The following is a 57671-nucleotide window of genomic DNA, read 5'->3' as shown; positions in this document are numbered from 1 at the left end:
ATACTTGACCAAAAAAGATTTTAAAAAAATGCCCAGACTCATAAATCTGGGCATTTTTATTATCGCTAACATTTAAAGTAAAACTTAAGACAAGACTTACTTAGCTGACTTCTCTAAGCGCGCCAACAAGCTAGAGGTATCCCAGCGATTTCCGCCCATGCTCTGCACTTCGGAATAGAATTGATCCACCAACGCGGTTAATGGCAAGTGTGATCCATTACGACGGGCTTCTTCTAAGGCAATACCTAAATCCTTACGCATCCAATCGACTGCAAAACCAAAATCATAGTTTTGGCCCCACATCGTCTTGTAGCGATTCTCCATTTGCCAGCTCTGCGCCGCGCCCTTGCTAATGACTTCAATCACTTTTTCACCATCAAGCCCCGCGTTACGGGCAAACTGCAGTGCCTCAGCCAAACCTTGCACCACGCCGGCAATACAGATTTGGTTAACCATCTTTGTCAACTGGCCAGCACCAACATCACCGAGACGCTCGGCGCAACGAGCAAAAGCTTCAATAATCGGTTTAGCGCGGGCAAATATGACTTCATCGCCGCCGACCATCACAGTTAATAGTCCATTTTCAGCGCCCGCTTGACCACCAGACACTGGCGCATCCAGAAAGTGAACGCCCTTTGGGGCTAACACTTGATAGAGCTCACGCGCTACATCGGCTGAAGCTGTTGTATGGTCAACTAATACCGTACCTTTTTCGATACCATGAATAACGCCATCCTTACCTAACACGACTTCACGCAAGTCGTTATCATTGCCGACACAGGTGAACACAAATTCTTGCCCTTGAGCCGCCTCTTTGGGTGTGGCGCAGCAGCGACCACCATAGGTTTCAACCCAAGTTTGCGCCTTGGTAAAAGTGCGATTATAAACAGTGACCTCATGGCCTTTGTTGAGTAAATGTCTCGCCATGGGGTATCCCATTACGCCTAAACCAATAAATGCAACTTTTGCCATGAAGCGATCCTCAAATAGGTAAACAAGATCAATTAATTAGAACTTGCGGAGTCTGGTTCTGTATCCTCTACCCAATATATTACCGCTAAATCTTCAGTAACAAACACGAGAAATGCTAGCAAGTGTTTCAATCTATAGATTTCTTTGCGGTAATAAGCGGGAGGGGAAATAAGAACGCAGTTTAACATCCTGCCAGTATAACGCGTCAGGGATAAATCAAACCGAGTGGCAAACGCACTTTTCGGTACAAACAACAAAGGCGCTAGAAGCACCTTTGTTGATATAATTTATCACGTTATTTTACTACGTGAGCTTCCATCTCGGCGCCAATCTTTTTACGCATTTCCATCAGGCGCAATGCTGAATCTCGCAAATGGATATCATGATCCGTTTGTGGTAGCCACTCAGGTACTGGCGTGGGTTGACCCTGTTCATCTACAGCCACCATGATGACAATACAGTGGGTAGTAAGGTGACGCTCAGATACTTTAGGATCCCCCGCCCGCACATCAATACCGATATGCATAGAGGTCTTGCCGGTATAAATAACTTTAGCGCTGACTTCAACGATATTACCCACCAAAATCGGCTGTACAAAACGAATACCACCGGCATAGGCGGTAATACAATATTTACCGCTCCAACCCGCAGCGCAAGCATAGGCCGCGAGATCGATCCACTTCATCACCGCGCCGCCGTGAACTTTACCGCCAAAATTGACATCCGCAGGCTCGGATAAAAATCTCAAGGTACTTTGTCTATCGATACCAGCCATATAACCTCAACTTATTCAGCCACTATGGCTCAATGTTCTCGCGCAATAAGTTGAGTTTACGATAGAAAGCTTAAGTTAGGTAAAGATAATTACAATTGGCCTTATCAAAGAATTCGATTTAACCAAAGTGACTAATATGTACACAGCATGCAGTAAATTAGGTACAGCTAAACGACAAGGCTATAACAGTAGTACGCAGCTAACAAACGCGTGGCTTTTCCAACGGAATAAATACCTAAAAATAACATGCTTGCAAGCCTTACAGCATCTGACTATCAATGCCAACGCTAATTACCATCACCAACAATGCAAATCAGCCCACCACACGAAATATAAGTGTTAAGGTAAAAATCCCTATTTCAGATATACCAAACTTCTCATTCACCGCAGATTAACTCGGTCAAATTTGCAGTTAGTGCACCGCTAATAGGAATAAGCAAATTAATCGCAGGGTTTAATATTAAATAGCCCATTAAGGTTGGATATGTTTGTCATTATCAGTGGATAAAAACAAACAAGCTTTATGAGAAAAAGTTAATGATGAAGGTATCAGATAGTTATGATGCACTTGACTAAAAATTGTTAAAAATCAACCTTATAAATATAGCTTATTAATTTCCCCCATAAAAAATGCGCCCTTAGGCGCATTTCTTCACGGTCATATAGTTAGGCTTTTTTAAACAACAATGAACCGTTAGTTCCACCAAAGCCAAACGAGTTGCACAGTGCATAATCCATCTTCACATCACGGGCAGTATGAGCAACAAAATCTAAGTCACAACCTTCATCAGGATTATCTAAGTTGATAGTTGGCGGCACAATTTGATCGCGTAGTGCGAGTAAGGTAAAAATAGCCTCAACTGCACCAGCAGCACCTAATAGGTGACCCGTCATCGATTTAGTTGAACTCACTAATACTCTACTAGCTTGGTTGCCAAACACGGATTTAACTGCTGCAACTTCGGCTTTATCTCCCGCAGGAGTCGATGTACCGTGGGCATTGATATAACCGATTTGTTCAAGTGATAACTTAGCGTCACTAATAGCATTGACCATCGCAGCCGCCGCACCAGCACCATCGCTTGGAGGCGATGTCATGTGAAAAGCATCACCACTCATACCAAAGCCGACTAACTCGCCGTAAATGGTCGCTCCGCGCGCTTTTGCATGTTCATATTCTTCAAGCACCATCACGCCAGCACCATCGCCTATAACAAAACCATCACGGTCTTTATCCCATGGCCGACTTGCTGCCATTGGATCGTCGTTGCGAGTAGATAATGCTTTCGCCGCGCTAAAACCTGCTACGCCCAAAGGAGAGGTGACATCTTCGGCGCCGCCAGCGACCATAACATCTGCATCACCATAGGCAATCGTGCGCGCTGCAAAGCCAATATTGTGCACACCCGTAGTACAAGCGGTGGTGACAGCAAAGTTAGGTCCTTGCATACCAAACATGATCGACAAGTTACCCGAAATCATATTGATAATGGTACTCGGCACGAAAAAAGGAGAAACTTTACGTGGGCCGCCATTGATGAGCGCACTGTGGCCTTGCTCAATCAGCCACATTCCGCCCATACCTGAGCCAATAGCGGTGCCGACTCGACCGGGATTTTCTTTGCTCATATCCAGACCTGAGTCGTGGATAGCTTGAATGCCTGCCGCCATACCATATTGAATAAAGAGATCCATCTTGCGGGCCTCTTTTTTCGTGACATATTGTTCAATATCAAAATCTTTTACTGAACCACTGAAACGGGTAGAAAATTCACTGGCATCAAATTTGGTTATTGGTGCAATACCACTTTTACCAGAAAGCAAGGCTTTCCAAGTAGTATCCACAGTATTACCCACTGGAGTTACTAACCCCAAACCGGTTACCACTACACGACGTTTAGACACGGCAGTCACCTTTAAATGCTAAATTTGTTAGTTTTGATAGATAAACACGGTTTTCTATCATTAGACAATTCTTTCGTAACGATTTATTTAAGAAAGAAGTCGCCAATCTGCGGCGAGCATCCCGTGGATAACAGAATAAAATACGATCCAGAGATGATTGAGTAGTACTGAAGCAGAATTTGACGGGGCTAAAACAAAAACAGGCGGCAAAAATGCCGCCTGTCTTCAATAATTCAGAATTACTGATTCTTAGAAACGTAGTCGATCGCTGCTTGAACAGTAGTGATCTTTTCAGCTTCTTCATCAGGGATCTCGGTATCAAACTCTTCTTCTAGAGCCATAACCAACTCAACAGTGTCCAGAGAATCTGCACCCAGATCGTCAACGAAAGATGCCGCTGGCTTAACGTCTTCTTCTTTAACGCCCAGTTGCTCTACAATGATTTTCTTTACACGTTCTTCGATGTTGCTCATTAGTTTCTTTCCTATTCAAATTACGCACTTGCGTAAGATTGCGAGTAGTTTATTAGATTTGGCTGACAATGCAAGCTTAGTTTTCGTGGTCTAACCACGAAATTTCACCATCAATTGATACAGATCACTACTCAGTTACGACAGAATCCCTGCCATTCGCCCTTAAACCATGTACATGCCGCCATTCACATGCAATGTTTCGCCTGTGATGTAAGCAGCTGAGTCCGAGGCCAAAAAGAGCACAGCGTTAGCAATTTCTTGCGCTTGCCCTAATCGTTCCATCGGAACCTGTGACATAATAGCTTTTTGCTGATCTTCGGTCAGCTCATCTGTCATATCGGTCTGAATAAATCCAGGAGCGATAGCATTAACGGTAATTTGACGAGATGCAACCTCTCTTGCAAGAGATTTTGTAAACCCAATCAAACCCGCCTTTGCTGCCGAGTAGTTAACTTGACCTGCATTGCCCATGGTACCTACCACTGAACCAATATTGATGATTCGGCCAAAACGCTTTTTCATCATGGTACGCATCACAGGTTTTGATAGTCTAAATAATGATGTCAGATTAGTGTCGATAGTATCTTGCCATTCATCATCTTTCATCCGCATCAGCAGATTATCACGAGTAATACCCGCATTGTTAACTAGAATATCAACATCACCTACTTTTTCTTTAATCGATGCGAATAAATTGGTAACAGATTCACTATCTGTGACATTAAGCACTAAACCAAAACCTTTGTCACCCAGATATTCTTGAATGGCCGCAGCGCCTTTATCACTGGTGGCAGTGCCAATGACCACAGCACCCGCTTCGACAAGCGTCTCAGCAATCGCACGGCCAATACCACGGCTCGCGCCAGTTACCAAAGCCACTTTACCCGCTAAATTCAGATTAAAACTCATACAAACTCCTTACTCAGTTAATGCTACTAATGAAGCAACGTCATTAACCGCTTGGGCTGAAAGTGATTTATTAATTCGTTTTGTTAAGCCTGTTAATACTTTACCCGGGCCGCATTCTATCAAGTGTGTAATGCCTTTCTGAGCCATTAGTTCAACGGTCTCACTCCAACGCACAGGACAATATAACTGACGCACTAAGGCATCTTTAATTTCATCCGCCGCTGCGGGAGAGGCTACATCGACGTTATTAATAACAACGATATTAGGTGCATTAAACTTGATATCGTTCAATGCAATTGCGAGTTTATCTGCGGCAGGTTTCATTAGCGCACAATGCGATGGCACACTGACAGGTAATGCTACCGCCATTTTGGCGCCTGCTGCTTTACAAGCCAATGCCGCGCGCTCAACCGCCTCTTTTTGTCCCGCTATAACCACTTGGCCAGGACTATTGAAGTTAACTGGGCTCACCACTTCACCTTGAGCCGCTTCAACGCAAGTCTTGGCAATTGTGTCATTATCTAAACCGATAATGGCATACATGGCGCCTGTGCCAGCAGGAACCGCTTGCTGCATCAATTGACCACGAAGTTCCACTAACTTTATCGCGTCTTTAAAACCTATCACACCCGCGCACACTAAAGCAGAGTATTCGCCTAGACTATGGCCAGCTAACATGGCTGGCATAGGCTTGCCTGAAGCTACATAGGCACGCCAAATAGCAACACTTGCCGCTAATAGGGCGGGTTGGGTTTTATCTGTTTCATTTAAGCTTTCAACAGGACCTTGCTGAACCAATGCCCACAGATCATAACCTAAGACGTCACTCGCCTCGGCAAAGGTCTGCCCTACTACTGCGTGTGATTGTGCAAGCTCGGCTAACATGCCTAGGGCTTGTGAACCTTGACCTGGAAATACAAAAGCAACATTTTCCATATTCAAATTACCTATGGCTAACTTAATTTATTGAAAAATCATGTGAAAAACACATGTAGAACTTAGAAACGAATGAGCGCACTACCCCACGCAAACCCTGCACCGAAGGCCTCTAGCAGCAGTAGTTGTCCACGTTGAATGCGGCCATCACGTACTGCTTCATCTAACGCGATAGGCACAGATGCAGCTGAGGTATTACCATGTTTAGCTAAGGTTAAGACCACTTTATCGAGACTCATATCGAGTTTTTTGGCGGTAGCATTGATAATACGGAAATTAGCTTGATGCGGTACCAACCAATCAATTTCTGACTTATCAATATTGTTGATACGCAGCGTCTCAGTCACAACATGGGACAATTGAGTTACAGCCACTTTAAAGACATCATTACCCTTCATGGTCATAAAACCGACCGCTTCAGAGGTTTCGCCTTGCCGTGGTGGGAAAGCGCATTTCAATAAATCGCCTTGGCGACCATCGGCATAGATATGAGTCGAAATTATCCCTGGCGTTTCAGATGCACCAATCACAACGGCGCCAGCACCATCACCAAACAAAATAATCGTTGAGCGATCTTCTGGCTCACATAAACGAGACAGCACATCGGCCCCAATTACTAATACTTTTTTAGCGGCGCCCGTTTTTACAAATTGGTCGGCAACAGATAAAGCATAAACAAAGCCAGAACAAGCCGCTGCGATGTCGAATGCTGGAATGGTATGCACGCCAAGCATAGCTTGGATTTCACAGGCGGCAGCCGGAAAAGCATTGGGAGCACTGGTGGTGCCGCAAACTATCATGTCTAAATCTGATGCTTCTATGCCAGCCATTTCCAGCGCTTTGAGTGCAGCTTGGTAGCCCATAGTTGAAACGGTTTCATCGAAGGCCGCAATACGACGTTCTGATATACCTGTACGTTCCACAATCCATTGGTCAGTGGTTTCTACCATCTTTTCCAAATCTTGATTGCTGCGTACCTGCACGGGTAGATAACTACCAGTTCCGAGAATTTTTGTATGCATAAGGAGGGATCAGTTATTTATATCTAAAAGAATCGACTCCAAACGATCTTTTATCATTTCAGGGAGTCGACGTTGAGCTTCCGTTACTGCCAAGTTGATTGCTTGTAGATAGGCAGTTTCGTCAGCGTTTCCATGGCTTTTTACCACTATTCCTCGCAATCCTATCAGACTTGCGCCGTTATAGTGGTCGGGGTTCATCTGGCTCAGCACCGCTTGAATACGTGGGGCGATAAGTTTAGCCAGAAAACGAACAAATAAACCTTGGGTTAATCCCCGTTTTAACTGATGTACCAATAACTTGGCAATACCTTCTGAGGTTTTTAGCGTGATGTTGCCCACAAAGCCATCACAAACAATCACATCCACATTTCCAGAGTAGATTTCATTACCTTCAATAAAACCGGTGTAATTGATTTGCTCTGTCTGTTGTAGCAATTGTGCAGCTTGCTGAACCTGATCGTTACCTTTAATTTCTTCAATGCCCACATTGAGCAAAGCAACTTTTGGCCGAGATTTTTTATCAATCGTTTCGCACAAAACAGAACCCATCACGGCAAATTGAAATAAGGTTTCTGAATCACAGGAAACATTAGCGCCCAAATCCAGTAAATAAACTGGTTTTTGAGTCACCGCAGGTAAGCAGCTGACTAATGCGGGTCGATCAACGCCTGGCAAGGTTTTGAGCAATACTTTTGCCATCGCCATTAGTGCACCGGTGTTACCAGCACTCACACATGCTTGCGCACGTTCATCACGCACTAATTCAATTGCTAAGCGCATTGAGCTGTTTTTACGTGTGCGTAATGCATGTACAGGTCTATCAGACATACTCACGACTTCATCGGTATGAATGATTTCTATACGTGAAAGTAAACTCGCTTCAGCTTGGTGTAAATAGACATCAATTTCAGTCTTGTCACCGACCAAAAAGATTTTTAGAAAAGAATGTAATTGTAGTGCCCGCAAGGCTGCAGGCACTGTGACGTGGGGGCCATAATCGCCCCCCATTACATCTAACGCAAGCGCCAGATTCGTCATTAGGAAACCAACAAATTACTTGTTGATTACCTTTTTACCGCGATAAAAACCATCTGCAGTCACATTGTGACGCATATGAGTTTCACCACTGGTAGCGTCTACAGACAGCTGAGCAGTGCTCAGTGCGTCATGTGAACGGCGCATTCCGCGCTTTGAACGTGATTTTTTGTTCTGTTGTACAGCCATTGGCCTGTCTCCTAGATTACTTGCTCTTCAGTTTTTCTAACACTGCAAACGGATTTGGACGCTCCTCATGAGCGGGTTCGATCTCGCCTACAACTATGTCTTTAGATCCGGCACTACAATCAATTTCTTGATGCATTGGGATTATCGGCATAGCGACTATCAATTCATCTTCGATTAATTGATGTAGACGCACTTCGCCAACTTCATTGCACTCAATTGGGTCATACGCATCCGGGAGCTCATCGATTTCTGCCTTAGTCCGGCATGGACCGAAACAAAACTCGACCGTAACCTCTGTGGTAAATAGCGTCATGCAACGTTGACATACTAGAGTGAGCTCCGTCACAGCCTTCCCTTTCAGGTAGACTATCCCCTGTAAATCTACACCACATTCAAGCGACACTGCCACATCGGAACAGTCGCCGGCACATAACTCAGTTAATCTTTTCAATTGCACGCCAGGAACTGTGCCGTGATAAACTTGGCGGCTCGTGGCGGCGCGAAATGGATCAATTGAAACCGGTATCTTTACTGTTTGCATAAGGCGCGCATATTATAGTTTGGAAACGCTAGAGTCAAAGAAAAAATACTAACTTAAGTCCCAGTTTGCAACTTAAGCCTTTCTCCAGCCCCAACATTGAAATTGACGTGGGCGAAATAGTACCCAAGCATGAGGCCGCATACAAGCATAAGCCGTCTAAAATAGCCGCATTTAGCCGTATTCGCTGAAAAGAAAGCGTAAAAAACGAAACAGTTGTGCACTCTCGCTCAAATTGGTCACAATATAGCTCAATTTTTTACGGAAATTCATTTATGCCACCCCCGTTAATCTTAGCTTCGACGTCTATCTACCGACAATCGCTACTACAAAAACTCGGTTTAGCCTTCGAGTGCTGTAATCCTGATATCGACGAAACAGCACATAGTAATGAATCGGCCCCAGCATTAGTCCTTAGACTCGCCAAAGCAAAGGCATTTGCTGGTGCAACACAATTTGTAGATGGATTGATTATAGGTTCTGATCAAGTCGCTGTTATTGATGGCCAGATTATCGGTAAACCCCATCATTTTGACAACGCTGTTGCGCAGCTTACCCAAGCCTCAGGTAAAGCCATCACTTTTTATACCGGACTCGCACTTTATAATGCCGCAACGGGGATGATGAACGCCGAAGTTGAACCTTTTACCGTGCATTTCAGGCAACTCAGCCATGCACAGATTGTGGCTTATGTAAAAAAGGAAGAGCCCTATTACTGTGCAGGTAGCTTTAAAAGTGAAGGTTTAGGGATCGCTTTATTTACGCAGCTCGAAGGTCGAGATCCTAATACCTTGGTTGGTTTACCACTAATACTATTAACTGAGATGCTGTTAGCCCAAGGTATAGATGTTTTGGCATAATTCACTTTGGTTTTAGTTTGATAAGCATCGCTTTTACTGAGCGCGCTTTGTTTATTAAATAAAGCGCGCAAACTTTAATCCGCCAAAGGATAAGGTATATACCGTAATAAGGAAGGTTGTACCAAGATAGCGTTTATCATCACGCCTGCATAAAAAGTATAGTTAATTATAGTTAAAGGTGTTGCAGTAATTGCTCTGGCGAATCAATCAAGGCAATAGGTTTTGCCCGCAATAACTTTTTGGCGTTGTGGGCACCATAGGTCACACCGATGCTATCAATCCCAGCATTGGCCGCCATGGTCAGATCCAATAAAGAATCACCCACCATCAAAGCTCGTTCAGGCGCAATATTCAATTCGTAAAGCAAGCTTGAAATCATTTCAGGATGGGGTTTACTGTTCACTTCATCTGCGCAGCGTGACGCAACAAAGTACTTTCCAAGTCCACTTTGTTCAAAAACGCGTTCAAGACCTGCGCGGGCTTTACCTGTTGCAACTGCTAATTGATAGCCTTGGGTGTGCAAGTGACTAATTAAGGCAGGCGCTTGTGCAAAGAGCGGCGTTGGCGTGGTGTCTAAATGTAAATATTGTGTTTTAAACTCAGCGCGCATGTGTAGGTAGCCATCCTCTAACCTTTGGCTAGATTCATTTTTAGAGAACGGATGTAGAAAATCTGCTGAAGAATCACTTCGACTGAGTCCTTGCGGGAAAAGAACTCGCAGCGCCTCAGTCATAGATAAACCGATAACATCACGAATGTCATTTTCAGTTGGGATAGGCAGGAGCAATGCTTTAGCCATGTTTTCAATGCAGATGATAATTTTACCGATGGAATCCATCAGCGTGCCATCCCAATCAAAAATCACTAAATCATATTGCTTTATCTTCATCCTTGAATCCTATCCCTACTTGTTACACACGCTTTAACTTGTCCAATAATTGTGACAAATTATGATCTAAAGGTGCAGAAACCCGCATCACTTCATCATTTTCAGGATGAATAAACATGAGTTCTGCCGCATGTAAAAATAGTCGCGCTAAACCTAACGCACGCATACTATCGTCAAACTTTTGCTCGCTATACTTATCATCACAGGCGATAGGATGACCAGCAAACTGGCAATGCACACGAATTTGATGAGTACGGCCCGTAACTGGGCTGGCCTTAACTAAAGTACAACCTTGGTAACGCTGCATAATTTTAAAGCGCGTTTCTGACGGTTTACCTTCAGCGTTGACGCGCACGATACGCTCACCAGATTTAAGGGTGATTTTTAATAAGGGCTGCTTAACCGCTTTATCTTGAGCAGACCATTCACCTTTCACTAAGGCTAAATAATCTTTTTGCATCTTTTTATGTCTAAGCTGATCATGCAGATGTTTGAGCGCGCTTCGCTTTTTAGCGATCAATAAAACACCGGAGGTATCCTTATCGAGACGATGTACTAACTCTAAAAACTTCTGCTGAGGACGCAGTGAACGCAGCGCTTCAATCACGCCGTAATCAACACCGCTACCGCCATGTACCGCTATTCCAGCAGGTTTATTTAACACGATCAGATGATTATCTTCATGCAAGATACGATCTTCAAGCTGCGACACTTTACTTAAGTTGGCCGATGGCGCAGTACGATTGTCTGGCTCTGCGACTCTAACAGGCGGAATACGCACTATATCGCCAACCTGTAACTTGTACTCAGGTTTAATGCGCTTCTTATTAACTCGAACCTCGCCCTTGCGGACAATGCGATAGATCATGCTTTTCGGCACGCCCTTCAGTTTGGTCATTAAGTAGTTATCGATACGCTGTTCGAAGTGATCTTCATCAATCGTGATCAACTGAACCTGTTGTGGGGTGGATTCTATATTCATGATGCGCCATCTAATTATTGCAGCGGTCATTGTACAACAACTGAGAAGAATTGTGCCTTCCCATTGCTGAATTTTTTGATTGTTGCTATATTTCACCTGCGATTAGGGATAACCCGTGGATAAAGTGTTCACAAGCTCCCTTTCCCAAGCGGAAAGTCTCATGGATAAAAAAATATTTTCTTGATAGCAATTCATTGATTTGCAAGTCGTAGATTAAGTAAAAATACCACAAATGCGTTTTTACGATTAAATCGAGAAAATCACCTTAAATTAATAAGGTTTCCTGGAATTTTTCTCCCAGATTTCGAAACATATTTTAACTTGTCGTCAGACAAACCGATTCGACTTGGGCATTACCGGAACGAAACTAAAGAATTTATGGGGTTGGTTGATGTTTTACAACGAATTCCTTGTTTTTGTAATCATTAAAAAATAAGCCATAAATAGGATGCGACACGCAGCGACTGCGTCTAACAGTAATGCGCACCTTGCCTAGCCACAAGCCGTGAGGCTTTGTTGACCACAGCTAGGCCCGTAATGCAGCGAAACGCGATGTTTGATGACCTCTATTTAAAGAAGAATGACGTCATCATGAAACGTATGTTAATCAATGCGACTCAATCAGAAGAGTTGCGTGTTGCCCTTGTTGATGGGCAACAACTGTATGATCTAGATATTGAAAGTCCAGGTCACGAGCAAAAAAAATCAAATATTTACAAAGGTAAAATTACCCGCGTAGAACCCTCTCTAGAAGCCGCATTCGTTGACTATGGCGCCGATCGTCATGGCTTTTTGCCGCTAAAAGAAATTGCCAGAGAATATTTTCCTAAAGGATATTCTTTCCAAGGTCGCCCAAATATCAAAGAAGTGGTCAGTGAAGGACAAGAAGTTATTGTTCAAATTGATAAAGAAGAACGTGGCAATAAAGGTGCAGCATTAACTACCTTTATCAGCTTAGCGGGCTCTTATTTAGTGTTAATGCCAAACAACCCACGTGCTGGCGGGATTTCTCGTCGTATTGAAGGTGATGAGCGTACTGAGTTAAAAGAAGCACTGGCCGATTTAGAAGTACCTGCCGGCATGGGTCTTATTGTCCGCACTGCTGGTGTAGGCAAAGAATCTGCAGAATTAAAGTGGGACTTAAAAGTTCTACAGCACCACTGGACTGCGATCACTGAAGCTGCACAAGTAAAAGGCGCCCCTTTCTTAATTCACCAAGAAAGTAACGTCATTGTTCGCGCTATTCGTGACTATTTACGCCGTGATGTCGGCGAAATTCTCATCGACCATCCACGTATTTTCGAAGAAGCTAAGCAACATATTGCTTTAGTTCGTCCTGATTTCGTTGAGCGTGTAAAACTTTACGAAGCTGAAGTGCCATTATTTACACACTTCCAAATCGAATCACAAATTGAATCGGCCTTCCAACGTGAAGTGCGTCTACCTTCTGGCGGATCAATCGTAATTGACCCAACAGAAGCCTTAACCTCAATCGATATCAACTCTGCCAGAGCGACTAAAGGTGGAGATATTGAAGAGACGGCGCTAAATACTAACCTTGAAGCTGCTGATGAAATTGCCCGCCAATTACGTTTACGCGATTTGGGCGGTTTAGTCGTTATCGACTTCATCGACATGACACCGGTACGCCATCAACGCGAAGTTGAAAATCGCTTACGTGATGCGGTGCATCATGATCGTGCTCGTGTGCAATTAGGCCGTATTTCACGCTTTGGTTTGATGGAAATGTCACGCCAGCGTTTACGCCCATCTTTAGAAGAATCAGCTGCACATATTTGCCCACGCTGCCATGGCCAAGGCACTATTCGTAGTACTGAATCATTAGCCTTGTCGATTCTTCGTTTGATGGAAGAAGAAGCAATCAAAGAAAATACATCACAAATTGAAGCCGTTGTGCCTGTCGATGTAGCAGCGTTCTTGTTAAACGAGAAACGTAAAGCTATCCGAATTACAGAACAACGTCATAATGTTGAAGTATATATCATCCCAGATGCACACATGATGACACCTGATTATCGTGTTATTCGCCATCGTAGTGATGATGAAATCAGCGAATCAAGCTACAAGCGCATTGAGCAGCCAGAAGCTAAGTTGTATGAGCCCCGCAAATTGGAGCGTACAACCGCAGCTGCGCCAGCTTTAAAAGGTTATGCCGCACCACAAAAAGTGGAACAAGCACCATCGCCAACGGTAAAAGAACAACCATCACAGCCTGGTTTTTTCAGTAAGCTAGTGAGTGCGATAAGTGCGATGTTGGCACCAAGCGAAAAAGCTGAGCCAGTAAAAGCGCCTGAAACTAAAACTGCTGATAGCAGCGCAGCTAACGCAAACCGTCGTAATCGTCGTAATGACACTCGACGCCCACGTAGCGCCCAAGATGCAGACAAGACAAAAGAAGGCACTCGCGAACCACGTAGTCGTAATCCAAGAAAACCTGCGGATGCGATAGCAACGTCACAAGAACGCCCTACTCAAGATAAAGACGAAGCGACAAAACGTCCGATAAAAGCGGAATCTAAGCCACGAGTTCAAGCACCAAAAGACGTTATTGCGGATATTGATACTGACACCGATACTCCGAAGCAAGAAGTTGCTCGTGAGCGTCGTCAACGTCGTAATATGCGCCGTAAAGTACGTATCGATAATGGTCATAATACGCCAGATAATGCGATACCTATTTCTCCTGAAGAAGTTGTTGAAGTATTGACAGAGATTGCAGCTGTAAATGCTGCCGCTGTCACTATCGAAGTGAAAACTGCGGTAATCACTGAAACAACGGCAGAAACGAGAACACCAAGAACACGTCGCCAGCCTCGTAAAGATGCATCACTGGCTCAAGACTCGATAGAAAGTGAAGCTTTAGACAACGAAGTTTTAGAGCATAATGTTGCCGAAACTACCACTAAAGAAGCACCAACCATAGGTGTTATCGAAGCGGAAGTCACAACAACAGAAATAACAGAAAGCACCGCGCCAGTAGATGTACTATCGAAAGATAACGACATTGAAAGCACTGATGATGAAAATGCTGACAGTCAGTCAAAACAAGAGCCAAGAGAAGGTCAACGTCGTAGCCGTCGTAGCCCACGCCATCTTCGCGCAGCGGGTCAGCGCCGTCGTCGTGATGAAGATGACCAAGGTACATCAACGCCAGCACAGTTTGTTCCTAATGACGAGTTAGGTGTTGACCAAGAGTACCCACGAGAAGTCGCTAGTGTTCGTCTTGAAGCACCGGTAGCAGCGGTACCTACTCAGTTAGAAGCCGCTATTACACAGAACGTAACAACCGAAATCGAGCACACTCAAACAATTGCAGCACCGATGGCTAAAATCCCTGCTGAAGTAAAAACTGAAACTCTAGTTGAAACGACTAAAAAGAGCGAAGTTGAGGCAGCAGAACCTAAGTCACCAGTAGAAACTAAATCTGCTGAAATCAATGCACAAGCAAAAGCAGTTGAAGCGAACGTTAACTTTGCATCAGTAACCGAAGCCCCCGTAATGGCTACCGAGTCAAATAAGCAAGTTGAGCCGGTGATTCAAACAGAGTCTACGGTGGAATCAAATGTTGCTTCAAAAGAAGCAGTTAAAGCAACATCTTCAGCGCCGACGGCCAAACCCGCATCCATTGCAAAACCTCAATTAGCGCCTCAAGTTGCATCTACTGTAACAACAAAGCCTGTGATTGATGTTGTTGCTAACAAACCAAAAGCTGCGAGTCGTTTTGGCTCTATGGTGTCCTCTGACATGACTAAACCAGTGGTTGAAGTGAGAGAGCAAGTTGCAGTACCTAAGGGACGCGAGTATGAAAATACTACGACTGAAGAGACTTCTAGCGCTAAAATCAAATTGGCGAACGGTGCAGAATCGGATATGACTCGTCCATAATCACTTTGGTTCGATAGATAGCTAAATGCCGCTCACTTAAGGTGAGCGGCATTTTTATTAGTTTGTTTTAAACATAACTTAACTGCTTGCGGAAATACTTATTATGCCAATAGTCTTAATTGTGTAATCAAATTAGTCGCCACTTTGTAACCTTACAAAGTATGAACAAGCCCAATATCCTAACCTGAATGAAATCAGACGCACGTAAACGTATGCATTATATTACAGCACTTCACTAAGAAGCCGCTATTGCCAGTATGTAGAAGAACAGTAGAACCTGTGTTAATAAGCGGGTTACCACTGACCTTCCCCAAGGGCTGTCAGGTCTAAATGACAAGCTTTAGCACAGCAAGCTAGTCTCAAAGCGCTTATACACCTCTCTAGGCAAGGGGGTAGACTGATGGCAGAGGATCTCCATCATTTTATTCAACCTGAATTTTGGGCGACATTCAAACAAGCTAATATCTACCGTCTACTACATCAATTGGGTTTTTCATGGATAACCACTCGCTCTCGCCACCCGAAACAATCGGAGGCTGTGCAAGCAGCTTTTAAAAAACTTCCTAATGGCAACGATTCCGTAACACCCCGGGCCATGTTGCACTCTATCGCATTGATGTTTGGTTGCAAGATGAAGCCAGATTTGGTCAACAAAATACTACCACCCGTATTTGGGCCAAGAAAGGGACACGTCCACGCGCGGTAAGGCAGCAACAGTTTGAATCGGCGTATTTATATGGCGCAGTGTGTCCTGCAACTGGCGAAACAGAAGCGATTATTGCCCCGTATGCTAACAGCGAATACATGTACCAACATTTGAAGTTAATTTCTGCTGCAACGACATTTGGGCGCCACGCCCTGATCATCATGGACGGCGCTGGCTGGCATCAACAAGTGTTAGCCGACGACGTTGATAATCAGACCGTCCTCAAGCTGCCTCCTTACTCACCCGAACTCAACCCCATAGAGCAAGTCTGGCAATGGCGACGCCAAAATGTGTTGGCCAATCGCTGTTTTAGTGGTTATGACGATATTGTTGAGCAATGCTCCATCGCATGGAATAGCTTCATCAAGAATAAAGAAAGGGTGAGTAAATTGTGCTCAAGACAATGGGCAATACTGACCGGTTAATTAATATAAATGGTATAATATGGGCAAAAATAATGCAGATTGGTATGAGTTTGATTTCGGCTATAAGAATAGGCCAAAACTAATTCAGGTGCAGAGGCATGTTTTATTTTATTACTGATTAGTGACAGTTTAGAGATGGAATGATGAATAAATAATTGAGCTAAAAGTTTTCACTCAAAAATAAGGAGCTAAATACTTTGACGAATATCGATAACGTTAAACCTTACACAAATAAAAAGAGCCATGGAATTAACCATAGCTCTTTGATCCATTGCTCTTAGCTCTAAGCTAACAGCACTGAAACATTAACCAACGATAGTTACGTTTTCAGCTTGTGGACCTTTTTGACCTTGAGTCACAGTGAAAGACACTTTCTGACCTTCATCAAGAGTTTTGAAACCGTCAGAGTTGATCGCACGGAAATGTACGAAAACATCTGGACCAGATTCTTGCTCAATGAATCCGAAACCTTTGTCAGAGTTGAACCATTTAACAACACCAGTAACTTGAGACATAATATAAATCCTGTAAATAAAAAATTAAAGCCTTAACGGCGGTGGAGCTGGAAAATGCCGGTATTACTTATGTTTACAGGACGAACTGGTCGTATTGAACACATAAATATAAGCCCAACCTTCAAGCTAACAAGACTATAAACCATTCTAAAGATAAGTCAACATACTGCGACACTTTGGATTATTTATTTTGCCTACGTCTACTTTATGATTTTGCAACCGGCTAGCTGAACACTAAGTCCATGCTGTTTCACAGGTATAGTAAAGCACTTTAAATATTTTATTTCAATCGCTTAATCTATGTTATCACCTTGAAATGCGATGCACTTCAATTTGGAAATCCAGCTCACAATTTAGCCCTTGTGAGGCAAGTAATTGTTTTTGAACATCGGTAAACTTCCAAGCGTAGGGAGTCATTTCTAAGAAATGAGCAATATGTTCTCTATGAATTAATTTGAGCTGGGATTGCAGACGTTCTTGATGTAAACATTCGAATCCTAAAATATGCGTCGTGGACTCGGCATGCAGTCTAGGCTCGGCATAAATCTGTTTTTTTAATGCCAAATGGTGCAAAGGGCCAGGTGAAACAGTGATTAACACACCGCCATTGGCCATAATCCTGTGTAGTTCTTCAATCTTTGAAGGCGCATAAATACGAATAGCCAAGTCGACACTTTGAGCTGCAATAGGCATTTCATAAGCACTTGCGACGCAGAACTGTAGATGAGGATAAAGCTTCGCAGCATACTTAATTGCTGACTTAGAAATATCAATGCCTTGTAACTCACACTGATGATGCTGATTCAACACATCGAATAAACGCTGACTGTAGTACCCTTCCCCACAGCCTATATCGAGTATTTGCTTTGCTTCAGGCGCAAACTTAAGTGCAAGTTCATTAACTCTATCACTCAAGCCTTGATAGTAACCAGCGGTTAAAAACTCACGCCGAGCAAACATCATCTGTTTGTTATCGCCAGGATCTTTTGAATTTTTCTTCTGTACAGGTAATAAGTTGACGTAACCCTCTTTGGCTACATCAAACTTGTGTTGCTGTGAACAACCCCAAGTTCGCTCTGTTAACGCCAGAGGTGCGGCGCACAGAGGACATAAATAGTGCATAGTGGACTCTTATCGTTTACTAAATTGGAGTAACAACCATTTAAGTGTCGTCTTCCATTAATCGGCCAACCATCTGAACCAGTTCAGGTGGTGCTAGTAACTCATAACACTCTAGTTTTCGTAATAATTTATCTGTGTTATCCGTATCATTAGCCGAGCGATTATAATTGGGACGTTCAAACATATGGGTATAAGTTCTAAATAACCACTGCTGTTTCTGCATTAATAATGGGGTAAGCCTTAATGCTTCATCGGCAAGGCCGGCGTGACACTGACCCAAGTCGCCACGTACAAACTTTTGTAATTCTAACCTAACCTGCTCGATTTCTGCCATGTCAATGGCAATCGATTCGGATGATGTTGCATAGTCGTATTGTCTTGCTAGCAGGGCTTTAGCGACCAATAATACTTTTGGCTCATGTAAAACACGTAAATCAGTTTCTAAAGGGACTAATTCAAATTTGGAATCAGCTTGTAAGGCAAAAGTTAAGCAATTATCCAAGTTTTGGCAGTTAGCCATATCTAAGGAAAAAGAAACTCCTCGCCTCAATTCTGCCGCGCAAAATTTTGCTGCTGTTCCCATACGCGTATAAAGCCGAAAACCTTGGCCAATACAACGAGTGACTGGTGCATTAAAAGCCTGAGAACTTTTTGATAGCGATTCGACCGTTAAGCCCATAAACGGTTGAAAGCGAACTGTAATATTTTTCAGCGCATCGGCATTCGCTATAACGATGATCTCTAGCAATGGCGCACTTATCGCCTGTAATACCATAAAATCACTAATGTCGTCGGGTAATCGCAACGTGAGTATCGATGTTTTTTCGACATCAAGCACTATGGGTTCATTTAGAAAATGATGATACATGAGACACTCTTCCCCCTATTTAAGTGCAATTGTACCGTCTAATCTCTATTAAAATCACCTAGTAAACCATTATATTCCTAAGTTAATGACTTAGTTTTAACCATGCCGTAAATGTTCATTCCGAGTGTTTAGGTGTTAAGATGTGACTATTCAACAAACTGTCATTTGAATCTAATTTATGTCTAATCATTCCCAGCCAAGTATATTCTGGCACGACTACGAAACATTTGGTGCAAACCCTGCAAAAGACAGACCCTCGCAATTTGCTGGTATTCGCACGGATTTAGATCTCAATATTATCGGCGAACCTGAGACGTTTTATTGCAAACAGGCCACTGATTATCTGCCGTCGCCGGAAGCGATATTGATCACAGGGATCACACCGCAGTTAGCTAATTTAAAAGGCATCCCTGAAACTGAGTTTATGGGACGTATTCAGGTCTTATTTAGCCAACCCAACACCTGCGTTGCCGGTTATAACTCACTGCGTTTTGACGATGAGGTGACCCGTTATGGCTTTTATCGCAACTTTATCGATCCCTATGCTCGCGAATGGCAAAATGGAAACTCCCGCTGGGATATCATCGATTTAGTTCGCGCTTGTTACGCCTTTAGACCTGAAGGAATCAATTGGCCGACAAAAGAAGATGGCTCGCCTAGCTTTAAGCTAGAGCACCTGACTCAAGCGAATGGTTTAAGCCACGAGAAAGCCCATGATGCAATGTCAGATGTATATGCGACGATTGCAATGGCTAAGCTTATTCGCGAAAAACAACCTAAGTTATATCAGTACTATTTTGATTTGCGTCGCAAACAAGCGGTTAGCGATCAAATCGATGTACTTAATATGCAGCCACTTGTTCACGTCAGTTCAAAAATTAGTGCACGTAATGGTTGTACCACCTTGATTTCACCTGTAGCGCACCATCCAACCAATAAAAATGCCGTTATTTGCGTTAATTTAGCGATGGATTTAACGCCGCTATTTGAGCTCGATATTGAGCAAATTAAAACGCGCATGTATACGTCAAGAGCCGATCTGGCCGAAGATGAATTGCCTATCCCTGTCAAACAAATTCATTTAAATAAATGCCCATTTATCACCTCAGCAAAAATTCTCAGCGATGAACATGCCGCTCGTTTAGGTATAGATAAAGAATTTGCCAGAGCACAATATAAAAGCTTGAAACAACACCCCGAACTGCGCGAGAAATTAGCACTATTGTTTGAGCGCGATGAGAGTAGAGCCACGACAGATCCCGACTTAATGTTGTATTCTGGTGGTTTTTTTAGTCAAGCGGATAAAGCGAAAATGGAAATCATCCGTCATACCCTACCGCAAAATTTAGCTGCGTTAGATTTGCAATTTGATGATCCACGCATTCCTGAAATGTTGTTCCGTTATCGTGCCAGAAACTACCCAGAGTTACTTGATTATGAAGAGTCACTGCGCTGGCGTGAATTCTGTCAAAGTCGTTTAGCCGATCAAGACTATGTACTTAAATTAGAAAACTTACTACAAGATACGCAAGCAGATGAGAATAAACAAAAATTACTTACCGCGCTTTGTCATTATTTGCGCGAGCTTTAAATTTTTGTAAGGTCATAATCTTATCTCTTGTATTTAAAAGCTTTAAACAAAGCTTTAGACTCAGCCATATACTGGCAATATATTTAAACAGACTCAGTATAGATTAATAACAATCAATACATTAATGTTCACAGCGTATAAACGCGAGCTAACTCGCATTTATACTGTAACAAAATTACTAGAATGTTCTTTCATGAACTTAACAAATAAGGAATCGGGAAATGCAAGATAGATTCAATCACAGCATAACCCTACTGCCAACGCCGTTAGCAGATGCACTCATTCCCATGTTAAACCAACACTTTGCGGGGCACCTCAATGCACAACAACTTGCTACGCTAACAAGTGCAAGTAAAATGAGTGAAGCTGAAGTGTTATTAGCATTACTGCCAATAGCCGCAGCGCTGGCTAAACCGCCTATCAGTGAGTTTTATGTTGGCGCGATTGCCAAAGGCAAAAGTGGTGATATTTACATGGGCGCGAATATAGAATTGCCCGGTGAAGCATTATTTCACTCAGTCCATGCGGAACAAAGTGCTATTAGCCATGCTTGGCTAAGCGGTGAAAGCCAAATCGTTGATATCATAGTCAATGCCAGCCCTTGTGGCCATTGCCGTCAATTCATGAATGAATTGGTGGAAGGTAGCAAGATTTGTATTCATCTACCAGCACAGGAAAGTCATCCTCTCGCGTATTATTTACCCTATGCTTTTGGGTCTAAAGACTTAAATGTCACCTCCCCCTTAATGGCTAAGCAATACACTGAATTTGCGTTAGATAGTGCCGATCCTATGATCATCGAAGGCTTAGAACATGCAGGTTTAAGCTATGCGCCTTACACTCAAAGTTTTGCTGCCGTGGTATTAGAAACCCACGATGGCGCAACCTATTGTGGTCGCTACGCCGAGAACGCAGCGTTTAATCCTTCTATGCTCCCCATGCAGATGGCATTATCGAATCTAACTCGCCATAACCGTGAGTTTAGTGATATCAGTCGTGCTGTATTAATTGAGTCGTCTCAAGGAAAAATTAGTCTAGTAGGCGCGACGATGGATGCACTGCATACCGTTGCGGCTATCGAACTTGAGCACATAGTGATAGAACCAGTATAAACAGTGTTTCAAAATATCAATGGTGACATACGTTAATGCGTATTTCACCATTGATTTATCAACTGAGATATTCACACTTGTGTTTAAAATTTGATATCAATGTGGGTAAATTTATTGATGTGGGTCGATCAAAGATCGTTAGGATTAAGGTCATAAGCACGACTAAACTGCATTCTGAAAATGATTAATGGCCTCAAGTCTTTTTACTCTTTGCTTACTCAACAACGACAGAATCAATCATTATCGCTACACAGCCCCGCCGCTTAATTTAGCCAGGTGAGCACATTTACGCTGTCTCATTTTGGCATAACACGCTTGTTGTTCCGCTTCTGACATTACACGCCATGCTAAAATCTCGTCGAGATGCCTAAAACAACCTAAGCAAATATCTTGCTGATCTAAACAACAATTACGAATACAAGGAATTACGTGAGAATTATTCTGACCAGACGGCATATTCATTGCCACAGGGTTCTGTAAAATGGAATCGGCGCCCACCAGGGAAGTTAAATATATCAGCCGTAATAGCGCCACCAGCTTCAACAACAGATACCAGAGTTAATGCTAAATTTTGACTATATATCACAATCAATGGGCAACCTCGCGTCAGAGTAAAATTGATATCAGCTTGATAGAATCCTCCAGTGATACCTGCATCCACAAAGCAGCTATATTCAGGGCCATAATCAACATAATCCCAACCAAAAACGTGGTTAAAAAAGGCCTTCGAGCTCGCAATATCTCGACTCGGTATTTCTAAATAATTTATACTGTGGTGAGGGTTCATAGACAGCCTTGTTATTTGATATTCACGCCTACGTTGTAAATAAAAACAGGAGCTAAAGCTCCCATTTTCATTTGCGACTTTTACTTAGGTTAGCCTTGTATTAAAGCGGCGACAAGTCCAATCAGACCGCCAAATACACCGCCCCAAATCACTAGCCATCCCAAATGTGTTTGGATCATATCCTGTACGATTTTTTTCACCATTTGCGGTGTAAGCTCACTTAATCTTTGTTCTACTATATTGGCAATTTTTGTTTGTAAATCGGCCATTACATTTGGTTGTTCAATTTCTTGCTGCAATAGCTCATGGAATGCGTCACTTTGGGCCATTTCAACCAAAGAGGCCTTCATTTTCACAATAAATGGCTCTTTTAACGGCAATAATGCATCAGTGCCACCGAACATCGACAGCATGCCACCAAAGGAAGATTGCGCGACCGTACTGATTAGAGCATCAAATGAAGGCGCTAAATCAACCTTTCCAATCACAGGCGCCAAATCTATTTTACTAAACCCTTGTTTTTCAGATAAAAATCGCTCGATATTCTCGGTAGTAAAAAACTGTTTCATCATTAAGTGAGCGATACCCGCTTTAAATTCTTCAAAACGCGAAGGCACAACGCCTGAGCCATAAAGTCCTGGGACTTTCTCAAACAACATGTATATCGCAACCCAATTGGTAATTGCGCCAGATAAAGCAAACAACCCCACACTCAGTACCATTGCCGAATCAATAACATATCCCACCACGACCAAGGCAGCCGCTAATAAATTGGTCACTAAACTCTTATTCAATCTCGTATCCCCTAAGATAGCATCGATAAAATGTAAAACTGGCTTATATTAACAAGCTAACAGGACTTAGGTCTAACAATGAAATCCACTTTTCAATTAAGCACTTTGTTATATATGTTCAGTTTTAATACTGCTCTAAACCTTATCTTGATAACGCATTAACAACGGCTGAGTTCAAACATAAACAAGGCTTATCCAAGGAAGCCTTGATGCAGCCTGAGCCAACATCAACAAAAAAAGGGTGAGTGATATGCCATTTAAGTAAAAGATTTTTAACGAAGATATTTTAATTGGATAAAAAACATCAAGGTGCCATTATCATCTTGATTAACTCACTAAAAATCTTATCGCGGCCTAAAAAATAGCATTAAAACTGACTATTCAGCCATACTGTTAAGATAGTGCACACCCACCTAAACTAAGCTAAACACGGAATGTTAATCGACAATAATAAAAGTTAACAAATAATAACCTTAACTAATTCTGGCAACACTAGCGTTATTCGCTAGAATGTCCGTACTTATGCCAGTTTTACACTGACTTATGCATTGGAGCCTTAATATTAATGCTGACCCAGCTATCGAAATTTAACCAACTTTTTTTTGCCCTGCCAAGGTATCTTCGAGTGATTTTTTACCTTGTGCTTATCTATCTTGGGTATATCTGCGCATTGGGCATATTACTTCCCTATGCGATTACGACTCAGGCGCCAGAGAAGTTGTCATCTTTATTGGGGCGTCAAGTTACCCTCGGTGACGTTCGCATTAACCCTTTTAATTTCAAAGTCGAAATCGATCAATTTGCCATTAAAGAAAAAGATGAGAAGCCATTTGCTGGCGTAGCACAAGTTCAATTTGAAGTGAACTTTTGGCAATCGGTGTTTAAGCGTATTGCAGTCATCGAACACATACACATACAAGCGCCCTACGCACACATCATCCGTGTGGACAGAAAAAATAAAATAGGATTCAACTTCGACGACATTCTATTGACCTTAAACAAACATTCATCCGCAAGCCCTAATACCACACCTGCAGATGTTAGCGCGCCCGTTCGCGTTCTACTGAGCCAATTTGTATTAGATGCTGGGCAAGTCAGCTTTGATGATAAAATCACGAATGCTCAAGTCAATTATCCCAATATCAATCTGAAACTCAGTCACCTCGATACTGAATATTTGATGACCGCAGTGACTGAATCCATTGCGCCAGCCATAAAAGCGAACAAAGCAGAGGTCAGCACTGCAAATGCCCAAACGATATCGAAATCTACAGTTGTACCCATCAAGCATAACCATTATGCAATGCACCTACGTGACGATCATGCCGGCGAAATCAGCTTGCAAGGACAATTCCAACTGTTCCCGTTAAAAATCACTGGTGATGTGCAACTTGCTAAGCTTAAGCTGACACCGCTGTGGCGATTTATCGACGATCAATTTATCCCAATCCTTACCAATGGCGAAATTAGTGCCAAAACGCAGTATCAAGTGGATTTAACCGATAATGGCGAGTTACAAATCACCAGTAATCATGGCCAATTCATTGTCGAAAAACTCAATTTTAACGACCAAAAACGCACTGTGGTTAAGCTGCCACTCTTTGCCCTTGACGGTATTTCAGTGAATTTGCAGCAACAGAAAGTGCATATTAATAAACTGCACAGTGATGGCTTAACAATTAATGCAATGTTGAGTCAAGATGGTCTCGATCTAGCCAACTTGTTTACGCCTAAATCATCAACCCCTGCAGCAAGTTCAACCCAAACGGTTGCAAAACCAATAGAGACTCAGCTTGCAGAAAACGTACAAGCCCCATTAGTTGAAGAAAAGCCTCAAATAGTTAAGGTTTCAACTGATGTAAGCAATACAACGCCCCCCCCGACTGAAAGTCAATTAGCTGCGACTAACGACAAGGATAGTGCTGTACTCAACAATGACATCGCCGCAAACGCTGCTACTACGACTAAAAAAGCCACGGCTACAGTCCCGGCTGAAAAATCGACTTGGTTAGTGCAACTCGATGAACTACATGTTGAAAACTATGATATTAATTTATCAGAACAAAAACTCACCGCAACGCAGCAGCAATGGCGTGTCTATCCACTTAATTTTTCAACCAAAACCATAACAAGCACGTTAGCGACTCCGATTGAATACGAACTACAACTCAGCATTAATGACAAAGGAAGTTTTAGCTCCCAAGGCCAAGTAGATATTACTGGCGAAGCCATAGATGCCAATATCCAACTCGATAAATTGGCGTTAATCCAGTTTCAACCTTACCTGGCGCCTTATATTAATATCCAGCTCAAAAGTGGTCTATTAAGCTCTACAGGCAAACTCACTGCCGATGCAAAGGGTAAAGCTATTTATGCTGGTAATGTTGATCTAGATGATTTAGCTATTAATGACACATTACGTCATTCCCCGCTGGTCAAATGGCAAAAAATGAATATCAATCAACTGGATTTTGACCAACAAAAAAATCAAATTAAAATTGATCATTTAGCCTTTATTCAACCCTACGCCAAAGTGGTGATTGCCAAAGATAGAACGACCAATATCAGCGACCTTATCGTTGATACTCCTGTGTCGACAGCTAATAGCAAGCCCGTTCCAACTACAGAAAGTGCTGCAGCGCCACCTACACATTCGCAAACAGCAAGCAAAACGGCAACACCAGAATTAACGCTCGATATCCAAAAAATTAGCTTTAACCAAGGTTCGGCTTACTTTGCAGATAATTCACTGACACCAAATTTTGCCTCGGGTATTGAGCTACTAGAAGGAAATATCACGCATTTATCTTCAATACCAGGGACTAAAGCCTCGGTTGATATTAAGGGTAAAATAGATAAGTATGCGCCCGTCACCTTAAAAGGTGATATTAACCCCTTGTTAGATATGCCATATTTAGATCTTGATTTAGTCTTTAAGAATGTTGAGTTAACTTCGGTCAATCCCTACTCAGGTACCTATGCAGGTTACTACATCGATAAAGGCCAATTATCACTTTCACTAAACTACAAACTGGATAAAAATAAACTCAAAGGTAACAATCATTTAGTGATTAATCAGCTAAAGCTCGGTAAACCAAGTAATAGCGAACTAGCCACTAGCTTGCCCATCACGCTTGCAATAGCACTATTACAGGATCGTAACGGGGTAATTGATTTAGGCATGGAAGTCTCTGGCGATTTAGATTCCCCCAGTTTTAGCGTCGGTAGCATTATCATGACGGCGCTAAAGAATGTCATTACCAAGGCCGTTACAGCGCCCTTCACTTTCTTAGCGGGATTGATTGGTTCTGACGAGACCTTAGATAAAGTCAGCTTTACAGCAGGCCAATTCAGCCTTAGTGAAAAAGAGCAGCAAAGTTTAGATAAACTCGCCAGTGCATTACTCGACAGACCAATGCTCAAGCTCAGCGTTGAAGGGGAAGTCGATGCTATCAATGACAGCCAAGCCATTGCTGAGCGCATCATGAAGCGTAAATTGGCTAAGTTAGCCAATATCGAGTTCAGTGCGTTACCTGATGGTTTAAGTCCGAGCCAATTTCCGATCCAAGGGCCGCTTGCCGATGCGTTAGTGAAACTCTATGAGCAAGAAGTAAAAGCGGATCCTTCTCAAGTAAAAGACACGGTTATCTCGGAAGCAAAAGATACCTCACTTTCAGACGACGAAATCACCACGCGTTGGCATATCGCCTTATATAATCTGTCAGTTAAAGCACAGAGTGTTAATGATGACATGTTAGGTAATTTAGCCCAAGAAAGAGCAAAAACGGTGAAAACATACCTTGTTGACGTTAAGAATATTGCGCCGGAGCGGATTTTCTTACTCGAAAGCCGTATCAATTTAAATCAAAATGCGGCGCAAGTGAGCCTAACAATTGATGCACAATAACTCAGTCAATCAATAATTAGCTATGTAACATAAGCCCGCTAAAGGTTAACTTCAGCGGGCTTTATTTTGTAATTAAGTGCAAAGATATTCCCTTATGTAATCAAACCTTTTGTCAGCAGTCCCCAATTAAAACGTTGGCCGCGCTTTGTGTCATAGGTTACACTCTGCGGCATTTGTGTAACAAGGTATCGCATTAATCACTGAATACCTCAGACTGGTGGTTGCGTCATTGCCGCAGCGCTATTTATACACAAATGTGAATACCCACTCCTATATCATTGAGGTCAATTACATGTTTATCGTTCGCTGGATCCTAGGCAGAATTATTCTGTTATTAAACTTTATCTTTACCCCTAAGAAACGCCAACGGCCACAGGATGAGCAACAAAAAATTGATGTTCAAACCCAAACATTGACACTATATCAATATCCTGCATGCCCATTTTGTGTAAAAGTCCGCCGAGCGATTCGCCGTCAAGGACTCAACATCAAAACACTTGATGCAAAAAAATCGCCCCATAAAGATGAACTCACCGTTCAAGGTGGTAAGCAACAAGTGCCTTGTCTGCGTATTGAAGACAATGGCCAAGTACAATGGTTGTATGAGTCAAAAGAAATTATCAGTTACTTAGACCAACGCTTCGCCTAACTCGGGCGTAATTGTCTCAGCGTCATTTAAAAATGCGCCCAATAATCTTTCCGGTGAATATAGGGACTACGGGCGCAATAATTATCTGAACTCAGATGTTATGCACTTTATTTACGCCATAGATATTCGCGATCAGAATAATCAAACAACCACTGCGGTTGATACACCACGAGTAATGTCACCGCCATACCATTGAGTAATGCCTCAGGAAACGCCAATAAAGGGATTAACATTAAGTAATTATCAAATAACACGTTCCAGTCATAATCTGCTGCAGCCCACAACCACATCGCCCAACTCAGTTGATGAAATACCATAGAAAAGCCGGAGTTAATAAAACCGCCAACAAAAATAAACACAAAGATGTGTTTAGGAAATAAATGGTAACTACGGCTGTATAACATAAAACATAAAAACAGTGGCATAGCTATCGCAAACAGGCTAAAAGCACCAAAATCAGCAGGCTGCTTTAATACAAAAAGACTAAAAAAAGCGCTCGGTAACAGTAAGGCCAACGTCGCAAGGCGCCAACCAAACATAAGCATACAAGTCACAATGCCTAAAAAATGCAGATGCAGCCCGGTTTGAATACTGGCATTTAACGACCAAAGCGCATTAATCCCCACTAACACCAGTAATAAGCGCCATTGCAGATTTTTATCCCGACGTATTTGTGCTAATTCATCTTTGGGCCAAATTGCGTATACCCATAGCACCAAAAGCACAAGGCATATGCCTTGAGTTAAGCCCAAACCCCACTCAATTTGTGCCCATTTATTCGACCAAAACGCCAACATTGATAGCCCATCCTTATAACCCATTACGCCTATACCCACAGTGTACTCGCCACTCTTAACCCCTGATATGTCGATAGTTTGGATATAGAGCCACACTCAGTCGATGGAGATACCATAAATCCATGAACTTTATAGCCATAGTAAGGTATTCTTCTATTAGTTAATAACCTTAGAGCTAAATTTTATTATGCCACTTCGATATTTCAGCATTGCCATATTAAGTTGTTTATCGCTCATCGCTTGCAGCAGTGCCCCTATCGATCCAAGTGAACTAGCGGGAAAATTACGTGATAAGTTAGCTACTGATATTAAAGCCGACGGCCTTAAGCTTTTTATCTATAAAGCACGTTTAGTTGATGATAAGTCGGCTTTTAATGACGTTGAGCGTCCCTTATCAAATGAGACATATCGACGCAATACACAAGATCCACGTGAACAACGTCGCGCGATGCAAGATTTGCAAGACTCATTAGAGATATGGGGACGACAAGTAGAATTAGGGCTAACAAAAACTCTTGAAATGACCGGTTACTGCCGTGAAGGTTACATTGAGTTGAGCCGGATTATTGAGCCGAGTCGAGGTGAAATCCGCGGAGAGTGCCAAGAAGGAGCAAGCGATGCCGATAAACAAAAATTTGTGAATGATCAAACTAAACGCTAAATAACCATCCATCTTGCAGCTGTACAAAACCTTAAATCAGCTAAACATAACAAAAATAATAAATCTAAAGTCTAAATATGCGCGTATAGATAATACGCGCATTAATATATTCTAGACGGTTTCAGTCAGTGGTTCGGCACGATTTTCCAGTAATACAGGAATACCTTCCGTGATTGGATAAGCTAACTTATCTGCTTTACAAACCAGTTTTTGTGCCACTTTATCGTACTCAAGTTTCCCTTTACACACAGGGCAAGCCACTATATCTAACAATTTTTTATCGAATGCCATGGAAGTTTCCTTGTTTAGCGGCAGCCACCTCGCGAAGACGTGCGAGCAACTGCTGATCAAATTGTGATGGTAGCTTGGCATCGACTGCCAAATACCACCAGTTTTCTTGTGCAAAATCGCGACATTTAACCGCATCTTTTTCTGTCATCAACAACGGCAAGTCTTTAGCTAAGTCACATAACTGGGCTTTATCATAAGCCTGATGATCATCAAACCCATGGCTTAATGCCAGTTGATAGCCTTGAGTGCGTAATGCTTCAAAGAAACGCGCAGGATTACCTATGCCCGCCATCGCAACCAGCGGCTGCGATTTATCAAAGGTGTAATCATTGGGCTTAGCATCGTATTTGACCGGTTTTACTGCTGTAGGAACCAATTGCATTTCAAACTGCCCTTTCGCAGCGGGGCCACCATTGCTCAGCACAAAATCCACTGACTCAAGACGCCACGCACCTTCACGCAGCGGACCTGCGGGTAACAGCAGTCCATTACCTAAACCACGCTGACCATCAATCACCACCAATTCAATATCGCGCGCCAGTGCATAATGCTGCAAGCCATCGTCACAAATAATGACATCAACACCAAACTCGGCAATGAGCGCATTGGCCGTATCGACTCGTTTCGCGCCAACGACCATAGGCACTTGAGTACGCGCGACTATCATGGCAGGCTCGTCGCCTACCTCTGCTGCACTTGCATCTAAGTTAACCGTTTTAACGCCTTGAATATCAACGCCGTAACCACGACTAATTACGCCAGGTTTAAAACCGTGCTGGCGCAATAACTCAATCAAATAAATCACTGTAGGCGTCTTACCGCTGCCACCTACGGTAATATTCCCGACGATAATCACTGGGATGGGCATTACAGTTTGCGATATTATCCCGAGACGAAATAATGTACGGCGTACACACGTAATACCCGCAAATAGCCACGATAAAGGCAGTAAGAGCCATCGTAATGGATGACCCTGATACCAAATTTTATTAACTAAGGCCTGCATCTAGCTACCAAATTGCATTTGATACAATTTGGCGTACATGCCATTCAATTCCAGTAATGACTGGTGCGTACCGCGTTCAACGATACGTCCCTGATCGACCACTAAAATTTGATCGGCACTCTCGATGGTCGATAGCCTATGGGCGATCACCACTGAAGTGCGATTTTGCCTGAGATTATCTAAGCCTTTTTGTATCGCTTTTTCTGACTCAGTATCCAGTGCAGAGGTCGCTTCATCGAGGATCAATACAGGAGCATCACGTAGCATTGCGCGCGCAATGGCAATACGTTGTCTTTGGCCGCCAGACAATAACACGCCATTTTCACCGACTTGGGTATCAAGGCCTTGGGGCAACTGATCAATAAACTCCATCGCATAGGCCAAGGTGGCCGCTTCAACAATCTGTTCACGCGTGGCTTCACCGGGATAGGCGTAGGCGATATTATTAGCAATAGTGTCGTTAAATAAGGTCACTTGCTGGGAAACTAATGCCACTTGGTTACGAAGCGACTTTAACGAGTAATCGTAAATGCTCACGTCGTCGAGCAGAATATCACCTGATTCAAGACCGGTATAAAAACGGGTCACGAGACTTGCTATCGTTGATTTACCTGAACCAGAACGGCCCACTAATGCTAAGGTTTGCCCCGGTTTAACTTCAAAATCCACATGTTCCAGTGCCCGACGGTCTTGGCTGTCATAACTAAAACATACGTTATCAAAGCGTAGGTGACCGTTAGCACGCTCAACACTGTAGGTTCCGGTATCGGATTCAGGCTGCGTATCGAGTAACTCAAACACTGTCGTACACGCCGCAATACCCCGTTGGAATTCGGCATTGACTCGCGTTAAGCTTTTAATGGGCTGTAACATCGCCATCATAGCGGCCAGAATCGTCGCAAAAGTACCCGCTGTAAGGTCGGTTTTCATGCTGTCTAAACTGGCGGCATACAGCACAAAGGCTAAACCAAACGAGCCGATAATCATGATTAATGGTTGGCTAATCGCCTGCGCAACGGCTAATTTCATATTTTGATGGCGGTTTTGGTCGTTAATTCTAGCAAAACGCGTAGCTTCTGTTTCTTGTCCACCAAAGGCTAATACGTTTTTGTGACCCTTAATCATTTGTTCTGTTGAGGCGCTAACGCTACCCATAGCCGTTTGAATCTGTTTAGAGACTTTACGGAAACGACGACTAACAATCGTAATGACTAACCCCATAACAGGGCCGATGACTAAGATACACAGCGATAATTTCCACGAGTTGTAGAACATCAACGCCAACATGCCGAGCACGGTTACACTGTCACGGACGATAGAAATCAAGGCGCTACCCGATGCCCTAGCAATTTGCTCAGTGTCGAAGGTGACTTTTGAAATCAAGTTACCGGTATTTTCCTTGTCCATATAACTGACAGGCAGGCGCAGATAATGCTCAAATACTTGCTGGCGCATATCCATAATTAATTTAGCGCTCATGTATGAAATGCCGTATGTCGAGACAAAGTTAGCAAATCCACGCAGGGAAAACATTAGGATAACCACGAGCGGTGCCATCATCAGCACATCGTTGTTCGCATGGAAACCTTCATTTGTTGGCAAAGCGATACCGCTGGTGACAGCCGCTGGTGCGCCGCCAGAGAAACCCTTATCAATAAAGGGGCCGATGAAAGCAATAAAGGCGGCATCGACGAGACCATAAGTAATTAAGCCCGCAACTGAAAGTATCAGCATGCCTTTCATCTGTTTGATATAGCCCAGTAATCGTTTGAAAACTGTCCACATTTCGTCTTTAGGAGATGTTGTCATAGATAACACTAAATTATGGCAAAGTGGGCATTCTACTCTGGATTAATAAAGTCACCAAATCTAAACAAAGAGTTGTACCAAAATGGCGCTAAATCACCACGATAAGTCTTTACCTCACGCTCAGACTGCTGAAAAATCACACTAATCTGCCCTTCTATTCCTGTAGTGAGGTGCATAATATCTCGCTGCTGATAACGTCCTACCACGATAGGTTTAGGCAAACCATAGCGATTGGCCAAACCTGCTGAAAATAAAACTAATTTAGGCGCAACGGCATCGATAAAGGCCTCAGTTGATGACGTTTTACTGCCATGGTGCGGCGCCACGAGAACTTCGCTTTGTAATATATATTCACTCCTTAATAGTGCGGCTTCAGTTTGTTTTTCAATATCTCCCGTCAGTAGCAGGCTTTGCCAATCATCATTAATGCGCGCCACACAAGAACCGTTATTACCCGCTTGCACTTGAGGTGGTGAGAGTAAATTCACATTTAAGCCTTGCCATTTAATATGCCTTGGCCGACAGTTTTGCCCATTAAGCCCAACCACATCGGTAATTAACTGCGCAGCAGGATAAGCATCTATTAAGATTGCAGCGCCACCAGCATGATCGTTATCACCATGGCTAATTACTATATAGTCAATAGTTTGAATACCCTTTGCTTTTAAAAATGGCAATATCACTCGCTCTGCATAACTAAAGTCATCACCAAAAGCGGCGCCCGTATCGTAGATAAATCCTCTGCCATTCTTTTCAATCACCACAGCTAAACCTTGGCCCACATCAAGTAAATGCATAGCCCATCGGTTGGAGTGAACACGAGGCCACAAGGTCATACAAGCAAGTAGGATGGGGATAAACAGTAAGCTCAGCATGCTTAACCATGGGAGATAATGCTTATTTTTAGGTACATAACGCCACAATATCCCACCAATAAAAGTAGATAATATTAAGGCTAATGTTGAGTCTGAAAGCGTTAACCAATGGGCTGGTAATTGCGGGCTTATATCTAACAGCCATGCATAGGGCGATAAACTCCAATCACTCAGGCGCAGTAACACCAACCAAGATAATCCAAACGCAGTCCCAAGCCACCAGCAAATAAATCCCGCCATAGCTAACGGGATCACCACAAAGCTAAACCAAGGTACTGCTAAAATATTCATCCACAAGCTATGTAAACTCACGCCGCCAAATAGTGCGGCTTGCAGTAATCCAAGCCCAAGACTTAAGCGCCACTGAATGGCCCAAAACTGCATTAATCCTGTGTATACACGCGTCCTTCGTGTTGAGATTGAGGTGAATTTTTTAGGCTGAATTTCTAAGGTGTATAAGATGATGCCTAAAGCACAAAACGACAGCCAAAATCCAGCACTTAAACAAGCCAATGGATCAAGCAGTAATACCATAAACAGAGCAAACAACAAGCGCTCCCACGCCGAGGAGAATCGCTTTAGTAAACTTAACAACATTAATAATAAAATCATCACTAAAGCACGTTGAGTCGAGATCCCAAAACCGGCCAAATAAGCATAAAAAGCGGCACTGATTCCGGCAGTGACTAACGCAAGAGTGATATTACGCCGACTCTGATGTGGCATAAAACGACTTAAACCGAACAACAGGCAAGTGTATATCCATGCTGTAACCACCGAGAGATGTAACCCAGAAATCGCCACTAAATGGCCCGTCCCTGTTTGCCTTAAAGCTTGCCAACGCTCTTTTGAGATCAATTGCTTATCACCTAAAAGTAACGCCAGTAAAATATCCCCTTGGGGCAATAAGGTTAATTCGGGTTTTAACGAGCTGATAAGGTCATTACGCAGTGAAGATGAAACCTCAAGCAATTGCGCATCAATAACTCGCCCTCTACCAACAAGATGTTGGCTGATAAATTGTTTTTGCTCGTTATAACCCCCTTGATTTAACACGCTCGCTATACTCTTTGGCGCTAAGGTGAATTGCCACACTTGACCAACATCGACTTCTGGCGGATTTTTCCACGATAGACGCAATTTTGCATTTGGCACGAAGATTAAATTTGGTTTAATGAAGGATATATCCAAACTTAGCCAGTCGCTGTTTCGACTAACTAGTGATATGATTTCGCCTCTTACCTGTATAGGTTGTTGTAACATCGGAAGATCCTGCCTAGATAAGCCTAAGCAAAAAATAGTTAGCCATGCAATTGCAAAGAGTCCACCTGCGCAAATAGGGATTTTTCGATGTATGATTAACGCCCCAGCAACAAGGTAGGGTAAATAATTGACTGGCGGCAGCGAAGGCCACAACATCGCTGATAACAAAATGGCACTAAAGCCAAACATGAATCGATTCATAGTGAATTAAGTTAAGACAGTAATTTCAGCCTATGCCAAAAAAATTTATCAAAAGATTTATGCCTAAGCCTGAAACCTTGCGTGAGCATAAACACTTACGCATGTTCGGACGCTTGTTACATAATCCCAATCTGTGGGCACTTAATCGCAAATCGGCTCCTGGCGCATTCGCAGTAGGATTATTTGTTGCTTGGATCCCAATGCCATTTCAGATGGTCGTGGCTGCTGCTTTTGCTATTCTATTTAATGTTAATATTCCCGTTTCTGTTGCATTAGTATGGATAACTAACCCGTTAACCATGCCAGTGATGTTTTATGGTGCCTATTTACTCGGAGCTAAAATACTCGGCCATGCTCCGCAAGATTTTACCTTTGAAGCAAGCTGGCAATGGATTGAAGCATCGCTTGCCACCATAGGTCCGCCCTTCTTACTTGGCTGTTTGGTACTCGGCATCGTTTTTGCTGCTGTGGGTTATTTGCTAATTAATAATCTATGGAAATATTCGATTATGTTTAAATGGCAAAAACGTAAAAATAAATAATCTTTCAGCCCTTGCAGCTTATGTTGTGTAATCTCCCCAGTGCACAACATAAGCGATAATATATCAACGCCAATCAATAACTGAACGCTTCATCAGTCACTATCCTCTACTTAGCCGCAATCAACTACTCTCTCGCTAACCGTACAAATAACCTTTTATTGTAAATTAAGATTTATGCATAAAAATCAACTTAGTTACGTTAAATATGTGCTTGCCATCACGTAAAAAGTTTGAATTTAATTTAGCCCAGTTAAAGGGATATTTATCTTTAATCAACTTAAAGAATGTATACTCACATTGATATATATACATTCATTTTATTTGAACCTTATAATGCCTGACAAATTTAGTCAGATACTCAAGAGTGACTTATGTTGAACATTGATGATCCCGCGCATTTGCAGCCTCCAATAGCTTTATTTAGATTAGGTTTCAGACCATTTTTCCTGTTTGCCAGCTTATTTAGCGTACTCGCTTTAGGAATATGGGGAGGATTTCTATCAGGAATTAGCCTCTTACCCGTTTCACTTAATCCTCTTTGGTGGCATGGACACGAAATGATCTTTGGTTTCGTTTGTGCTGTCGTAGCCGGTTTTTTATTAACGGCGGTACAAAATTGGACAGGCCAGCCTGGAGCAAAAGGACCAGTGTTAATCGGGTTATTTGTCGTATGGTTGTTACCTCGGCTGTTATTCCTTGTGCCAGCAGCAGTGCCGTTTAAACTGATTATGTTTATCGACTTGTTATTTTTACCCCTCACCGCAGCGCTAATCGCTCGCTCAGTAATCCGTGTTCGTCAATGGCGTAACTTTGTATTCATCCCTATCTTTACTTTACTGACCCTAATGAATGCGCTGAGTTATTACGGCGTACTGACAAATCAATTTAACTGGGTAAACATTGGTTTATACGGCGCGGTTATTCTAATGAGCACCATAGTGGCTCTTTTAGGTGGTCGAGTTATTCCCTTTTTCACAGAAAAAGCCACACAATGGCAACGTCAGAGTTCTATTCCGGCACTCGAATGGCTAAGTTTTATCAGTCTTGCTACACTTGTCTTGAGTATCGTCCTGCAAGAGGACATCTTCATTCGCAGCATAGCGGGCATTGCGAGCTTAGTTTTGCTGTTACGCTGGCATCGTTGGGGTTGGCATGCAAGCTGGCGTGTTCCACTACTGTGGTCCCTGCATCTCAGTTATGTTTGCATCCCGCTTGGTCTAGCACTGATCGCTTTGGGGTTTCCGCTGTCTGTCGGTATGCACGCAATTACCGTTGGTGGTTTAGGCGGAATGATTTTAGCCATGATGGCTAGGGTCTCGTTAGGTCATACCGGTAGAGCATTGCAACCACCGCGTTTAATGCCATATTGCTTTGGATTAATGCTACTGGCAGTGTTACTCAGAGTGCTAGCGGGAATACTCCCCCTTTGGTCGTCACTGCTATTACTCAGCACGATTATCTGTTGGCTAGTCGCCTTCGGTTGTTTCTGCCTTTATTATGGCCCGATGTTATGTCAAGCCAGAACCGATGGTCGTCCCGGTTAAACATCACTTAAGACGGGCTTTGTAGTAAAGCCTACGATCATACGTATCTGTGAATTAAGTCACGGATATTTAGCTAGGTTTTCCCTGCTAATTGTTTTTTTACTGTTAGTATTTATACAAACATTTAGTAGGGAACTTCCATGCCATTTTATCGCCAATATGGTTCTAAAAGCCTTAAAGCCGTAGAACACTTAGTCTTATTTCTCATCGCTATTGCCACTATCGTCGCTATCGGCCAAGAAATTGTTCATATTATTTCTGTACGTATGGTGGTGCTAGCTGACTTACTCTTACTCTTTATTTACTTAGAAGTTCTAGCCATGGTGGCGAGTTATTTCGAATCAGGTAAATTACCCGTGCGTATGCCGCTTTATATTGCAATTGTGGCATTAGCGCGTTATTTGATATTAGATATGAAAAGTATGGATGACTGGCGTATCGTAGCGATATCAGCATCTACGCTTGTTTTAGCAGCGACCGTTATAGTGATCCGTTGGGGACAGTTAAAAATGCCTTACCCGAAAAACCAAGAATACGATAATTAATCAGCAACTAAATGGGTGCTATTGCTGCCTTAATGAGTGACATTAATTGTCTTGATATTAAGGTAGCACTTAAAGACCTCGCATTCACATTGGTATTCTGCCCAAAAGCCATTATGCTAGTTTTACTAAGATAAACCACTGACGGAGTAATTAAGTTATGGGCAGTCATTCTATTGGTTTCGAAGAAAAACGTACGTCATTACGTGTAGACATGGAAGCAGAACGGATAGTGTTAAATTGGGTCGATGCCCAAGGTGAAACACAAACCGACGAAGGCGTATGTATCGACTTAGCAAGACGTGGGCTTTTATTCGATTATAAAAAACCTTTTGCATTAGGTGAGCTAATTGAAGTGACCTTTAATGCCAATACTAGACAACAAAATACCATAAAGGGGCAAGTATGCCGTTGTGCTAAATGCCATGAGCACAGCTACCATATCGCCATACAACTCCTTTAATTAAACTTAAATTTCGCAGGTTTAGCGTGTCTGTTCTACACTCAATTCATTGCTAGGTTCATTAAGGGGCGTAACATGATTTTGTTGGTAGGAGGCGAAAAAGGAGGGAGCGGGAAAAGTTGTTTAGCTCAAAACCTTGCGGTGTATATTCAGCAAAAATTTCAAGCCAATGTTCTCATGGTCGATTGCGATCCCCAGCGCACCACTTCAGATTGGATCCAAGCAAGAAACAATGATCCCAGCCTTCCAAGCATTAATTGCATTCAACTTTATGGCAAAATCCGTAACGATTTATTGAGCCTCAATGACCGATTTGATTACGTAATTGTAGACTGCGGGGGGCAGGATAACTTAGCCATGCGCGCTGCAATGTCAGTTGCGACCTATGTTGTGATCCCTTTAAGGCCAAAGAGACGTGATCTAAAAACCTTACCTCACATGGAAGACATGCTAAGTACCTGCAAGATGGTCAACCCCAAAATGATATCTACAATCGTTTTGACCCAATGCCCTGCTCTGCCCACGCAATTTAAACGTATTTTAGAAGCGAAAGATGTGGTGAAATCCTTCGGATTAAGAGTGCTAAACTCGGTCACGTTTTGTCGAAATATTTATGACGACAGTGAAGAAAAAGGCTCCTCAGTGGTCGAAGTCGAACCCGATGGTAAGGCTGCCGATGAAATCCGCGCTATAGCGGATGAATTATTCGCAATACCATCAGAAAATAGCTATGAGCTTAACTGATCTTAAACGTAAGCGACCTAAGCAGCCCATCAAGTCAGTCTCTGTCGAGGATTTTATTGAAGATGCTAATAACTATGCCTTTGGTAAAAAAAGTTTATTAACCGCACCTACAACGTCGGCCTTTATTAAAGGGTTAGATAAAAAATCGACAAAAATTTATCGTCATGCAACCTTTACCCTCACTGAAAATAGTATCTCTCAGCTTAATACACTCTCAAAATCGACTGGTATCGCAAAGTCTCGATTACTGCGTATTCTAATCAATGAATTTAGCCAACTGACGCCCATACAACAAGAACTCATTGCCAACAAACGTCATAGCGAAACCTAGCCTTTAGCCAGAGTCACTGATTGAAAGTAGGCAGCTTCTGGTTGTATTACTCTTTAATCAATGATCACATTGTTTGCCCGCGGCGAGTTCAATACCTTGGGGCGTGTCGAGTAATTTTCCTTTGTGCATCAATAACTGTAGCAATGCTTCAGCGCTAAGATCAACGGCACTACACGTATGATATCGGGCCAATAAGCCAAACTGTTGTCCCATTAAAGAAATTAATTCAGGCTTTATAATCGCGGCCCCTTGAGCTACCATCAGCGCCATAACATCATGACCGTGAACAGAATTGGACATATGTCCTCCTAAAGATGCAATATGCTGCTCTTTATATCTTAACGGTTGAATTTGAACTCTGATCTCGCGCATACAATTTCAATTTGATACTACTGCGCCGACATCTGTGACAATAATGTGAGCCATTATGTCCTTAATTCTCTTGTTGACCCAACAGATGTCGCTGTATTTAGTGATTGTTTACTTGGTCAGTAAAACGCCGCTGTTTAAACTGTTTGCCGAAACATCCCCCCGTCTGCCACATAAAATTTTTATGTATCTGATTTTTTCAAGTTTCTGCGTTATGGCAACCTATTTTGGCGAACAAACCTCTGGAGCGATTGCCAATACGCGCGCAATGGGTGCGGTATTAGGGGGATTATTGGGCGGGCCAGTGACTGGTTTTCTGGTCGGACTCACTGGTGGGCTTCACCGTTATAGCATGGGCGGTTTTACCGACTTAGCCTGCGCGATTTCAACCACGTTAGAAGGACTCTCGGCGGGGATGATAAGCTTTTACTTAAGGCGTGCGGGTAAAAGTGAACTTATCTATAATCCATTACTCGTTTGCCTCGTGACCCTTTATGCCGAGATGATGCAAATGAGCATTATCCTTCTGGTCGCCCATCCTTTTGATGATGCATGGGCATTGGTCCGTCAAATTGCACCGCCCATGTTGTTGGTCAACTCCATCGGTGCAGCGCTGTTTATGAGCATGATCCGTGACCAAAAGGCCATGTTTGACAAACTGTCCTCTAGTTTTTCGACTAAGGCATTAAAAATAGCCGAACGCAGTGTTGGACTATTGTCAAAAGGATTTAACGAGCAGAGCAGCAGCCTCGTCGCTCAGATTGTTATTGAAGAAACCAACGTTGGCGCGGTCGCGATTACAGACAGAGACAAGCTCTTAGCTTTTATCGGTATCGGCGCCGATCACCATCTTCCAGGCACCCCAATTTCATCTAAAATCACCTTAGAAGCCATCAATCAAAATAAGGTGATGTTTGCCGATGGCGTTGAAATGCCCTATGCCTGCTCTATTTCAACTCACTGTCGCCTTGGTTCTAGCCTCGTTATCCCGCTACGCAGTGACACAGAAGTGATTGGCACTATTAAACTTTACGAGCCCAAAAATAAACTTTTTTTGAATATTAACCGTACCTTAGGTGAAGGTATTGCCCGTTTATTATCAAACCAAATACTTTATGGCCGTTTTGAACAACAACAAAATTTACTCACTCAAGCCGAACTTAAATTACTGCAGGCACAGGTTAATCCACATTTTTTGTTTAATGCCCTTAATACCATTAGCGCGATTATCAAGCGCGATCCCGATATGTCGAAACAGTTACTGCAGCAATTATCTCAATTTTTACGCATCAATTTAAAACGAACTACAGGTTTAGTGACGTTAGGTGATGAGCTAGATCACATCGCTTCTTATCTCACCATTGAAAAAGCACGTTTTATTGATAAATTGCATGTCAGTATCGCGATACCTGAATCACTCTATCACTGTAAGGTACCAGCTTTTACCCTGCAGCCTATTATCGAAAATGCGGTGAAACACGGCACTTCACACATGATTGAGCAAGGGAAAATTAAAGTGACGGGGAAACTAGAAAATAATGTATTGGAATTAGAAGTCATAGACAATGCTGGCTTATATCACCCCATTGAAGGCTCAGAGGGGCTTGGGATGAACTTAGTACATAAGCGCATTCAAAATCTTTTTGGCGAACAATATGGTGTCACAGTAACGTGCGATCCCGATGAATTAACCCGTGTCACCATTCGATTACCAATAGAATCTCCTGAAACATCAACGATGGGAATCGGCACGTGATTACTTGTTTAATTGTCGACGATGAACTGTTTGCTCGCGAAGAATTAGCCGACCTTTTAGGGCAAGAGCCCGATATGCATATCATAGGTCAATGTACCAACGCCATTGAAGCATTGCATATGATCTCAAAGGAAAAACCTCAACTGGTTTTTCTCGATATCCAAATGCCGCGGATTTCAGGTATGGAACTTATCGCCATGCTCGATCCTGACACTATGCCCAAAATCGTGTTTGTTACCGCCTACGACGAGTTTGCTGTCAAAGCCTTCGATAATCATGCCTTCGATTATTTGCTCAAACCGATAGATGCACAAAGATTCAGTAAAACACTCACTCGTGTGCGTAAAAACCTCGCGCCGCAGTTAATGGACGCTATTACCCCTAAAAATCTTGAACATATTCCGTGCTATAGCGGTAATAAGCTCAAAGTGATTGCCATCCAAGACGTAGAATATGTGTTTAGCGATTTAAGCGGCATTCATGTGGCCAGCACTAAAGGTAAAGTTCATACCCAATTAACCTTAAAAATATTTGAAGAAAAGACTCCACTGGTGCGCTGCCATCGTCAGTATTTGATCTCACCGAAAGCTATTGCTGAAATTGAACTGTTAGATACCGGCGCACAAGTCACCACGCATATGGGTGATAAAGTGCCCGTATCACGCCGCTATCTTAAGAGTCTTAAACAGCTTTTCGGCTTTCAATAGGCAGCATTCAAACCCGATTAACGGCATGTTATTGGTCATGCCGTTCGCCATGAAATGTCGGACAACACCTGCAGTTAACATAAAGGTGCAACCACTCAATCTCACCTATTACCGCTCAGACTGCATTTTCGACCACTGACTGATATTGCTCAGTTTTATATAAACAACGTGTTTACACTCGCCAGAACTCAAATGGGGAGATAACAAAAATGATGTGGTTCCTACTCTGTGTCGGTCTGCTGATCGGCGGCTACTTTATCTATGGCGCCTTTGTCGAAAAAGTCTTTGGCATTAACGCTAACCGTCAAACACCGGCTTTCACTCAGGCTGATGGCGTCGACTTTGTACCTATGTCTAAAGGCAAAGTTTATTTGATTCAATTGTTAAACATCGCAGGCGTAGGCCCAATCTTTGGCCCTATCCTGGGTGCACTTTATGGCCCTGCGGCCATGCTGTGGATTGTAATCGGCTGCATTTTTGCAGGTGCTGTACATGACTATTTTTCTGGCATGCTATCTGTACGTAACGGTGGCCAATCGGTGCCAAACCTTGCGGGTAAATATTTAGGCAAGAGCGCCAAACACTTTATGAACGTGTTTGCCATCGTGCTGTTACTGCTAGTCGGTGTGGTGTTTATCTCTGCGCCTGCGGGTTTACTTGGTAAATTAACCGGTTGGGACGTCAGTATCTTTGTAGGTATTATTTTTATCTACTATCTTATTGCCACTGTGGTGCCCGTCGATAAAATTATCGGTCGTCTATACCCTTTCTTTGGCGCTTTATTGTTCTTCATGTCATTTGGTTTAGCTATCGCGATTATGTTATCAAGCGAGCACACCTTACTGCCTAACGTGCAAGCGGGCGATTTCTTCCAAAACTTAAATCCAAATGACATGCCACTCTGGCCTGCCCTATTTATCACTATCGCCTGTGGTGCGGTGTCGGGTTTCCATGCCACACAATCACCTTTAATGGCACGCTGCGTTGAAAATGAGACTAATGGTCGCTTCGTCTTCTTTGGTGCCATGATTGGCGAAGGTGTCATAGCCCTGCTTTGGTGCGCCATTGCACTGTCTTATTTTGGTGGCGTTGAAGGGTTAAGCGCGGGGATGTCTGGTAACCCAGCAAACGTAGTATATGAAGCTTCTACTGGTCTATTAGGTGCTGTTGGTGGCTTTATGGCTATCTTAGGCGTAATTATCCTGCCGATTACCTCAGGTGATACCGCTTTTCGTTCTGCACGTTTGATTTTGGCTGAATTTTTCAACATGCCACAAATCTCACTGCCAAAACGGTTAGTGTTAGCTATCCCACTATTTGTTATCGGCGGCATGTTAACTCAGGTGGACTTCGGCATCATTTGGCGCTACTTCGGTGTGGCGAACCAAACCACTGCGGTGTTAATGCTGTGGACTGCATCGGCTTATCTACTACGCCATAACAAGCTGCATTGGATTGCGACAATCCCTGCAATGTTTATGACTACTGTGGTAATTGCATTCCTACTGAACTCATCGACCTTAGGCGCAGGTTTGCCGATGACGGTATCAACCATAGCGGGTGTAATCACCACCTTAGTGATTACTGCGTTATTGATTGTAAAAACGAAAGGTAAAGGCGAAATTGACTCACACATTGAAACTGAGCTAAAAGAGACGGTTAACGATTAATCTCATCATTAAATTGGAATATTATAAAACAGGCGCTTAATTGCGCCTGTTTTCATCACCACCTAACAGATTACCCGCAAAGCTCATTTTATTCGGCACTGACTCTCCATTTATTCGATAAGAGCCACGCACTGTATCAGTAATACAAAAATGCTATACTCGCGCCATAGCACACTGCACCATGATGCATAATATGAATCAATCGAATGACCCGCTGCACGGCCTCAAACTAGAAACTATTATTACTCATTTAGTCGAGCGATACGGCTGGGAGAATTTAGGCGAGAGAATTAATATTCGCTGTTTTACCCACGATCCCAGTATTAAGTCCAGCTTACAGTTTTTGCGCAAAAATGAATGGGCGCGTGATAAGGTCGAATATCTCTATTTGAGGGCCAATAAATTACCTTTACCACCAACACAAGCGGAAACCAAGCAAGCGGGCAAAAAGCCTACTGCTAAGCCTAAGGCAAAAGTCGCCAACCATAAAGTGGCTCAAGCGGCGCCAAATAAATCAGCTACCAGCGATAAACCGAGCGTAGATGGCAAAATAAATAAACATATTTGGGGTAAGAGTTAATTTTCTAGACTTAGTAATGCTTAAACAGCTCTGAGATAAGGGCTGTATTGTCATTAATACCGAACTCTACTTTTTGTGGTAAAAAAACGACCTTGGCTTTAGTTTTCACATGAATGGCCGATAATGTTTTGAGAATTAACCTAGTTTGTGCCTAATGGAGCATTTAATGAACATCAATGGAATAAATAGCACCACAACAGGTTCAGCTTTTACGCCAGTATCAAACGCATATATCGCAGCGACACCAACCACAAAAGCGGCGAATACTGAGCCAACAACAGACTCTCCGGATGCTCAAGATACCGTCTCCATTTCTAATGCTGGCCGTGTGGCACTATCCATAGATGTCGGCTCGACCTTAAGAGATAAAGCTTCTGCCCAAAAAGAACAATTAGACACTGCCACCTCAGAAGAACCAAAGTCAATAATTGATGCGCAAGTCCAAAAGATAAAAGAACAGATAAAAGCTTTACAGGAAATGCTGGCTAAACTGAAGGGCGATGACTCAGACGCCGCAGATCAGCAGCGTAAGCTTATCCAAGAACAAATCATGCAACTGAGTGGTCAAATAGCAACTTTAATGGATCAAAAGATACGCGATGCAAAGGAGTCAGCTTAACGTAAACGACTTTACGCAAAGCCTTTACCATATTATTAATCCATATCCAACGAAATGAATTCAACTAATCTAGATGGGAAAACTGAACATTAAGCGCCAAATATCTAAGCCATCACCACGGCGGTAGCTTAATCCTATGCGGTCAATATCGAGTAATTTTCCTCCAAGGGACTTAGAGAAGGCGAGAGAAAATCCTGCTTCATAACTACCTGAAACGATAGTATCTTGTTCGATTTCACTGATAAATCTGAGCTCATTAAAATACCAATAACCCACTGCAAATACTCTCGGTTGAACCTGAAAACTCCACCACTGCCAGCGCGGCGCTAATCCCACATCGACACCGGTTTGTAACACAGCAAATTGGTCAGCAAACTTACCATAGTGCTCACTGTAACCAGCAAAGTGTAACCTGGACACCCATACAGCATCTTGTCCCGCTAGGCTAAAGTCATACAAGCTACTGATGCCTGATGCAATAATGGCGATGTTATCGCCTTTATCAAAATTAGTACCAAACCCGATATCCAGATACGCTTCCATTCGAGTATTTTCGCTAGCCTGCCAATGGTGCTCAACACCAGGGGTCACTGTCATAGTGCCGATTGATGATGGCAACTCACCTTCGGTAATATCTTGGGCTAAATAATCAAAAAAGCCAAAGGAGATAGGTAAGCGTAACCAAGTCTGGCTATCACTGTCCTTTTTTAAATCGAAACTTAACGGAATACTCACAACAGTCGCATTTTGGTTTGCGGCGCGATAAACACCTGTGCCTAAATAACTACCAAATGCATAAACTGAATTAGGATTATCGCTCGTCTCTATCGGATTACTGTCATTAGCATCAACGGTGGGCTCATTGGTTTGGGGCAAAGATGGAATAACTTTTACAGCAAAAAATGAATTAGCGCAGGTGACAGGTGTAACCCCCACCATTGCCCAGCACATTACGAACAATAACAACAACCGACTGAAAAAATGGCTCAATTAACTTAAACCTTCCTCATCACTGACCCAATCGGTCGAATCATCATAAATACAAAACTACTTATTTTCATCCATAAAATGATATTCAGACATCAGATGTCCAAGCTCAGTAGATTTGGTTTTTAAGTAGGCTTCGTTGTAACGATTTTTACCGACTTGCAACGGCACACGTTCAACGACTTCGATACCACACTCTTGCATTGCTTTAACTTTACGCGGGTTATTGGTCATCAAACGCACATGTGCAACGCCTATCTGTTCTAGCATAGGTTTAATCATATCGTATTTGCGCATATCGGCTTCAAAACCCAGTTGCTCGTTAGCTTCAACGGTGTTGGCACCTTTGTCTTGCAACTCGTAAGCGCGAATTTTATTTAACAAACCAATGCCACGGCCTTCTTGGCGTAAATAGAGGATAAAGCCACTGCCCGTTTCGGCAATATTTTGCATCGCCGTTTGCAACTGAAAACCACAGTCACAACGCAAACTAAATAAGGCATCGCCGGTTAGACACTCGGAATGAATACGACCCAACACAGGTTCATCCGTACTGAACGTACCAAATGTCAGCGCAACATGCTCTTTACCTGATTCCGTATCTTCAAAACCATGCATGGCAAACACGCCCCAAGGAGTGGGTAACTTTGACGTTGCGACAAATTTTATCGACATATTTAACCTTTAACGACAACTCTCATTCCATGAGACAAATAAAATCCCTAGAAACAACTGAGGATTATGCACTTAGCCAACTAAGCGCAGCATTCTAAAGTGTTTTTGAACATTCAGAAATACTTTAGTGTTTTAATCAACTAAACCAAGCATGAGTGTCACTTTTAGATGGTCAGCACGAAAGAGTGGATTAAAACGAAGCAGTGCATAAAGTCAAAGGCCACAAGCTCGACACTCGATCTGCTACTTGTGGCATCCGATCACACATTAAAATTTTTCGGGTGCGTATCCAGTGACTTCAGTCAGTCTCATCTCACGGCCGATAGCCGTCATAGGATGGATAACTACCAACCCTTTTACAGACTTTTTCAGTTTACCCATGTCCGCTTGCTCTGCTTTTGTCAAAGCACGGTGGAAAGGTAAATCCTTGATATCTGAACCTTGCTTATTCAATAAGCGAGTTTGCTGTCCTTTCACACTGGCAATTTGCTTAGTGACGGCAGCGATTTCACGTTTGAACTGGGCAATAACCACGTCATCGCCTCTTTGTTCAGCCGCAGCAAGTTTACGACGAAATTTATCGACTTTATCGTTAAGTTGCTGCAGTTCTTGCTTTAAATTCATTCTGTTACCTTAAATTACCTAAGTTAGCCACAGTAAAATCTTAGCCTGATTATGCTAGCATCTGTGTCAAGGCCTCAGATTATAGCAGTAAGTTGCAGATCCTCGTTACCGCTTTTATAACAAACGAATGATCTGATTGCTGCTACCGCGAAACATCAAACTCGGATCGGCAAGATTTTGCTCAAATTTTCCATCCACCAGCACATCAATATAGGGTAATACCGCGCGTTGTTTATCACTTAACTCATCAAATACATAGCCCGTCCATAACCATATATCTTTACTCGGACACTCACTTTTAACGCGTTTGACCAGTGCCAAAATAGTATCAAGATTAGCGGGCAACAAAGGATCGCCCCCCGAGAGGGATAAACCGCGGCGCACTATTCGTTGATCACTGAGATCAGCAATAATCCTATCTACCATCACGCTATCAAATAAATGCCCTGAGCGGACATCCCAAGTACTTTGATTATAACAACCGCGGCATTGGTGCTCACAACCAGATACAAATAGGGTCACGCGCGTACCAGGGCCATTCACTACATCGATAGGAAAATACTGATGATAATTCATAGCTTATAGTTCATAGTGCAATGCCATTTTAATATTAAGACTAATGTCATCGCACCATTGATACCATGAAATAAGCCTAACAAGCAGAATAAGGTCAATTCCCAAACGACCTGAAAATACCAGTTTCAGTATCTCCAGGTTGTTTAGATATAAGTATTACAAGTGTTTGATTCTACGTTTAACTTCTTCTTGTTTACCATGATTAAATGGCCGAGCATCAGGGCTGCCCAAGTAACCGCAAACCCGGCGCGTTACCGACACACGGCTAGGTTCGTGATTACCGCATTTAGGACACGTAAAGCCTTTACTGGTGCAGCTAAATTCGCCGGTAAAACCGCAGTCATAACACTCATCAATTGGGGTGTTAGTGCCATAGTAAGGCACACGGCTGTAACTATAATCCCAGACGTTTTCTAACGCTTCAAGGTTATGCTGCATGTTGGGATACTCGCCATAGCAAATAAATCCACCGCTGGTTATCGCAGGATATGGCTGCTCAAAATCAATTTTATCGTATGGATTGACGTGCTTTTCAACATCAAGATGGAAACTATTGGTGTAGTAGCCTTTATCCGTCACCCCAGTGACAACACCAAATTGTTTGGCATCTAGTTTACAAAAGCGACTGCAAAGATTCTCACTTGGCGTGCTATATAAACTAAAGCCATAACCCGTCTCAACTCTCCAAGCATCAGTAGCGGCTTTTAGATAAGCAACAATGGCAACGGCCTTTTCCCTTAATAGTGCATTATCAAATACATGGGTTTGGGTGCCATAAAGTGCATTAATGGTTTCATGTAAACCAATGTAACCGAGTGAAATTGACGCACGGCCATTTTTAAAAATTTGCGACACATCATCATCTGCTCGTAAACGTACGCCACAGGCACCTTCCATATACAAAATAGGTGCAACACGGGCTTTTACGCCGTTAAGTCGCTCAATGCGAGTATCCAGTGCTTTACGAGCCAAAACTAATCGATTATCCAAAATACGGTAAAATTCGGCTTCGTTGCCCTGTGCTTCTAAGGCAATCCGCGGCAGATTTAAACTGACCACCCCAAGATTATTACGCCCTTCATGCACGAGTTCGCCATTTTCTTCATAGGTGCCTAAAAAGCTTCGACAACCCATTGGAGTTTTAAACGAACCAGTGACTTTTTCAACTTGTTCATAATTAAGAATATCGGGATACATACGCATAGTTGCGCATTTGAGCGCCATTTGTTTGACATCATAATTGCAATCGCCAGCCTTGTGATTGATGCCATCACGAATAGCAAATACGAGCTTAGGAAATACTGCTGTTTTACGGTTTTTGCCTAAACCTGCCATGCGCACTTTGAGCATAGATTGCTGAATTAAGCGTGATTCCCACGAAGTACCTAAACCAAAGCCAAAGGTTACAAATGGTGTTTGTCCATTGGCGGTATGCAAGGTATTTACTTCGTATTCGAGTGATTGAAACGCATCGTGACACTCTTTTTCAGTTTGCGCAGTGGCAAAAGCTTTGGCGTCGGTGATCTTCCAATTTAATGCGGTTTGATAGTGCTTGTCATAACTCTTGGCGACAAATGGCGCTAACACTTCGTCGATACGGTTAATGGTCGTGCCACCATAGATATGGCTCGCCACTTGGGCAATGATTTGCGCGGTGACCGCCGTTGCTGTAGAAATCGATTTTGGCGTTTCAATCTCAGCATTGCCCATTTTAAAGCCGTGAGTCAACATGCCAGCCAAATCAATTAGCATGCAGTTAAACATAGGGAAAAACGGCGAATAATCTAAGTCGTGGTAGTGGATCTCACCCGCTTCATGGGCAGCAACCACATCCTTTGGCAAAATATGACTTTTGGCATAATGTTTTGCCACTATGCCCGCGAGTAAATCCCGCTGAGTCGGGATCACTTTGGAATCTTTATTGGCATTTTCATTAAGCAATGCCGCATTACTCTGCTCAACTAAACCACGGATCTCAAGGTTGAGTTTACTGGTCGCATCACGACATATATCTCTATCGTGACGGTATTCGATATACACCCGTGCCAGCGACTTGTACGGGCCTTCCATCAGTAAGTTTTCAACGACATCCTGCAGATAATGGATATCCACTTCGGTTAATGTCGCCACTTGCAGCCTCACACTGGCAGCAACTGTTGCAGCATAATCAGTATCTTCAATACCTGCCGAGTTTGCAGCGGCTATAACCGCATCTCTTATTCTTGTTTCATCAAAAAGTGTGCGGCAACCATCCCGCTTAATCACGACTGGCATTAGTGAGTCCTTCTCCATTTAGACCGAATCAAACACCACATGTAGTAACCAATGATTCAGCAAACACAATATGTAGCGTATTAGGCGGCATCGACATTAAAGTTTCTATGATCCAGATCATGGTTTTCAAGATAGGAGAAAAGAACAAAGCAGAAGTGTTGTAATAGCCGATGATCCACACTTAGAGCCTTGACCTTCGTCATAAAGCAAGATAGATGGAGGATAAAATAGGTAGATAGAAAATAAATAGATGGGAGATAAAATAGGTGTGATTTTATAACAATTAGCACAAAGCCATTTTCAATAAATAAAAAATAGCTTTGATATTAACAAAATATACGTCGGCATATTAACGTTTAGCAAGTGCCAGATAACTGCTTAACTGACCCGATGCAGACTGATGCGCCCCCATCGATGAGGCCAATTGCATCATTGATTTAAGCCCCTGCCATTGCTGTTTTTGTGTATCGGTTAACGCTGGTTCTGAATTCAAATAATCAGTTAACTGTCCGAGTGTCTTAGTGGCTTTTTGCGCCAATACTGGCGAATGCGCATCATCCATATTAGTTAAAACACTTTTAGCATCTATCAAGGTATTAATCAGCGGATTATTTGGCGAGTTTTTAGCGAGTGATTTAAGTTCATCATCGACAAAATCTTGTAGCGACTGCTTGCTTGGCTCTGTCGTACTGGGAACTGTTATACCATTTTTGGATAAACGTTCGAGTTGCATGTCCGATAAAATCCCGTCTTTTTGTAAACGTGACACTAACGCAGGGATCTTCGCGACACCAAATTGGCCATCGGCAAAAAAATCCTTCGCCATCGACTGAATTTTCTGTGCTCGCTGCGCCCTAGGTGACAGTGCGATTTCATCCGCTTTTGTCGCGTCTGTTTTAGTCGTATCTGGCTGAGGTTTGGTTGACGTAATAGTGCTATCTGTTTTAGCCGTATTGGTTTTTTGGCTATTGGCACCATAAGCATCGGCGACACTGGTACTACTACGAGTAAGATTGAAGCTATTTGCAATAGAATTCATTGTCAATAATTCGGCGTCTAAGATTAATTGGTAGTTTTAAAGCAAAAATTAAGCCAATCAAGTATGAATCTATGCCTAGCTAGAATTAAGGCCTTCACACAGCTATCCCTGCACATCACTATCCCAGCACAGGATATTAGGTAGACTTATGCCTAGGACTGTAAGTCCTCAATCAGAGCAAGACATTGGCGGCGCAATAAATCGAGTGCCTCAGCATCCAGCTGCACTTTATCGAGCAGCGTTTGCTTTAAGGCTAACGCTTCATGCTTAATATCTTCTCCCTGACTGGTCAGCGTCACCCGTTTTTTCCGTTCATCATCCACACAAACTAAACGCGTGATCAGCCCTTTCACCTCAAGTCGCTTAACGATAGGCGTTAAAGTGCCCATATCAAGCTTAGTTGCCACGGATAACTGCGTTTGACTACAACCGTTTTGACGCCACAGGGTTTGCATCACTAAATATTGAGGGAAGGTTAATCCGTATGCTTCAAGTAACGGTCGATAAGCGCGCACCAGCGCATTACTCGCAGAATAAAGTGCAAAGCAAACATTATCAGATAAACACAGTTTATCTATCGCCTCTTCAGTATGAGTCGAAATGATTGCATCTCTTTTCGGTTTGACTGGAATATGTGTCACGTTTAGGTATTTGTCATTCAAACATACTGCATCTTACTCTATCCACTTTGGTGCATCTAGTTTGCGCGCAAAGTATTTGCATTCAATCCTTAACCCACGTAAAGTTATTGCAATTAGTTTGCGCACAAACAAAAGGTCAGTTATGAATAATCCTATTACACAAACCCGTGAAATCCATTTAGCCAGTCGCCCAGAAGGCATGCCATCTGTTGATAACTTTGCTTTAGTAAATAAATCCTTAGCGCCACTTGCTGACGGCCAAGTGCTGATTAAAAACCTGTGGATGTCTGTTGACCCTTACATGCGTGGTCGCATGGTTGATCGCAAGAGCTATATTGCGCCCTTCGCGTTAAATCAAGTGCTAGAAGGTGGCGCTATTGGTGAAGTTATCGCGTCTAAAAACAATAAGTTCCCTGTGGGAACGAAAGTCAGCAGCATGTTAGGTTGGCGCGAACATGCCGTAACTGATACCGATGGACTGACAGCTCTGCCACAAACCGAATTAGATAGTTCACATTTTTTAGGTGTACTGGGTATGCCCGGTATGACAGCATGGACGGGGCTGACGCGTATTGCTAACTTAAAAGCGGGTGAAACGCTGTTTGTCTCAGCCGCATCTGGCGCAGTAGGCAGTGTCGCTTGTCAGCTTGGTAAGTTGATGGGCGCTCGAGTAGTTGCCTCAGTTGGCTCAGATGAAAAAGCTCAATTATTACAAAGTTATGGTGTCGATAGCATCATCAACTACAAAACCTGTGGCGATCTGACTCAAGCCTTAGCAAAAGCTGCACCAGAGGGTGTGGACGTATATTTTGAAAACGTTGGGGGTGAACATCTAGCCGCAGCACTGAGTAATATGAAAGATCACGGGCGAATTGCCGTCTGCGGCATGATTTCACTCTATAACGAATCCACTCCTACCGCTGGTCCAGATAATTTATCCCTGATTGTGATGCGAAAATTAAAACTCGAAGGTTTTATCGTATTTGAACATTGGGACCACTATCCTGAATTTGCAGCAAAAATGGCGCAATGGTTAGCTGAAGGTAAAGTGCAAGCTGAGCAAACTATTTATCAGGGAATAGAACAAGCACCCGATGCGTTTATTGGTCTATTTGAAGGTAAAAACCGCGGTAAAATGCTAGTAAAGCTGGCTTAAGAACAACTAATGTTAAGCGAAACAGTTAGCTTAACATTACCGTTAAGAAAATATTAAGTCGGTATAGCGAGACGAATGCCGACTTTTATTATTTGATATCAATCGCCTGCCTTGCTTCGCTGCCCTGTTTATTCTGGGGCGACTGTTATTAACCTTTCCAGAGTGCGGCTTCAATCAAATGAGCCACTTTTTCTACGGCAGCTTCACCCGCAGCAATAGCTTCATCGGCACGATGAAACTCCATCGTCCCAATATTACCCACTTCAGGCACAATACAAATATCAGGTGGATCGCCCATTAATCGTGCTCTTTTATGTCTTTGTTCTAAAATCCCCATCGACTGCGACATTACCGCTATCATGCCGGGATTTGATTTAGTGCCCAATGAAAACTTATCCGTCAAATTACTCACATAATCTCGACCGCGGGCAAATAAATCCATAAAACCCGTTTCTTGTCGTGCGGGTATCTCAACGCTTGCTGCAGGTATTTTTTGACTGGACATATTAACAGGCAATGCTTGGACACGCCCTGAATGATAGCCATATAAATCAACTGCAATCACCACATCAACACCCATGGCACGGCTCATTGAAACAGGCACAGGATTAACCACTGCGCCATCGACTAACCAACGTTCCCCTTGACGTACAGGGGCTAAAATCCCTGGCATAGAACAAGAAGCTCGCACCGCTTGACGTAAATCTCCTTCAGTAAACCAAATCTCCTGACCCGAGTATAAATCAGTCGCAACCGCGGCAAAGGGACGGCTAAGTTTCTCAATATCCACATCTCCTATTCGGGCATGCAGCACATCAAATACTTTATCGCCGCCAATAAGGCCACCTTTGCGCCATCGAATATCCATCAAACCCAGTACATCCCAACTAGAGAAACCACGTACCCATTGTTCCAATTCAGGTAAATGTTCATGGGCATAAGCGGCGCCTACCAATGCCCCTATTGAGCATCCAGCAACTTTATCAGGTTTAACTCCCATTGCGGCTAAACCATTTAATACGCCAATGTGTGCCCAACCTTTCGCAGCGCCGCTGCCAAGCGCAATACCCACAGTGGGAGCTGTTCCACTAGCCATAAATTATTCTCCAATTACATACTGCATAACACGATAGCGTAAAACACGCTCACATCCACAGCTTATCAATAAAATTTGTATGATTAATTTTGTAACTTAAATGTAAACAAAAACAGTAATGTCAGTTTGAATCACGCCATCACACATCATTCAAGCGCTAGAGTGCAGATAATCATCAATGTGGATGGCTGAGTATGGGGGATTAAGGCTATAATCTGCCCTTACTAAGATTTAGGGGATATACCTTTGCAATTTACCGATTTTTCTCTGGACCAGCGTCTGCTACAAAGCATAAAACACATGGGCATTACTGAGCCCACAGCCATCCAGGAACAAGCACTGCCTATCGCATTGGCAGGTAAAGATTTAATGGCGTCATCAAAAACGGGCTCTGGTAAAACCTTAGCGTTTTTGTTACCCGCATTGCAAAGAGTTATTTCGACCCGCTCACTGTCAAAGCGCGATCCTAGAGTCTTAATTTTATTACCTACTCGTGAGTTAGCACATCAAGTTTATAGCCAACTTCGTCTGCTTGTCGCCAACACTCAATACAAAGCGATCAGCGTATTAGGGGGTGAGAACTTTAACGACCAAGCTAAAGCACTCGCAAAAGAGCCACATTTTATTGTGGCGACCCCAGGTCGTATCATTGATCATTTAGAGCAAAAAAATCTATTCCTAAATGGTTTAGAGTTATTAGTGCTCGATGAAGCCGACCGCATGTTAGATTTAGGCTTTGCTCCACAACTGAAAGCAATCAACGAAGCTGCCGACCATAAACGTCGTCAAACATTGATGTTTTCGGCAACCTTAGATCATAACGAAATCAATGATATCGCAGCAACCTTGCTAAAAAATCCTGCGCATGTCGCCATTGGCGCTGCTCACTCAGAACATAACGATATCCATCAGCGCATCTTTTTATGTGACCACTTAGACCATAAAGAAGCGCTTTTAGCTCGTTTGCTCAAAGACGAAACTCATAAGCAAGTGATCATCTTTACCGCCACTCGCCCTGATACTGAGCGCTTAGCTGCTAAATTAACAGCGCAAGGTTTTGCAACCGCGGCACTCAGCGGTGATTTAAAGCAAGCCGCACGCAACCAAATCATGGACCAATTTGCCCGTGGCCAACAACAAGTCCTCGTGACGACCGATGTTGCCTCTCGTGGTTTGGATTTGCTCAATGTGTCCTTAGTTGTCAACTTCGACATGCCTAAATTTGCCGAAGAATACGTGCATCGTATCGGCCGTACTGGCCGTGCTGGTGCTAAAGGTGATGCTATATCGCTCGTCGGGCCTAAAGATTGGGACAACTTTAAGAAAGTCCAAGTGTTCCTTAGAAAGACCTTTGAGATCAGTACGATTCTAGGTCTAGAAGCTAAATTTAGTGGTCTAAAAAGCAAAGCCAAACAGACGCCAGCAAAACGTGTTGCTAAAGCCGAGCTTGCTAAAGGTAAGAGCAAAAGAACTAAAGCAGCCACACCGGCGCCTTCACGGGATAAGCGTTTTATCACGGGCGTGGACATTGGCGATGCACCCATGCGTAAAAAGCCTGCTGCGGCGAAATTACTGCAAGACAATGATACAGAAGAAGTTTAGAACAAATTAAAGCATACATGCCGGTGGATTTAACATCAGATTTTATTTCTGATACACAACACATTGGCTGATCGAATACTGGGAATTGACGCACTAAGCGCATCAGTCTGTCGCCAAGCGAATCAAAAGCGCAGGGTAAACACTGATCCTCACGTCATTTCCAGCTACAATAGCGCTATTATCGATATTTTGAAGGTGTAACATGAGAGTTTGTGGTGTTGAATTAAAAGGTGGCGAAGCCATTATCAGTTTATTGAGCTATGAAGGTGAAACCTTCAATGTGCCAGAATGCCGTAAGGTGTCTTTCACCGTTTCCCAATCTGCTACCACAGAAGCTATTCGTGAGTTTCACTTCGCTTTTCATAAGCTTATGCAAGATTATCGCGTTGATGAAGTTGTCATCATTGAACGTGAACAAAAAGGTAAATTGGCGGGCTCAGCCACAAGTTTTAAACTTGAAGCAGCGATTCAATTAGGTGAATTACCTGTCAGCTTACTGTCTCCTGTCACTATCAAAGAGCAAAATAAGCGTAATCCACCACAAGTCGATTTTGATAGCTTAGACCTTAAAAAGGTACAACAGCTTGCTTTTGAAGCCGCCTACGCCCAGCAAAATCGCCATATTTTTGGCAAGATATAAGTAGTGTGATGACTTAGGCTCCGAAGTTATTCGGAGCTAAATACCTTATGAATTCATTAAAATACCTAAGCGGCTATAGCCCTGAGATCCAGCAGCAAGTACAGCAACATCTGGATGCGGGTACTTTATCCAAGCTACTGTTGAAACGTCATCCTGTCATACACAGTGTTCGCAGCGATAAAGCGCTGTACGATTATACCCAAACGATTAAAAATCAATTTTTACGCCAGTCATCCCCACTATCCAAAGTAATCTTTGATGATAAAATTAGCATGAGTCATCATGCACTTGGGTTACATTCTTATGTAGCACGAGTTCAAGGCAATAAAATCAAAGCAAAGAACGAAATCCGTATATCTTCACGTTTAAAGCGCGTACCAGAACCTTTACTACGGATGGTTGCTGTGCACGAACTTGCCCATTTAAAAGAAAAAGATCACAACAAGGCTTTCTATAATTTGTGTATCCATATGGAGCCAGATTATCATCAATTTGAGTTTGATTTGCGTCTATTATTAACTTGCATCGATGCCAATATATCCCCTTATTCGACCAATACGGTCGACGCCTAAATAATAATATTCCTCATTTAAAATGAAGCGATGCTGGTTGCTAAAGTAAATGGTCCAGTATTCAAAGGCAGATAATGTCTGTGTGCGCTAAAAAATAATTCAAAGACCTCAAACCAGTTAATAGACGATGATCTAAATAATTGCTCTCAATCACTGTACCCCAATTATTCAATGGGACACTCGAACGCTAAGTTCTGCCATTAAGCTATCTCAACTACACATATACTCACGACAATCACTAAGCCTTTACTGCGCTCTTATCTTATTCTGATACATTCATTACCGACAAGTTTGAATGAAATTTAAGCTGATTTTGTGATAAGAAAAATGCTTATAGAATGCAGAGGCTATTATGGTGTAAATAACATAGCCTTGAGATAAGTGACATAACAGATATAAAAATACCGATGGCACTTAAGTGTTATCGGTATTTTTATATCTTTAGTAATGTGGTTATTATGGATTATTCAGGTTTTAATCAACTCTAATTCATCGTCTAAGCCAATTACTTAGCCTAAGTTCATCATCGCTTGGCGACTCTCGACTAAGTTAGTAAATATTTGTAAGTCTTGGTTGGCTAACTGACTAGACATTGGAATATCTGCTTTTAACGGATCAACTGGTTTACCGTTAATATGGAATTCATAATGTAAATGTGGCCCTGTCGAACGCCCAGTATTACCCGATAAAGCAATAACTTGTCCGCGAGTAACACGTTGGCCTTTACGCACAAGTGCTTTAGATAAATGTAAATAACGAGTACGGTACTTACCACCATGCTCAATCACAATATATTTACCGGCAAACTGGTGGTCTGTCACTAAACTTACGATACCGTCCCCAGGGGCAATAACTTTAGTGCCGATAGGAACGGAAAAGTCAGTACCGTTATGTGGTGAAATACGGCCAGTAATAGGATGTTTACGATATGCGTTAAAACGAGAGCTCATACGCGGTTGCTTAGCTAACGGATAACGCTGGAATGCGCGAACTAAACTTTGCCCTTTAGCATCGTAATAACTACCATCAGAATATTGGAATGCACTAATTTCAGACCGACCCGTTTTAATTGTCACCCCTAAAATTTGGCTACTTCCTGTGGCTTCGCCTTCAACATATTGATCATTTACCAAAACAGAAAATTGATCACCA

Annotated in this window: 55 protein-coding genes and 1 pseudogene (1 of these 56 only partly in view); 23 read left to right on the top strand and 33 right to left on the bottom strand. The window is 42.8% G+C overall.

Annotated features, from left to right (window positions below; genetic code table 11):
• Positions 1 to 96: 96 nt before the first annotated feature.
• The 10 genes from BW947_RS08360 to yceD form a co-directional block, all read right to left on the bottom strand.
• Entirely contained in the window at positions 97 to 972 is an 876-nt protein-coding gene (locus BW947_RS08360; RefSeq protein WP_076498396.1) for an NAD(P)-dependent oxidoreductase, read from the bottom strand.
• A 295-nt stretch (positions 973 to 1267) separates the two neighbouring features.
• On the bottom strand, positions 1268 to 1747 hold the full coding sequence (locus tag BW947_RS08355; RefSeq protein WP_076498394.1) for an acyl-CoA thioesterase: 480 nt from the start codon (positions 1745 to 1747) through the stop codon (positions 1268 to 1270).
• A 666-nt stretch (positions 1748 to 2413) separates the two neighbouring features.
• Entirely contained in the window at positions 2414 to 3652 is a 1239-nt protein-coding gene (gene fabF, locus BW947_RS08350; protein WP_076498392.1) for a beta-ketoacyl-ACP synthase II, read from the bottom strand.
• Positions 3653 to 3891: 239 nt separating this feature from the next.
• The gene (acpP, locus tag BW947_RS08345; protein ID WP_006081231.1) at positions 3892 to 4125 is read right to left on the bottom strand and encodes an acyl carrier protein; all 234 of its coding nucleotides are present in this window, start codon (positions 4123 to 4125) and stop codon (positions 3892 to 3894) included.
• Between the two features lie 162 nt (positions 4126 to 4287).
• A complete protein-coding gene (gene fabG, locus BW947_RS08340; RefSeq protein WP_076498390.1) occupies positions 4288 to 5034 on the bottom strand; it encodes a 3-oxoacyl-ACP reductase FabG in 747 nt (248 codons plus the stop codon).
• A gap of 9 nt (positions 5035 to 5043) precedes the next feature.
• A complete protein-coding gene (gene fabD / locus BW947_RS08335) occupies positions 5044 to 5970 on the bottom strand; it encodes an ACP S-malonyltransferase (protein ID WP_076498388.1) in 927 nt (308 codons plus the stop codon).
• Between the two features lie 62 nt (positions 5971 to 6032).
• A complete protein-coding gene (locus BW947_RS08330; protein ID WP_006081228.1) occupies positions 6033 to 6992 on the bottom strand; it encodes a beta-ketoacyl-ACP synthase III in 960 nt (319 codons plus the stop codon).
• Between the two features lie 9 nt (positions 6993 to 7001).
• Positions 7002 to 8030: a phosphate acyltransferase PlsX gene (gene plsX, locus BW947_RS08325; RefSeq protein ID WP_076498386.1), complete on the bottom strand. Its 1029-nt coding sequence runs from the start codon at positions 8028 to 8030 to the stop codon at positions 7002 to 7004.
• Between the two features lie 15 nt (positions 8031 to 8045).
• Positions 8046 to 8216, bottom strand: coding sequence for a 50S ribosomal protein L32 (gene rpmF, locus BW947_RS08320; protein WP_076498383.1), 171 nt, complete (start codon positions 8214 to 8216; stop codon positions 8046 to 8048).
• A gap of 16 nt (positions 8217 to 8232) precedes the next feature.
• A complete protein-coding gene (yceD, locus tag BW947_RS08315) occupies positions 8233 to 8757 on the bottom strand; it encodes a 23S rRNA accumulation protein YceD (protein ID WP_076498380.1) in 525 nt (174 codons plus the stop codon).
• A gap of 272 nt (positions 8758 to 9029) precedes the next feature.
• Between yceD and BW947_RS08310 the strand changes: the two genes are divergently transcribed.
• Positions 9030 to 9614: a Maf family protein gene (locus BW947_RS08310; protein WP_076498377.1), complete on the top strand. Its 585-nt coding sequence runs from the start codon at positions 9030 to 9032 to the stop codon at positions 9612 to 9614.
• 172 nt (positions 9615 to 9786) lie between these two features.
• Here BW947_RS08310 and BW947_RS08305 read toward each other — a convergent pair whose 3' ends face one another.
• Together BW947_RS08305 and rluC are read right to left on the bottom strand one after the other, a co-directional pair.
• On the bottom strand, positions 9787 to 10503 hold the full coding sequence (locus tag BW947_RS08305) for an HAD family hydrolase (RefSeq protein ID WP_076498374.1): 717 nt from the start codon (positions 10501 to 10503) through the stop codon (positions 9787 to 9789).
• 22 nt (positions 10504 to 10525) lie between these two features.
• Positions 10526 to 11485, bottom strand: coding sequence for a 23S rRNA pseudouridine(955/2504/2580) synthase RluC (gene rluC, locus BW947_RS08300; RefSeq protein ID WP_076498371.1), 960 nt, complete (start codon positions 11483 to 11485; stop codon positions 10526 to 10528).
• A 537-nt stretch (positions 11486 to 12022) separates the two neighbouring features.
• On the opposite strand from rluC, the gene rne reads away from it, so the two are divergent.
• Positions 12023 to 15391, top strand: coding sequence for a ribonuclease E (rne, locus tag BW947_RS08295; RefSeq protein WP_076498368.1), 3369 nt, complete (start codon positions 12023 to 12025; stop codon positions 15389 to 15391).
• 212 nt (positions 15392 to 15603) lie between these two features.
• Positions 15604 to 16522, top strand: a pseudogene (locus tag BW947_RS18430) (IS630 family transposase).
• Between the two features lie 305 nt (positions 16523 to 16827).
• Here the strand turns inward: BW947_RS18430 and BW947_RS08280 are convergent.
• The 3 genes from BW947_RS08280 to BW947_RS08270 form a co-directional block, all read right to left on the bottom strand.
• The gene (locus BW947_RS08280; RefSeq protein ID WP_006081219.1) at positions 16828 to 17037 is read right to left on the bottom strand and encodes a cold-shock protein; all 210 of its coding nucleotides are present in this window, start codon (positions 17035 to 17037) and stop codon (positions 16828 to 16830) included.
• 306 nt (positions 17038 to 17343) lie between these two features.
• The gene (gene rlmA / locus BW947_RS08275; protein WP_076498359.1) at positions 17344 to 18159 is read right to left on the bottom strand and encodes a 23S rRNA (guanine(745)-N(1))-methyltransferase; all 816 of its coding nucleotides are present in this window, start codon (positions 18157 to 18159) and stop codon (positions 17344 to 17346) included.
• Between the two features lie 40 nt (positions 18160 to 18199).
• Positions 18200 to 19027, bottom strand: a complete 828-nt coding sequence (locus tag BW947_RS08270; protein WP_076498356.1) for a hypothetical protein — start codon at positions 19025 to 19027, stop codon at positions 18200 to 18202.
• Positions 19028 to 19205: 178 nt separating this feature from the next.
• On the opposite strand from BW947_RS08270, the gene sbcB reads away from it, so the two are divergent.
• Together sbcB and cdd are read left to right on the top strand one after the other, a co-directional pair.
• Positions 19206 to 20618 (top strand): exodeoxyribonuclease I, encoded by a 1413-nt coding sequence (gene sbcB / locus BW947_RS08265; protein ID WP_076498354.1) that lies wholly within the window; start codon positions 19206 to 19208, stop codon positions 20616 to 20618.
• A gap of 221 nt (positions 20619 to 20839) precedes the next feature.
• A complete protein-coding gene (gene cdd / locus BW947_RS08260) occupies positions 20840 to 21730 on the top strand; it encodes a cytidine deaminase (protein ID WP_076498351.1) in 891 nt (296 codons plus the stop codon).
• A gap of 246 nt (positions 21731 to 21976) precedes the next feature.
• On the opposite strand, the gene BW947_RS08255 is transcribed toward cdd, so the two are convergent.
• From BW947_RS08255 to BW947_RS08245, 3 genes are all read right to left on the bottom strand, one after another.
• On the bottom strand, positions 21977 to 22192 hold the full coding sequence (locus BW947_RS08255) for a DUF1289 domain-containing protein (RefSeq protein ID WP_076498348.1): 216 nt from the start codon (positions 22190 to 22192) through the stop codon (positions 21977 to 21979).
• Positions 22167 to 22517 (bottom strand): VOC family protein, encoded by a 351-nt coding sequence (locus BW947_RS08250; protein WP_076498345.1) that lies wholly within the window; start codon positions 22515 to 22517, stop codon positions 22167 to 22169. Before BW947_RS08250 ends, BW947_RS08255 begins: the two co-directional genes overlap by 26 nt.
• Positions 22518 to 22606: 89 nt before the next feature.
• Positions 22607 to 23311 carry a DUF445 domain-containing protein gene (locus BW947_RS08245; RefSeq protein WP_076498342.1) on the bottom strand — a complete coding sequence of 235 codons (705 nt, stop codon included), beginning with the start codon at positions 23309 to 23311 and terminating at the stop codon, positions 22607 to 22609.
• A 565-nt stretch (positions 23312 to 23876) separates the two neighbouring features.
• On the opposite strand from BW947_RS08245, the gene BW947_RS08240 reads away from it, so the two are divergent.
• Together BW947_RS08240 and BW947_RS08235 are read left to right on the top strand one after the other, a co-directional pair.
• Positions 23877 to 27218 (top strand): DUF748 domain-containing protein, encoded by a 3342-nt coding sequence (locus BW947_RS08240; RefSeq protein WP_076498339.1) that lies wholly within the window; start codon positions 23877 to 23879, stop codon positions 27216 to 27218.
• A gap of 292 nt (positions 27219 to 27510) precedes the next feature.
• Positions 27511 to 27867: a glutaredoxin family protein gene (locus BW947_RS08235; RefSeq protein ID WP_076498336.1), complete on the top strand. Its 357-nt coding sequence runs from the start codon at positions 27511 to 27513 to the stop codon at positions 27865 to 27867.
• Between the two features lie 107 nt (positions 27868 to 27974).
• Here BW947_RS08235 and BW947_RS08230 read toward each other — a convergent pair whose 3' ends face one another.
• The gene (locus BW947_RS08230) at positions 27975 to 28664 is read right to left on the bottom strand and encodes an energy-coupling factor ABC transporter permease (protein WP_076498333.1); all 690 of its coding nucleotides are present in this window, start codon (positions 28662 to 28664) and stop codon (positions 27975 to 27977) included.
• A 187-nt stretch (positions 28665 to 28851) separates the two neighbouring features.
• On the opposite strand from BW947_RS08230, the gene BW947_RS08225 reads away from it, so the two are divergent.
• Positions 28852 to 29325, top strand: a complete 474-nt coding sequence (locus tag BW947_RS08225; RefSeq protein ID WP_076498330.1) for a hypothetical protein — start codon at positions 28852 to 28854, stop codon at positions 29323 to 29325.
• Positions 29326 to 29436: 111 nt separating this feature from the next.
• On the opposite strand, the gene BW947_RS08220 is transcribed toward BW947_RS08225, so the two are convergent.
• The 4 genes from BW947_RS08220 to BW947_RS08205 are packed head-to-tail and all read right to left on the bottom strand — an operon-like array spanning position 29437 to position 34770.
• Positions 29437 to 29616, bottom strand: coding sequence for a Trm112 family protein (locus BW947_RS08220; protein ID WP_076498327.1), 180 nt, complete (start codon positions 29614 to 29616; stop codon positions 29437 to 29439).
• The gene (gene lpxK / locus BW947_RS08215; protein WP_076498324.1) at positions 29603 to 30622 is read right to left on the bottom strand and encodes a tetraacyldisaccharide 4'-kinase; all 1020 of its coding nucleotides are present in this window, start codon (positions 30620 to 30622) and stop codon (positions 29603 to 29605) included. The genes BW947_RS08220 and lpxK overlap by 14 nt, the downstream gene beginning before the upstream one ends.
• Positions 30623 to 32431, bottom strand: a complete 1809-nt coding sequence (gene msbA / locus BW947_RS08210; protein WP_076498321.1) for a lipid A export permease/ATP-binding protein MsbA — start codon at positions 32429 to 32431, stop codon at positions 30623 to 30625.
• 32 nt (positions 32432 to 32463) lie between these two features.
• Positions 32464 to 34770, bottom strand: coding sequence for a DNA internalization-related competence protein ComEC/Rec2 (locus BW947_RS08205; protein ID WP_076498318.1), 2307 nt, complete (start codon positions 34768 to 34770; stop codon positions 32464 to 32466).
• Between the two features lie 32 nt (positions 34771 to 34802).
• Between BW947_RS08205 and BW947_RS08200 the strand changes: the two genes are divergently transcribed.
• From BW947_RS08200 to BW947_RS08175, 6 genes are all read left to right on the top strand, one after another.
• Positions 34803 to 35312 carry a DUF2062 domain-containing protein gene (locus tag BW947_RS08200; protein ID WP_076498315.1) on the top strand — a complete coding sequence of 170 codons (510 nt, stop codon included), beginning with the start codon at positions 34803 to 34805 and terminating at the stop codon, positions 35310 to 35312.
• 371 nt (positions 35313 to 35683) lie between these two features.
• On the top strand, positions 35684 to 36856 hold the full coding sequence (locus BW947_RS08195) for an NnrS family protein (protein ID WP_076498312.1): 1173 nt from the start codon (positions 35684 to 35686) through the stop codon (positions 36854 to 36856).
• A gap of 140 nt (positions 36857 to 36996) precedes the next feature.
• On the top strand, positions 36997 to 37401 hold the full coding sequence (locus tag BW947_RS08190) for a phosphate-starvation-inducible protein PsiE (RefSeq protein WP_076498309.1): 405 nt from the start codon (positions 36997 to 36999) through the stop codon (positions 37399 to 37401).
• Positions 37402 to 37558: 157 nt separating this feature from the next.
• A complete protein-coding gene (locus tag BW947_RS08185) occupies positions 37559 to 37861 on the top strand; it encodes a PilZ domain-containing protein (RefSeq protein ID WP_076498306.1) in 303 nt (100 codons plus the stop codon).
• A gap of 75 nt (positions 37862 to 37936) precedes the next feature.
• Positions 37937 to 38605, top strand: coding sequence for an AAA family ATPase (locus BW947_RS08180; protein ID WP_076498304.1), 669 nt, complete (start codon positions 37937 to 37939; stop codon positions 38603 to 38605).
• Positions 38592 to 38936: a ribbon-helix-helix domain-containing protein gene (locus tag BW947_RS08175; protein ID WP_076498302.1), complete on the top strand. Its 345-nt coding sequence runs from the start codon at positions 38592 to 38594 to the stop codon at positions 38934 to 38936. The genes BW947_RS08180 and BW947_RS08175 overlap by 14 nt, the downstream gene beginning before the upstream one ends.
• Before the next feature lie 57 nt (positions 38937 to 38993).
• Here BW947_RS08175 and BW947_RS08170 read toward each other — a convergent pair whose 3' ends face one another.
• Positions 38994 to 39236, bottom strand: a complete 243-nt coding sequence (locus BW947_RS08170; RefSeq protein ID WP_076498300.1) for a YecH family metal-binding protein — start codon at positions 39234 to 39236, stop codon at positions 38994 to 38996.
• A gap of 127 nt (positions 39237 to 39363) precedes the next feature.
• Between BW947_RS08170 and BW947_RS08165 the strand changes: the two genes are divergently transcribed.
• The 5 genes from BW947_RS08165 to BW947_RS08145 all read left to right on the top strand — a co-directional run bounded on the left by BW947_RS08165 (position 39364) and on the right by BW947_RS08145 (position 44637).
• Complete coding sequence (locus BW947_RS08165) at positions 39364 to 41061, top strand: sensor histidine kinase (protein WP_076498298.1); 1698 nt, start codon at positions 39364 to 39366, stop codon at positions 41059 to 41061.
• The gene (gene btsR, locus BW947_RS08160) at positions 41058 to 41768 is read left to right on the top strand and encodes a two-component system response regulator BtsR (protein WP_076498295.1); all 711 of its coding nucleotides are present in this window, start codon (positions 41058 to 41060) and stop codon (positions 41766 to 41768) included. The genes BW947_RS08165 and btsR overlap by 4 nt, the downstream gene beginning before the upstream one ends.
• Before the next feature lie 209 nt (positions 41769 to 41977).
• Positions 41978 to 43438 carry a carbon starvation CstA family protein gene (locus tag BW947_RS08155; protein WP_076498292.1) on the top strand — a complete coding sequence of 487 codons (1461 nt, stop codon included), beginning with the start codon at positions 41978 to 41980 and terminating at the stop codon, positions 43436 to 43438.
• A gap of 184 nt (positions 43439 to 43622) precedes the next feature.
• A complete protein-coding gene (locus BW947_RS08150; RefSeq protein ID WP_076498498.1) occupies positions 43623 to 44018 on the top strand; it encodes a VF530 family protein in 396 nt (131 codons plus the stop codon).
• Between the two features lie 166 nt (positions 44019 to 44184).
• Positions 44185 to 44637, top strand: coding sequence for a FlxA-like family protein (locus BW947_RS08145; RefSeq protein ID WP_076498289.1), 453 nt, complete (start codon positions 44185 to 44187; stop codon positions 44635 to 44637).
• A gap of 69 nt (positions 44638 to 44706) precedes the next feature.
• Here the strand turns inward: BW947_RS08145 and BW947_RS08140 are convergent, their stop codons facing one another.
• The 7 genes from BW947_RS08140 to BW947_RS08110 form a co-directional block, all read right to left on the bottom strand.
• Positions 44707 to 45627, bottom strand: coding sequence for a hypothetical protein (locus BW947_RS08140; protein ID WP_076498287.1), 921 nt, complete (start codon positions 45625 to 45627; stop codon positions 44707 to 44709).
• A gap of 57 nt (positions 45628 to 45684) precedes the next feature.
• Complete coding sequence (gene ribA, locus BW947_RS08135) at positions 45685 to 46299, bottom strand: GTP cyclohydrolase II (RefSeq protein WP_076498285.1); 615 nt, start codon at positions 46297 to 46299, stop codon at positions 45685 to 45687.
• Positions 46300 to 46566: 267 nt separating this feature from the next.
• A complete protein-coding gene (locus BW947_RS08130; RefSeq protein ID WP_076498282.1) occupies positions 46567 to 46923 on the bottom strand; it encodes a YibL family ribosome-associated protein in 357 nt (118 codons plus the stop codon).
• 114 nt (positions 46924 to 47037) lie between these two features.
• Positions 47038 to 47499, bottom strand: a complete 462-nt coding sequence (gene nrdG, locus BW947_RS08125; protein WP_076498279.1) for an anaerobic ribonucleoside-triphosphate reductase-activating protein — start codon at positions 47497 to 47499, stop codon at positions 47038 to 47040.
• 156 nt (positions 47500 to 47655) lie between these two features.
• The gene (gene nrdD / locus BW947_RS08120; protein ID WP_076498276.1) at positions 47656 to 49773 is read right to left on the bottom strand and encodes an anaerobic ribonucleoside-triphosphate reductase; all 2118 of its coding nucleotides are present in this window, start codon (positions 49771 to 49773) and stop codon (positions 47656 to 47658) included.
• 349 nt (positions 49774 to 50122) lie between these two features.
• A complete protein-coding gene (locus BW947_RS08115) occupies positions 50123 to 50812 on the bottom strand; it encodes a hypothetical protein (RefSeq protein ID WP_076498273.1) in 690 nt (229 codons plus the stop codon).
• Positions 50813 to 50964: 152 nt separating this feature from the next.
• On the bottom strand, positions 50965 to 51417 hold the full coding sequence (locus tag BW947_RS08110) for a MarR family winged helix-turn-helix transcriptional regulator (RefSeq protein ID WP_244153236.1): 453 nt from the start codon (positions 51415 to 51417) through the stop codon (positions 50965 to 50967).
• Between the two features lie 178 nt (positions 51418 to 51595).
• On the opposite strand from BW947_RS08110, the gene BW947_RS08105 reads away from it, so the two are divergent.
• Complete coding sequence (locus BW947_RS08105; protein WP_076498268.1) at positions 51596 to 52609, top strand: NADP-dependent oxidoreductase; 1014 nt, start codon at positions 51596 to 51598, stop codon at positions 52607 to 52609.
• 148 nt (positions 52610 to 52757) lie between these two features.
• Here BW947_RS08105 and rssA read toward each other — a convergent pair whose 3' ends face one another.
• Positions 52758 to 53705 (bottom strand): patatin-like phospholipase RssA, encoded by a 948-nt coding sequence (gene rssA / locus BW947_RS08100; protein ID WP_076498265.1) that lies wholly within the window; start codon positions 53703 to 53705, stop codon positions 52758 to 52760.
• 246 nt (positions 53706 to 53951) lie between these two features.
• Here rssA and BW947_RS08095 point away from each other — a divergent pair, with 246 nt between their 5' ends.
• The 3 genes from BW947_RS08095 to BW947_RS08085 all read left to right on the top strand — a co-directional run bounded on the left by BW947_RS08095 (position 53952) and on the right by BW947_RS08085 (position 56519).
• Positions 53952 to 55307 (top strand): DEAD/DEAH box helicase, encoded by a 1356-nt coding sequence (locus BW947_RS08095; protein ID WP_076498262.1) that lies wholly within the window; start codon positions 53952 to 53954, stop codon positions 55305 to 55307.
• Between the two features lie 202 nt (positions 55308 to 55509).
• Complete coding sequence (locus BW947_RS08090; protein WP_076498259.1) at positions 55510 to 55947, top strand: DUF3010 family protein; 438 nt, start codon at positions 55510 to 55512, stop codon at positions 55945 to 55947.
• Positions 55948 to 55994: 47 nt separating this feature from the next.
• Positions 55995 to 56519 (top strand): M48 metallopeptidase family protein, encoded by a 525-nt coding sequence (locus tag BW947_RS08085; protein ID WP_076498256.1) that lies wholly within the window; start codon positions 55995 to 55997, stop codon positions 56517 to 56519.
• Between the two features lie 509 nt (positions 56520 to 57028).
• On the opposite strand, the gene BW947_RS08080 is transcribed toward BW947_RS08085, so the two are convergent.
• Positions 57029 to 57671, bottom strand: partial view of a peptidoglycan DD-metalloendopeptidase family protein gene (locus BW947_RS08080; RefSeq protein ID WP_076498253.1) — the 3' end only. Its footprint extends 659 nt past the window's final position; the window shows 643 of its 1302 coding nt (coding positions 660-1302); the start codon falls outside the window, past its right edge — the gene reads right to left on this strand; it ends in the stop codon at positions 57029 to 57031.

This window comes from Shewanella morhuae, assembly GCF_900156405.1.
Classification (GTDB): Bacteria; Pseudomonadota; Gammaproteobacteria; order Enterobacterales; family Shewanellaceae; genus Shewanella; species Shewanella morhuae.
Note: the sequence above shows the minus strand (reverse complement) of the source record. Positions and strands in the feature narration are given on the sequence as shown.

Excerpts from the sequence above, each read along its gene's own strand:
- BW947_RS08235 (WP_076498336.1), top strand. The coding sequence starts at position 27,511 with ATGTTTATCGTTCGCTGGATCCTAGGCAGAATTATTCTGTTATTAAAC.
- BW947_RS08165 (WP_076498298.1), top strand. The coding sequence starts at position 39,364 with ATGTCCTTAATTCTCTTGTTGACCCAACAGATGTCGCTGTATTTAGTG.
- BW947_RS08085 (WP_076498256.1), top strand. The coding sequence starts at position 55,995 with ATGAATTCATTAAAATACCTAAGCGGCTATAGCCCTGAGATCCAGCAG.
- BW947_RS08240 (WP_076498339.1), top strand. The coding sequence starts at position 23,877 with ATGCTGACCCAGCTATCGAAATTTAACCAACTTTTTTTTGCCCTGCCA.
- cdd (WP_076498351.1), top strand. The coding sequence starts at position 20,840 with ATGCAAGATAGATTCAATCACAGCATAACCCTACTGCCAACGCCGTTA.
- msbA (WP_076498321.1), bottom strand. The coding sequence starts at position 32,431 with ATGACAACATCTCCTAAAGACGAAATGTGGACAGTTTTCAAACGATTA.
- BW947_RS08115 (WP_076498273.1), bottom strand. The coding sequence starts at position 50,812 with ATGAATTCTATTGCAAATAGCTTCAATCTTACTCGTAGTAGTACCAGT.
- fabD (WP_076498388.1), bottom strand. The coding sequence starts at position 5,970 with ATGGAAAATGTTGCTTTTGTATTTCCAGGTCAAGGTTCACAAGCCCTA.
- BW947_RS08145 (WP_076498289.1), top strand. The coding sequence starts at position 44,185 with ATGAACATCAATGGAATAAATAGCACCACAACAGGTTCAGCTTTTACG.
- BW947_RS08175 (WP_076498302.1), top strand. The coding sequence starts at position 38,592 with ATGAGCTTAACTGATCTTAAACGTAAGCGACCTAAGCAGCCCATCAAG.
- plsX (WP_076498386.1), bottom strand. The coding sequence starts at position 8,030 with ATGACGAATCTGGCGCTTGCGTTAGATGTAATGGGGGGCGATTATGGC.
- BW947_RS08090 (WP_076498259.1), top strand. The coding sequence starts at position 55,510 with ATGAGAGTTTGTGGTGTTGAATTAAAAGGTGGCGAAGCCATTATCAGT.
- rpmF (WP_076498383.1), bottom strand. The coding sequence starts at position 8,216 with ATGGCTGTACAACAGAACAAAAAATCACGTTCAAAGCGCGGAATGCGC.
- nrdD (WP_076498276.1), bottom strand. The coding sequence starts at position 49,773 with ATGCCAGTCGTGATTAAGCGGGATGGTTGCCGCACACTTTTTGATGAA.
- rluC (WP_076498371.1), bottom strand. The coding sequence starts at position 11,485 with ATGAATATAGAATCCACCCCACAACAGGTTCAGTTGATCACGATTGAT.
- yceD (WP_076498380.1), bottom strand. The coding sequence starts at position 8,757 with ATGCAAACAGTAAAGATACCGGTTTCAATTGATCCATTTCGCGCCGCC.
- rlmA (WP_076498359.1), bottom strand. The coding sequence starts at position 18,159 with ATGCACTATTTATGTCCTCTGTGCGCCGCACCTCTGGCGTTAACAGAG.
- fabG (WP_076498390.1), bottom strand. The coding sequence starts at position 5,034 with ATGAGTTTTAATCTGAATTTAGCGGGTAAAGTGGCTTTGGTAACTGGC.
- BW947_RS08355 (WP_076498394.1), bottom strand. The coding sequence starts at position 1,747 with ATGGCTGGTATCGATAGACAAAGTACCTTGAGATTTTTATCCGAGCCT.
- sbcB (WP_076498354.1), top strand. The coding sequence starts at position 19,206 with ATGTCTAATCATTCCCAGCCAAGTATATTCTGGCACGACTACGAAACA.
- BW947_RS08330 (WP_006081228.1), bottom strand. The coding sequence starts at position 6,992 with ATGCATACAAAAATTCTCGGAACTGGTAGTTATCTACCCGTGCAGGTA.
- BW947_RS08130 (WP_076498282.1), bottom strand. The coding sequence starts at position 46,923 with ATGAATTTAAAGCAAGAACTGCAGCAACTTAACGATAAAGTCGATAAA.
- BW947_RS08360 (WP_076498396.1), bottom strand. The coding sequence starts at position 972 with ATGGCAAAAGTTGCATTTATTGGTTTAGGCGTAATGGGATACCCCATG.
- BW947_RS08310 (WP_076498377.1), top strand. The coding sequence starts at position 9,030 with ATGCCACCCCCGTTAATCTTAGCTTCGACGTCTATCTACCGACAATCG.
- BW947_RS08280 (WP_006081219.1), bottom strand. The coding sequence starts at position 17,037 with ATGTCTCAAGTTACTGGTGTTGTTAAATGGTTCAACTCTGACAAAGGT.
- BW947_RS08270 (WP_076498356.1), bottom strand. The coding sequence starts at position 19,027 with ATGTATCATCATTTTCTAAATGAACCCATAGTGCTTGATGTCGAAAAA.
- BW947_RS08170 (WP_076498300.1), bottom strand. The coding sequence starts at position 39,236 with ATGTCCAATTCTGTTCACGGTCATGATGTTATGGCGCTGATGGTAGCT.
- BW947_RS08185 (WP_076498306.1), top strand. The coding sequence starts at position 37,559 with ATGGGCAGTCATTCTATTGGTTTCGAAGAAAAACGTACGTCATTACGT.
- BW947_RS08200 (WP_076498315.1), top strand. The coding sequence starts at position 34,803 with ATGCCAAAAAAATTTATCAAAAGATTTATGCCTAAGCCTGAAACCTTG.
- BW947_RS08255 (WP_076498348.1), bottom strand. The coding sequence starts at position 22,192 with ATGAATATGCCGTCTGGTCAGAATAATTCTCACGTAATTCCTTGTATT.
- BW947_RS08195 (WP_076498312.1), top strand. The coding sequence starts at position 35,684 with ATGTTGAACATTGATGATCCCGCGCATTTGCAGCCTCCAATAGCTTTA.
- BW947_RS08250 (WP_076498345.1), bottom strand. The coding sequence starts at position 22,517 with ATGAACCCTCACCACAGTATAAATTATTTAGAAATACCGAGTCGAGAT.
- BW947_RS08230 (WP_076498333.1), bottom strand. The coding sequence starts at position 28,664 with ATGTTGGCGTTTTGGTCGAATAAATGGGCACAAATTGAGTGGGGTTTG.
- BW947_RS08150 (WP_076498498.1), top strand. The coding sequence starts at position 43,623 with ATGCATAATATGAATCAATCGAATGACCCGCTGCACGGCCTCAAACTA.
- nrdG (WP_076498279.1), bottom strand. The coding sequence starts at position 47,499 with ATGAATTATCATCAGTATTTTCCTATCGATGTAGTGAATGGCCCTGGT.
- BW947_RS08220 (WP_076498327.1), bottom strand. The coding sequence starts at position 29,616 with ATGGCATTCGATAAAAAATTGTTAGATATAGTGGCTTGCCCTGTGTGT.
- BW947_RS08105 (WP_076498268.1), top strand. The coding sequence starts at position 51,596 with ATGAATAATCCTATTACACAAACCCGTGAAATCCATTTAGCCAGTCGC.
- BW947_RS08305 (WP_076498374.1), bottom strand. The coding sequence starts at position 10,503 with ATGAAGATAAAGCAATATGATTTAGTGATTTTTGATTGGGATGGCACG.
- rssA (WP_076498265.1), bottom strand. The coding sequence starts at position 53,705 with ATGGCTAGTGGAACAGCTCCCACTGTGGGTATTGCGCTTGGCAGCGGC.
- acpP (WP_006081231.1), bottom strand. The coding sequence starts at position 4,125 with ATGAGCAACATCGAAGAACGTGTAAAGAAAATCATTGTAGAGCAACTG.
- BW947_RS08180 (WP_076498304.1), top strand. The coding sequence starts at position 37,937 with ATGATTTTGTTGGTAGGAGGCGAAAAAGGAGGGAGCGGGAAAAGTTGT.
- rne (WP_076498368.1), top strand. The coding sequence starts at position 12,023 with ATGCAGCGAAACGCGATGTTTGATGACCTCTATTTAAAGAAGAATGAC.
- BW947_RS08225 (WP_076498330.1), top strand. The coding sequence starts at position 28,852 with ATGCCACTTCGATATTTCAGCATTGCCATATTAAGTTGTTTATCGCTC.
- ribA (WP_076498285.1), bottom strand. The coding sequence starts at position 46,299 with ATGTCGATAAAATTTGTCGCAACGTCAAAGTTACCCACTCCTTGGGGC.
- BW947_RS08155 (WP_076498292.1), top strand. The coding sequence starts at position 41,978 with ATGATGTGGTTCCTACTCTGTGTCGGTCTGCTGATCGGCGGCTACTTT.
- BW947_RS08205 (WP_076498318.1), bottom strand. The coding sequence starts at position 34,770 with ATGAATCGATTCATGTTTGGCTTTAGTGCCATTTTGTTATCAGCGATG.
- BW947_RS08190 (WP_076498309.1), top strand. The coding sequence starts at position 36,997 with ATGCCATTTTATCGCCAATATGGTTCTAAAAGCCTTAAAGCCGTAGAA.
- lpxK (WP_076498324.1), bottom strand. The coding sequence starts at position 30,622 with ATGCAGGCCTTAGTTAATAAAATTTGGTATCAGGGTCATCCATTACGA.